51 protein-coding genes (2 of these 51 cut by a window edge) are annotated in these 57671 nt (G+C 56.1%); 35 read left to right on the top strand and 16 right to left on the bottom strand.

What is annotated here, in order from left to right; genetic code table 11:
- Together QLG09_RS01220 and QLG09_RS01215 are read left to right on the top strand one after the other, a co-directional pair.
- Positions 1–373 carry the final stretch of a transketolase gene (locus tag QLG09_RS01220; RefSeq protein WP_049022768.1) on the top strand. It extends 458 nt beyond the left edge of the window, so the window shows 373 of its 831 coding nt (coding positions 459–831); its start codon lies off the left edge, out of view; its stop codon occupies positions 371–373.
- Complete coding sequence (locus QLG09_RS01215; protein WP_049022769.1) at positions 366–1319, top strand: transketolase family protein; 954 nt, start codon at positions 366–368, stop codon at positions 1317–1319. Before QLG09_RS01220 ends, QLG09_RS01215 begins: the two co-directional genes overlap by 8 nt.
- A 44-nt stretch (positions 1320–1363) precedes the next feature.
- Here QLG09_RS01215 and pta read toward each other — a convergent pair whose 3' ends face one another.
- Together pta and ackA are read right to left on the bottom strand one after the other, a co-directional pair.
- Complete coding sequence (pta, locus tag QLG09_RS01210; RefSeq protein ID WP_014171009.1) at positions 1364–3505, bottom strand: phosphate acetyltransferase; 2142 nt, start codon at positions 3503–3505, stop codon at positions 1364–1366.
- Positions 3506–3581: 76 nt separating this feature from the next.
- Positions 3582–4784 carry an acetate kinase gene (gene ackA, locus QLG09_RS01205; RefSeq protein WP_032680553.1) on the bottom strand — a complete coding sequence of 401 codons (1203 nt, stop codon included), beginning with the start codon at positions 4782–4784 and terminating at the stop codon, positions 3582–3584.
- A gap of 337 nt (positions 4785–5121) precedes the next feature.
- Here ackA and yfbV point away from each other — a divergent pair, with 337 nt between their 5' ends.
- The 4 genes from yfbV (at position 5122) to QLG09_RS01185 (ending at position 8743) form a co-directional block, all read left to right on the top strand.
- Positions 5122–5577, top strand: a complete 456-nt coding sequence (yfbV, locus tag QLG09_RS01200; protein WP_008502875.1) for a terminus macrodomain insulation protein YfbV — start codon at positions 5122–5124, stop codon at positions 5575–5577.
- A 92-nt stretch (positions 5578–5669) separates the two neighbouring features.
- Entirely contained in the window at positions 5670–6164 is a 495-nt protein-coding gene (locus QLG09_RS01195; protein ID WP_020883140.1) for a YfbU family protein, read from the top strand.
- Between the two features lie 11 nt (positions 6165–6175).
- Complete coding sequence (locus QLG09_RS01190; protein ID WP_025203583.1) at positions 6176–6835, top strand: sugar phosphatase; 660 nt, start codon at positions 6176–6178, stop codon at positions 6833–6835.
- A gap of 75 nt (positions 6836–6910) precedes the next feature.
- Positions 6911–8743, top strand: coding sequence for an SLC13 family permease (locus QLG09_RS01185; protein ID WP_282488687.1), 1833 nt, complete (start codon positions 6911–6913; stop codon positions 8741–8743).
- A gap of 40 nt (positions 8744–8783) precedes the next feature.
- On the opposite strand, the gene yfbR is transcribed toward QLG09_RS01185, so the two are convergent.
- A complete protein-coding gene (gene yfbR / locus QLG09_RS01180) occupies positions 8784–9383 on the bottom strand; it encodes a 5'-deoxynucleotidase (RefSeq protein WP_014171003.1) in 600 nt (199 codons plus the stop codon).
- A gap of 93 nt (positions 9384–9476) precedes the next feature.
- Positions 9477–10691 (bottom strand): alanine transaminase AlaA, encoded by a 1215-nt coding sequence (gene alaA / locus QLG09_RS01175; protein ID WP_014171002.1) that lies wholly within the window; start codon positions 10689–10691, stop codon positions 9477–9479.
- A 941-nt stretch (positions 10692–11632) separates the two neighbouring features.
- On the opposite strand from alaA, the gene lrhA reads away from it, so the two are divergent.
- From lrhA to nuoN, 14 genes are all read left to right on the top strand, one after another.
- Complete coding sequence (gene lrhA / locus QLG09_RS01170) at positions 11633–12571, top strand: transcriptional regulator LrhA (RefSeq protein WP_014171001.1); 939 nt, start codon at positions 11633–11635, stop codon at positions 12569–12571.
- Positions 12572–13201: 630 nt separating this feature from the next.
- On the top strand, positions 13202–13642 hold the full coding sequence (nuoA, locus tag QLG09_RS01165; RefSeq protein WP_014171000.1) for an NADH-quinone oxidoreductase subunit NuoA: 441 nt from the start codon (positions 13202–13204) through the stop codon (positions 13640–13642).
- Positions 13643–13657: 15 nt separating this feature from the next.
- A complete protein-coding gene (gene nuoB, locus QLG09_RS01160) occupies positions 13658–14332 on the top strand; it encodes an NADH-quinone oxidoreductase subunit NuoB (protein ID WP_003861482.1) in 675 nt (224 codons plus the stop codon).
- Between the two features lie 89 nt (positions 14333–14421).
- The gene (nuoC, locus tag QLG09_RS01155) at positions 14422–16224 is read left to right on the top strand and encodes an NADH-quinone oxidoreductase subunit C/D (RefSeq protein ID WP_014170999.1); all 1803 of its coding nucleotides are present in this window, start codon (positions 14422–14424) and stop codon (positions 16222–16224) included.
- A 2-nt stretch (positions 16225–16226) separates the two neighbouring features.
- Complete coding sequence (nuoE, locus tag QLG09_RS01150) at positions 16227–16727, top strand: NADH-quinone oxidoreductase subunit NuoE (protein WP_014170998.1); 501 nt, start codon at positions 16227–16229, stop codon at positions 16725–16727.
- Positions 16724–18061, top strand: a complete 1338-nt coding sequence (nuoF, locus tag QLG09_RS01145; protein WP_282488686.1) for an NADH-quinone oxidoreductase subunit NuoF — start codon at positions 16724–16726, stop codon at positions 18059–18061. The genes nuoE and nuoF overlap by 4 nt, the downstream gene beginning before the upstream one ends.
- Before the next feature lie 53 nt (positions 18062–18114).
- Complete coding sequence (gene nuoG, locus QLG09_RS01140; RefSeq protein ID WP_020883144.1) at positions 18115–20841, top strand: NADH-quinone oxidoreductase subunit NuoG; 2727 nt, start codon at positions 18115–18117, stop codon at positions 20839–20841.
- Positions 20838–21815, top strand: coding sequence for an NADH-quinone oxidoreductase subunit NuoH (nuoH, locus tag QLG09_RS01135; RefSeq protein WP_014170994.1), 978 nt, complete (start codon positions 20838–20840; stop codon positions 21813–21815). The genes nuoG and nuoH overlap by 4 nt, the downstream gene beginning before the upstream one ends.
- A 13-nt stretch (positions 21816–21828) precedes the next feature.
- On the top strand, positions 21829–22371 hold the full coding sequence (gene nuoI / locus QLG09_RS01130) for an NADH-quinone oxidoreductase subunit NuoI (RefSeq protein ID WP_003861491.1): 543 nt from the start codon (positions 21829–21831) through the stop codon (positions 22369–22371).
- Positions 22372–22381: 10 nt separating this feature from the next.
- Entirely contained in the window at positions 22382–22936 is a 555-nt protein-coding gene (nuoJ, locus tag QLG09_RS01125) for an NADH-quinone oxidoreductase subunit J (RefSeq protein ID WP_014170993.1), read from the top strand.
- Positions 22933–23235, top strand: a complete 303-nt coding sequence (nuoK, locus tag QLG09_RS01120; RefSeq protein WP_003861496.1) for an NADH-quinone oxidoreductase subunit NuoK — start codon at positions 22933–22935, stop codon at positions 23233–23235. Before nuoJ ends, nuoK begins: the two co-directional genes overlap by 4 nt.
- Complete coding sequence (gene nuoL / locus QLG09_RS01115) at positions 23232–25073, top strand: NADH-quinone oxidoreductase subunit L (protein WP_282488685.1); 1842 nt, start codon at positions 23232–23234, stop codon at positions 25071–25073. The genes nuoK and nuoL overlap by 4 nt, the downstream gene beginning before the upstream one ends.
- 76 nt (positions 25074–25149) lie before the next feature.
- Positions 25150–26679, top strand: a complete 1530-nt coding sequence (gene nuoM, locus QLG09_RS01110) for an NADH-quinone oxidoreductase subunit M (protein ID WP_014170991.1) — start codon at positions 25150–25152, stop codon at positions 26677–26679.
- 6 nt (positions 26680–26685) lie between these two features.
- Entirely contained in the window at positions 26686–28143 is a 1458-nt protein-coding gene (gene nuoN / locus QLG09_RS01105; protein ID WP_014170990.1) for an NADH-quinone oxidoreductase subunit NuoN, read from the top strand.
- Positions 28144–28245: 102 nt separating this feature from the next.
- On the opposite strand, the gene QLG09_RS01100 is transcribed toward nuoN, so the two are convergent.
- Entirely contained in the window at positions 28246–29250 is a 1005-nt protein-coding gene (locus QLG09_RS01100; protein ID WP_014170989.1) for a chemotaxis protein, read from the bottom strand.
- A gap of 64 nt (positions 29251–29314) precedes the next feature.
- The gene (gene rnz, locus QLG09_RS01095) at positions 29315–30232 is read right to left on the bottom strand and encodes a ribonuclease Z (protein ID WP_049022770.1); all 918 of its coding nucleotides are present in this window, start codon (positions 30230–30232) and stop codon (positions 29315–29317) included.
- Positions 30233–30302: 70 nt separating this feature from the next.
- Between rnz and QLG09_RS01090 the strand changes: the two genes are divergently transcribed.
- From QLG09_RS01090 to menE, 8 genes are all read left to right on the top strand, one after another.
- Positions 30303–30764 (top strand): GNAT family N-acetyltransferase, encoded by a 462-nt coding sequence (locus tag QLG09_RS01090; RefSeq protein ID WP_014170987.1) that lies wholly within the window; start codon positions 30303–30305, stop codon positions 30762–30764.
- Between the two features lie 53 nt (positions 30765–30817).
- Complete coding sequence (gene elaB / locus QLG09_RS01085; RefSeq protein ID WP_020883147.1) at positions 30818–31123, top strand: stress response protein ElaB; 306 nt, start codon at positions 30818–30820, stop codon at positions 31121–31123.
- A gap of 95 nt (positions 31124–31218) precedes the next feature.
- Positions 31219–32514: an isochorismate synthase MenF gene (gene menF / locus QLG09_RS01080; protein ID WP_032678609.1), complete on the top strand. Its 1296-nt coding sequence runs from the start codon at positions 31219–31221 to the stop codon at positions 32512–32514.
- 88 nt (positions 32515–32602) lie between these two features.
- Positions 32603–34273, top strand: a complete 1671-nt coding sequence (gene menD, locus QLG09_RS01075; protein WP_049022771.1) for a 2-succinyl-5-enolpyruvyl-6-hydroxy-3-cyclohexene-1-carboxylic-acid synthase — start codon at positions 32603–32605, stop codon at positions 34271–34273.
- Complete coding sequence (menH, locus tag QLG09_RS01070) at positions 34270–35046, top strand: 2-succinyl-6-hydroxy-2,4-cyclohexadiene-1-carboxylate synthase (protein WP_049022772.1); 777 nt, start codon at positions 34270–34272, stop codon at positions 35044–35046. Before menD ends, menH begins: the two co-directional genes overlap by 4 nt.
- Positions 35043–35900: a 1,4-dihydroxy-2-naphthoyl-CoA synthase gene (gene menB / locus QLG09_RS01065; RefSeq protein WP_014170982.1), complete on the top strand. Its 858-nt coding sequence runs from the start codon at positions 35043–35045 to the stop codon at positions 35898–35900. The genes menH and menB overlap by 4 nt, the downstream gene beginning before the upstream one ends.
- Positions 35900–36865, top strand: a complete 966-nt coding sequence (menC, locus tag QLG09_RS01060) for an o-succinylbenzoate synthase (RefSeq protein ID WP_049022773.1) — start codon at positions 35900–35902, stop codon at positions 36863–36865. The genes menB and menC overlap by 1 nt, the downstream gene beginning before the upstream one ends.
- Complete coding sequence (gene menE, locus QLG09_RS01055) at positions 36862–38223, top strand: o-succinylbenzoate--CoA ligase (protein ID WP_063435194.1); 1362 nt, start codon at positions 36862–36864, stop codon at positions 38221–38223. Before menC ends, menE begins: the two co-directional genes overlap by 4 nt.
- On the opposite strand, the gene QLG09_RS01050 is transcribed toward menE, so the two are convergent.
- Genes QLG09_RS01050 through QLG09_RS01040 form a run of 3 tightly spaced genes read right to left on the bottom strand, consistent with a single transcriptional unit; the run spans position 38224 to position 41173 of the window.
- A complete protein-coding gene (locus tag QLG09_RS01050) occupies positions 38224–39738 on the bottom strand; it encodes a tripartite tricarboxylate transporter permease (protein ID WP_014170979.1) in 1515 nt (504 codons plus the stop codon).
- Positions 39739–39749: 11 nt separating this feature from the next.
- Positions 39750–40181 carry a tripartite tricarboxylate transporter TctB family protein gene (locus QLG09_RS01045; RefSeq protein WP_049022313.1) on the bottom strand — a complete coding sequence of 144 codons (432 nt, stop codon included), beginning with the start codon at positions 40179–40181 and terminating at the stop codon, positions 39750–39752.
- Between the two features lie 11 nt (positions 40182–40192).
- Positions 40193–41173 carry a tripartite tricarboxylate transporter substrate binding protein gene (locus QLG09_RS01040; protein ID WP_014170977.1) on the bottom strand — a complete coding sequence of 327 codons (981 nt, stop codon included), beginning with the start codon at positions 41171–41173 and terminating at the stop codon, positions 40193–40195.
- A 150-nt stretch (positions 41174–41323) separates the two neighbouring features.
- Between QLG09_RS01040 and tctD the strand changes: the two genes are divergently transcribed.
- From tctD to QLG09_RS01020, 4 genes are all read left to right on the top strand, one after another.
- Positions 41324–41998, top strand: a complete 675-nt coding sequence (gene tctD / locus QLG09_RS01035) for a transcriptional regulator TctD (RefSeq protein WP_014170976.1) — start codon at positions 41324–41326, stop codon at positions 41996–41998.
- Positions 41985–43394 carry a sensor histidine kinase gene (locus QLG09_RS01030; RefSeq protein ID WP_049022316.1) on the top strand — a complete coding sequence of 470 codons (1410 nt, stop codon included), beginning with the start codon at positions 41985–41987 and terminating at the stop codon, positions 43392–43394. Before tctD ends, QLG09_RS01030 begins: the two co-directional genes overlap by 14 nt.
- 129 nt (positions 43395–43523) lie before the next feature.
- Complete coding sequence (locus QLG09_RS01025; protein ID WP_049022318.1) at positions 43524–44063, top strand: YfaZ family outer membrane protein; 540 nt, start codon at positions 43524–43526, stop codon at positions 44061–44063.
- Positions 44064–44157: 94 nt separating this feature from the next.
- Positions 44158–45357 carry a nicotinamide mononucleotide deamidase-related protein YfaY gene (locus QLG09_RS01020; protein ID WP_025203597.1) on the top strand — a complete coding sequence of 400 codons (1200 nt, stop codon included), beginning with the start codon at positions 44158–44160 and terminating at the stop codon, positions 45355–45357.
- 33 nt (positions 45358–45390) lie between these two features.
- Here the strand turns inward: QLG09_RS01020 and glpC are convergent, their stop codons facing one another.
- Genes glpC through glpA form a run of 3 tightly spaced genes read right to left on the bottom strand, consistent with a single transcriptional unit; the run spans position 45391 to position 49413 of the window.
- Positions 45391–46581 carry an anaerobic glycerol-3-phosphate dehydrogenase subunit GlpC gene (glpC, locus tag QLG09_RS01015; protein WP_049022320.1) on the bottom strand — a complete coding sequence of 397 codons (1191 nt, stop codon included), beginning with the start codon at positions 46579–46581 and terminating at the stop codon, positions 45391–45393.
- On the bottom strand, positions 46578–47795 hold the full coding sequence (gene glpB, locus QLG09_RS01010) for a glycerol-3-phosphate dehydrogenase subunit GlpB (RefSeq protein WP_049022322.1): 1218 nt from the start codon (positions 47793–47795) through the stop codon (positions 46578–46580). Before glpB ends, glpC begins: the two co-directional genes overlap by 4 nt.
- Positions 47785–49413: an anaerobic glycerol-3-phosphate dehydrogenase subunit A gene (gene glpA / locus QLG09_RS01005; protein WP_032680569.1), complete on the bottom strand. Its 1629-nt coding sequence runs from the start codon at positions 49411–49413 to the stop codon at positions 47785–47787. The genes glpB and glpA overlap by 11 nt, the downstream gene beginning before the upstream one ends.
- Before the next feature lie 255 nt (positions 49414–49668).
- On the opposite strand from glpA, the gene glpT reads away from it, so the two are divergent.
- Positions 49669–51021 (top strand): glycerol-3-phosphate transporter, encoded by a 1353-nt coding sequence (gene glpT / locus QLG09_RS01000; protein WP_020883160.1) that lies wholly within the window; start codon positions 49669–49671, stop codon positions 51019–51021.
- 11 nt (positions 51022–51032) lie between these two features.
- Positions 51033–52085, top strand: coding sequence for a glycerophosphodiester phosphodiesterase (glpQ, locus tag QLG09_RS00995; protein WP_032678598.1), 1053 nt, complete (start codon positions 51033–51035; stop codon positions 52083–52085).
- Between the two features lie 48 nt (positions 52086–52133).
- On the opposite strand, the gene yfaE is transcribed toward glpQ, so the two are convergent.
- The 4 genes from yfaE to ubiG all read right to left on the bottom strand — a co-directional run bounded on the left by yfaE (position 52134) and on the right by ubiG (position 56931).
- Positions 52134–52388 carry a class I ribonucleotide reductase maintenance protein YfaE gene (yfaE, locus tag QLG09_RS00990; RefSeq protein WP_049022326.1) on the bottom strand — a complete coding sequence of 85 codons (255 nt, stop codon included), beginning with the start codon at positions 52386–52388 and terminating at the stop codon, positions 52134–52136.
- Complete coding sequence (gene nrdB, locus QLG09_RS00985) at positions 52388–53518, bottom strand: class Ia ribonucleoside-diphosphate reductase subunit beta (RefSeq protein WP_014170966.1); 1131 nt, start codon at positions 53516–53518, stop codon at positions 52388–52390. The genes yfaE and nrdB overlap by 1 nt, the downstream gene beginning before the upstream one ends.
- Positions 53519–53569: 51 nt before the next feature.
- A complete protein-coding gene (nrdA, locus tag QLG09_RS00980) occupies positions 53570–55855 on the bottom strand; it encodes a class 1a ribonucleoside-diphosphate reductase subunit alpha (RefSeq protein ID WP_020883162.1) in 2286 nt (761 codons plus the stop codon).
- Between the two features lie 347 nt (positions 55856–56202).
- Positions 56203–56931: a bifunctional 2-polyprenyl-6-hydroxyphenol methylase/3-demethylubiquinol 3-O-methyltransferase UbiG gene (gene ubiG / locus QLG09_RS00975; protein WP_014170964.1), complete on the bottom strand. Its 729-nt coding sequence runs from the start codon at positions 56929–56931 to the stop codon at positions 56203–56205.
- A gap of 146 nt (positions 56932–57077) precedes the next feature.
- On the opposite strand from ubiG, the gene gyrA reads away from it, so the two are divergent.
- On the top strand, positions 57078–57671 hold the beginning of the coding sequence (gene gyrA, locus QLG09_RS00970) for a DNA topoisomerase (ATP-hydrolyzing) subunit A (protein WP_014170963.1). Its footprint extends 2043 nt past the window's final position; the window shows 594 of its 2637 coding nt (coding positions 1–594); it begins with the start codon at positions 57078–57080; its stop codon lies beyond the right edge, outside the window.

Here is a 57671-nt window from a genome sequence, read left to right as displayed (position 1 = left end):
GTGCTGGGAAGCGTTCCAGTTTATTGCACACCATCGCCTGAATAACCTGACGGTATTCGTTGACTGGAACAAACAACAGCTTGATGGCGAACTCGACGACATTATCTGTGCGTTCGATCTGGAAGGAAAATTCCGTGCCTTCGGGTTTGACGTGGTGACGGTGAAAGGAGATGACATTCCGGCACTGCTGGAGGTGACATCGCTGGTTCCGGCGGCGGATGCTCGCCCGCTGGTGGTGATCCTCGACAGTATCAAAGGGCAGGGCGTGCCGTATCTGGAGCAACTGAGTAACTCGCACCATCTGCGATTAACCGCCGAGAGCAAGGCGGCCCTCAACGAGACGATTCGCCAACTGGAGGCTTCACATGATTAAGGTTGCACCTGCAGGTCAGAAAGACGCCGTCGAGATGCGTAAAGTCTACGCGGGGTTTGTGGCACAGCAGATTGAAGCCGGGAGCGACATTATCGCCCTCGAAGCGGATCTGATGAGCTCAATGGCGATGGATGGCGTGGCGCGTGATTATCCGCAGCATGTGATTAACTGCGGCATCATGGAAGCTAACGTTATAGGGACGGCGGCGGGGCTGTCGCTGACCGGACGCAAGCCGTTTGTGCATACCTTTACCGCCTTCGCCAGCCGTCGCTGTTTCGATCAGCTGTTTATGTCCCTGGACTACCAGCGTAACAATGTGAAGGTCATTGCCTCAGATGCCGGCGTGACGGCCTGTCATAACGGCGGCACGCATATGTCGTTTGAAGATATGGGCATCGTGCGGGGGCTTGCCCATTCGGTGGTGCTGGAGGTAACGGATGCGGTGATGTTTGAAGATGTACTGCGCCAGCTTATTGACCTCGAAGGTTTCTACTGGGTGCGTACCATCCGTAAGCAGGCCCCGAGCGTGTATGCGCCGGGTTCGACATTTACGCTTGGCAAGGGCAACGTACTGCGCGAAGGCAGTGACATCACCCTGATTGCCAACGGCATTATGGTGGCGGAAGCGCTTGAAGCGGCGCGTCAGCTCGAACAGGAGGGCGTCAGCGCCGCGGTGATCGACATGTTTACCCTTAAGCCGATTGACCGGATGCTGGTGAAAAACTACGCCGAGAAAACCGGACGTATCGTGACCTGCGAAAACCACAGCATTCATAACGGGCTGGGATCGGCAGTGGCGGAAGTGCTGGTGGAAACCTGTCCGGTGCCGATGCGCCGGGTGGGCGTGAAGGAGCGTTACGGTCAGGTGGGGACACAGGACTTCCTGCAGAAGGAGTATGGCCTGACGGCACACGACATTGTGTCGGCGGCGAGGGAGTTGTTGTAAATAAAAAAGGCGACCCGAGGGTCGCCTTTTTAGTCAGTAACGTATTACTGCTGTTGTGAAGACTGGATCGCGGTCAGAGCGATGGTGTAGACGATATCGTCAACCAGCGCGCCACGGGACAGGTCGTTCACAGGTTTGCGCATACCCTGCAGCATTGGCCCGATGGAGATCAGGTCTGCAGAACGCTGTACCGCTTTGTAGGTGGTGTTACCGGTGTTCAGATCCGGGAAGATGAACACGGTAGCGCGACCCGCAACCGGTGAGTTCGGTGCTTTGGATTTCGCAACGTCAGCCATAACCGCGGCATCATACTGCAGTGGACCGTCGATCATCAGGTCAGGACGTTTTTCCTGCGCCAGACGCGTCGCTTCACGGACTTTCTCTACATCGCTACCTGCACCAGAAGTACCGGTGGAGTAGGAGAGCATTGCCACGCGAGGTTCAATACCGAAGGCAATCGCGGAATCGGCAGACTGAATAGCAATCTCAGCCAGCTGCTCTGCAGTTGGATCCGGGTTGATCGCACAGTCACCGTAAACGTAAACCTGTTCAGGCAGCAGCATGAAGAACACGGAAGACACCAGAGAACTGCCTGGCGCCGTTTTGATCAGCTGCAGCGGTGGACGGATGGTGTTCGCCGTGGTGTGAACCGCACCGGAAACCAGACCGTCAACTTCGTCCTGCTCCAGCATCAGCGTGCCCAGCACAACGTTGTCTTCAAGCTGCTCACGCGCAACGGCTTCGGTCATGCCCTTGCTCTTACGCAGCTCAACCAGGCGCGCAACGTAGCTTTCGCGAACCACTTCCGGGTCGACGATTTCAATACCTGCACCCAGCTCAACGCCCTGAGAGGCAGCAACGCGGTTAATTTCATCCGGGTTACCCAGCAGCACACAGGTCGCGATGCCGCGCTCTGCACAGATGGCAGCCGCTTTAACGGTACGTGGTTCGTCGCCTTCTGGCAGAACAACACGTTTGCCCGCTTTACGCGCCAGCTCGGTCAACTGGTAACGGAAGGCCGGAGGAGACAGACGACGGCTGCGCTCGGAGGTTGCCGTCAGGGATTCAATCCAGTCTGCGTTGATGTAGCCCGCAACGTATTCCTGCACTTTCTCGATACGCTCATGGTCATCAACCGGCACTTCCAGGTTGAAGCTCTGCAGGCTCAGAGAGGTCTGCCAGGTGTTGGTGTTCACCATAAAGACTGGCAGGCCAGTGGCGAACGCACGCTCGCACAGCTTGCTTACGCGTGGATCCATCTCGTAAGCACCGGTCAGCAGAATGGCACCGATTTCCACACCGTTCATCGCGGCCAGACACGCAGCAACCAGCACGTCAGGACGGTCAGCGGAGGTCACGAGCAGGGAGCCTGCGCGGAAGTGTTCCAGCATGTGCGGAATGCTACGCGCACAGAAGGTCACAGACTTCACGCGGCGGGTGTTGATGTCGCCTTCGTTAATCACGGTAGCGTTCAGGTGACGCGCCATGTCGATTGCACGGGTAGCAATCAGGTCGAAGCTCCATGGCACCACGCCCAGTACTGGCAGCGGGCTGGAATCCTGCAGAGTCGCCGGATCAACTTTAACCACTTTCGCTTTAGAAGAGTCATCGAAGATTTCGGACAGGTCAGGACGGGTACGACCTTGTTCATCAACCGGTGCGTTCAGTTTGTTAACGATAACGCCGGTGATGTTGGTATTTTTCGCGCCGCCGAAGCTGCTGCGGGTCAGTTCGATACGCTCTTTCAGCTGTTCCTGATTATCGGTACCCTGGGACATGACGAACACGATTTCCGCATTCAGCGTTTTCGCGATTTCGAAGTTGAGAGACTGAGCGAACTGGTGTTTGCGGGTCGGGACCAGGCCTTCAACCAGCACCACTTCCGCGTCTTGCGTGTTAGCGTGATAGTTGGCGATGATCTCTTCCATCAGCACGTCTTTCTGATTGCTGGAGAGCAGAGATTCAACGTGGCTCATCTTCAGCGGTTCAGCCGCTGGAAGATTGGAGTTCTTACGCACGATGGTGGTGGTCTGGTCTGGCGCATCGCCACCGGCACGAGGCTGGGCGATAGGCTTAAAGACGCTCAGACGAACGCCTTTGCGTTCCATAGCACGGATAACGCCAAGGCTGACGCTGGTCAGACCGACGCTGGTTCCGGTAGGGATCAGCATAATAGTACGGGACACGGTTTATCCTCTTTCGTTACCGCCGACAGGGGGCGGGCTACAAAACAGCACCGCCAGCATTGCTGGCGGTGTGGAATCAGGCAGTCAGGCGGTGCGCGTCTTGCGCGATGACCAGCTCTTCGTTAGTTGGGATAACGATAGCCGGACGGGTGCCTTCTTTGTTGATGAAGCCAGACTTGCCGAAGCGGGCAGCCAGGTTACGCTCGTGGTCAACTTCGAAGCCCAGAACGCCCAGTTTACCCAGGGACAGTTCACGAACCATTGCCGCGTTCTCACCGATACCACCGGTGAAGATAACCGCGTCCAGACGACCGTCCATCAGCGCAGTGTAAGAGCCGATGTACTTCGCCAGACGGTGGCAGTAAACGTCCATTGCACGTTTAGCGTCTGCTTTTTCTGCGTAGTTGTCTTCAACATAACGGCAGTCGCTGGTGACTTCGGTCAGACCCAGCAGGCCGGACTCTTTGGTCAGCATTTTGTTGATCTGATCAACGCTCATGCCCAGGGTGTCGTGCAGGTGGAAGATGATAGCCGGGTCGATGTCACCGGAACGGGTACCCATCACCAGACCTTCCAGCGGGGTCAGACCCATGGATGTATCAACACATTTACCGTTGCGGATAGCAGAAACAGAACCACCGTTGCCCAGGTGGCAGGTGATGATGTTAACTTCTTCAACCGGCTTGTTCAGCAGTTTAGCGGCTTCCTGAGTCACATAGAAGTGGCTGGTGCCGTGCGCGCCGTAGCGACGGACGCCGTGCTCTTTGTAGAGGCTGTACGGCAGGGCATAGAGGTAAGATTCTTCCGGCATGGTCTGGTGGAACGCAGTGTCGAACACAGCCACGTTTTTGTCTTTCAGCTGCGGGAAGGATTTCAGCGCTTCAGCGATACCGATCAGGTGAGCTGGGTTGTGCAGCGGTGCGAAAGAGGCAGAGTCTTTAATGCCCTGAATAACCGTTTCGTCGATAACGACGGAACTGGTGTATTTTTCGCCGCCGTGGACGATACGGTGACCAATCGCAGTCAGCTGAGCAGACAGTTCTGGTTTTTGTGCCAGAATAGTGTTAACGATAAAGTTCAGCGCTTCACTGTGAGCGGCGCCTGCACCTAAAGCCGCTTCCTGTTTGCTGCCGTCCATCTTCCACTTGATACGTGCTTCAGGCAGATGGAAACATTCGGCCAAACCAGAGAGGTATTCGTCACCGTTGAGCGCATCGATGATGGCGAATTTCAGTGAGGAGCTACCGCAGTTCAGAACCAGTACTAACTTACTCGACATGGAAGTACCTATTATTGATACGTGGCTAAAAAAACGTCAGGGAGTCTAAAAGCGTAACGCATAATGACTCAGACATTTATGATTAACATCATGCCAAACGAACATTGTGGCATGATGGAAGAAATACATATGATTTTATGCCATTTTGAACATTTTTCAGCCAATGGCATAATATGCGATAATTTGACGAGTTAATGGTTCTCGTCTAAGGGCCTATCAGGCTGGCACAGAATACCCGATACGGGGTGCTGATGACAAAATATTTTGAACGTTGTCATAGCCTGTTGTGGTTTTGCACGAAAATTTTAATTTTTATATGTGAAGTTGAGGTACAGCCATGTCGACACCAGAGAACCCGTCCGTGAATTTTTTCAGTCTGTTTCGTCGGGGACAGCATTACGCAAAGACGTGGCCAATGGAAAAGCGCCTTGCGCCCATGTTTATTGAGAATCGCACGATCCGCGCCACGCGCTATGCGATTCGCTTTATGCCACCTGTCGCCATCTTTACGCTCTGCTGGCAAATCGCGCTGGGCGGGCAGCTTGGCCCGGCCGTTGCGACGGCACTTTTCGCGTTAAGTCTGCCGATGCAGGGTCTGTGGTGGTTAGGTAAACGTTCTATCACGCCACTCCCGCCTTCTATTTTACACTGGTTTTATGAAGTTCGCGGGAAACTGGAGGAAGCCGGGCAGGCGCTTGCCCCGGTCGAAGGCAAGCCCGATTACCAGGCGCTGGCTGACACGCTCAAGCGCGCTTTTAAGCAACTCGACAAAACATTCCTCGATGACTTGTGATTGATCATCGAAACGACGAATAAAAGAAGGCACAGTAACTCACCGTTACCGTGTCTTTTTTTTACAGTGCAATGCGCTACAGGAGTCGAAAGATGGAAATGACCCATGCTCAACGTCTGATTTTGTCCAACCAGTACAAAATGATGACTATGCTTGATCCCGATAACGCTGAGCGCTACAGCCGCCTGCAGACAATCGTCGAACGTGGCTTCGGTTTACAGATGCGTGAACTGGACCGCGAGTTTGGTGAGATGAAAGAAGAAACCTGCCGCACCGTGATCGACATTATGGAGATGTATCACGCCCTGCATGTTTCCTGGACCAATCTCAAAGATCAGCAGTCCATTGACGAACGTCGCGTCACCTTCCTGGGCTTTGATGCCGCAACGGAAGCGCGTTATCTGAGCTATGTGCGTTTTATGGTGAACACGGAAGGGCGCTATACCCATTTTGACGCGGGCACACACGGCTTCAATGCGCAGACCCCAATGTGGGAAAAATATCAGCGCATGCTGAGCGTCTGGCACGCCTGCCCGCGCCAGTACCATTTAAGTAACAATGAGATTCAACAAATAATTAATGCCTGACGGAGGTGCTTGTGCAGTGTAGAGGTTTTCTGTTTGATTTGGACGGTACGCTGGTGGATTCGCTGCCGGTTGTGGAGCGTTCATGGTGCCATTGGGCGGACAGACATGGCATTGACCATCAGGAAGTACTGAATTTTATCCATGGCAAACAGGCCATAACCTCATTGCGGCACTTCTTAGCAGGACGTTCTGAGGAAGAGATTCAGGCGGAGTTCAGCTATCTTGAGCACATTGAAGCCACCGACACGGATGGCATCACAGCGCTGCCGGGGGCGCATGAACTGCTTGAACATCTGAACGAAGCCCAAATCCCGTGGGCGATCGTCACCTCTGGCTCGGTGCCCGTTGCCCATGCCCGCCACAAGGCCGCAGGCTTACCGACGCCCGAAGTGTTTATCACGGCAGAGCGCGTGAAGCGCGGCAAGCCTGAACCGGATGCCTTTTTACTCGGTGCCGAACTGCTTGGCCTGGCACCAGCCGATTGCGTGGTGGTGGAGGATGCGGCAGCAGGCGTCCTGGCGGGGTTGAACGCCGGAAGCCACGTCATCGCCGTTAACGTTCCGGCGGGTTCACCCCGCCTGAACGAGGCGGATCTGGTGCTTAACACGCTGACGGCCATCAACGTTGCGAAGGCACCGGACGGAGTTGTAACCGTCTCGCTTAAAATGTAATCCCATGATATAGCCCCACATTGTTGGGGCTTTTTTATGGCAAAATTTTGTCTCCTCCACTGACAAGGATATGTTGTGAACGGTGAACTGATTTGGGTCCTGAGCCTGCTTTTAATCGCCATCCTTCTCTTTGCCTCAGGCAAGGTGCGCATGGATGCCATCGCCTTGTTTGTCATCGTTGCCTTTGTGCTGAGCGGTACGCTCACGCTGCCGGAGGCTTTCTCCGGATTTAGTGATCCCAACGTTATCCTGATTGCCGCCCTGTTTATTATTGGCGACGGGCTGGTACGCACCGGCGTGGCGACCATTATGGGGTCGTGGCTGGTCAAGGTGGCCGGCAACAGCGAAACCAAAATGTTGATCTACCTGATGCTGACGGTTGCCGGGCTGGGGGCGTTTATGAGCTCCACGGGCGTCGTCGCCATCTTTATCCCGGTGGTGCTGAGCGTCTCCATGCGGATGCAAACCTCGCCGTCGCGCCTGATGATGCCTCTGAGCTTTGCCGGTCTTATCAGCGGGATGATGACGCTGGTGGCGACCCCACCGAACCTGGTCGTCAACAGTGAGCTAATCCGCGAAGGGTTTGAAGGCTTTAGCTTTTTCAGCGTGACCCCACTTGGACTGGTGATTCTGGTGCTGGGCGTGGTCTACATGCTGTTAACCCGTTTTTCCCTGAAGGGGGAAAAACAGGATAAAAGCAAAGACGGCTGGAAACGACGGACCTTCCGCGATCTGATCAAAGAGTACCGTCTGACCGGGCGGGCGCGCCGTCTGGCTATCCGCCCCGGCTCGCCCCTCATTGGCCAGCGTCTTGACGACCTGAAGCTGCGCGAGCGCTATGGCGCGAACGTGATCGGCGTAGAGCGCTGGCGTCGTTTTCGGCGGGTGATTGTTAACGTCAACGGGGTGTCGGAATTCCGTGCACGCGACGTTTTGCTGATTGATATGTCCACCGCCGATGTCGATTTGCGCGAGTTTTGCAGTGAACAGTTGCTGGAACCCATGGTGCTACGTGGGGAGTATTTTTCAGACCAGGCGCTGGATGTCGGCATGGCCGAAGTGTCGCTGATCCCGGAATCAGAATTACTGGGTAAAACCGTGCGCGAAATGGGCTTCAGGACCCGCTATGGGCTGAATGTGGTGGGCTTAAAGCGTGATGGCGTGGCGATGGAAGGAGCGGTAGTGGATGAGCCTATCCTGCTCGGTGATATCTTCCTAGTCGTCGGCAACTGGAAACTGATCGGTCAGCTCGGGCAGAAAGGCCGCGACTTTGTGGTACTTAATATGCCGGTTGAAGAGAGCGATGCTTCTCCGGCGCACAGCCAGGCACCGCATGCGATTTTTTGCCTGGTGTTGATGGTCGCACTGATGCTGACTGATGAAATTCCAAACCCTATTGCGGCCATTATTGCCTGTCTTCTGATGGGGAAATTCCGCTGTATTGATGCCGAAAGCGCCTACAAAGCCATTCACTGGCCGAGCATCATTCTGATTGTCGGGATGATGCCCTTTGCCCTGGCGTTACAAAAAACCGGTGGGGTGGATTTGATCGTCAAGGGACTCATGGACGCAGGCGGTGGATACGGGCCTTACATGATGCTGGTCTGCCTGTTTATCATGTGCGCCACGATAGGCCTGTTTATCTCCAATACGGCCACGGCCGTCCTGATGGCACCCATTGCACTGGCGATGGCGAAATCAATGGGGGTTTCGCCGTACCCGTTTGCCATGATCGTCGCTATGGCGGCATCTGCAGCGTTTATGACTCCGGTCTCGTCACCGGTCAATACGCTGGTGCTTGGCCCGGGAAATTACAAATTCAGTGATTTTGTGAAGATAGGCGTGCCCTTCACCGTGCTGGTGATGGTGGTGTGCGTGATACTGATTCCCGTACTGTTCCCGTTTTAAACCCTGATGCCGGGTAGCGATGTCGCGACCCGGCATACCGTCAGAGAGGGGAGTCCTGACTGATCTCGTCCAGCGACAAATGGAAGCTCGGCACAAACACCTGCATGAAATAATCCATCTCTTCGCTGCGGCGTGATTCCAGCGTTTTTTCCAGACGCGTTTTCGCCAGCAGAAATTCGTTATTCCCCGCGGACAGCTCTTCCAGACATTTCAGGTAAGCGCATAGCGCATCCGCCTGCTTAACCAGTAATTTTTCCTCTTCCGTGTACTGATGCTCATCAATCAGCGGCTCAAAAATATCGCGCAGCTCGTCCGGCACCATGTCGATCAGTTTCTGCTGAGCAATCTTCTCAATGGCCTTATATTCCTGGGCTATCTGCGAGTTGAAATATTTCACGGGTGTCGGTAAATCCCCGGTCAGCACTTCCGAGGCATCGTGATACATCGCCAGCAGGGCAATACGCTCAGCGTTAACCTGCCCATTAAATTTCCGGTTTTTAATGGCAGCCAGAGCGTGAGCGACCATCGCAACCTGCAGACTGTGCTCCGACACATTCTCAGTGCGGACATTGCGCATCAGCGGCCAGCGGTTGATCAGTTTAAGGCGGGAGAGGTGGGCAAAGAAATGACTCTGACTCATAGGTTACCTTTTGTCTTCACTGCGACAGACTTCATTGTGCGGGGAGGGGAGGCAAGATGCAAATCAGGCTACCGAAGTAGCCTGATTTTAAGATTACTGGTGGTAACCTGAGAGGAAACGTCCAAAGCGGCTGATGGCCATCTCGAGGTCATCTTCACGCGGCAGGGTAACGATACGCACGTGATCCGGCCACGGCCAGTTAAAGGCGGTACCCTGCACCAGCAGCACTTTTTCCTGCAGCAGGAAATCGAGCACCATCTTCTGGTCGTCATGAATATTAAAGCGTTTCGCGTCGATTTTCGGGAACATGTAGAGCGCGCCGTTCGGCTTCACGCAGGAGACGCCTGGAATATCGTTGATAAGCTCCCACGCGCGGTTACGCTGCTCATATAAACGCCCGCCCGGCACGATAAACTCGCTGATGCTCTGATAGCCGCCGAGTGCGGTCTGGATAGCATGCTGCGCCGGCACGTTGGCACATAAACGCATAGAGGCGAGCATTTCCAGCCCTTCAATATAGCCTTTCGCATGTTTTTTCGGGCCGTTTAAGACCATCCAGCCCTGACGGAAACCGGCCACACGGTAGGTTTTAGACAGGCCGTTAAAAGTCACGGTCAGCAGGTCCGGAGCCAGTGCGGCGATAGAGTGGTGCTGCGCCGCGTCATACAGGATCTTGTCGTAAATTTCGTCGGCAAAGATGATCAGGTTGTGCTGGCGGGCGATCTCCACGATCTCCATCAGCAGCTCTTTTGAGTAGACCGCGCCCGTTGGGTTGTTCGGGTTAATAATGACGATGCCGCGCGTGCGTGGGGTAATTTTCGCACGAATATCATCGAGATCCGGGAACCAGTCAGAGGACTCATCGCAAAGATAGTGCACGGCTTTACCGCTGGACAGGGATACGGCCGCCGTCCACAGCGGATAATCCGGCGCGGGAACCAGCATTTCGTCGCCGCTGTTCAGCAGCGCCTGCATGGCCTGCACGATCAGCTCAGAGACGCCGTTGCCGATATAGATATCTTCAACGGTAACATCACGCATATCGCGCGCCTGGTAGTGCTGCATGATGGCTTTTCGTGCGGAGTAAAGTCCTTTTGAATCGCAATAGCCTTGCGCAGTGGGCAGGTTGCGGATCACATCAACCAGAATCTCATCCGGCGCTTCAAAACCAAATGGCGCAGGGTTACCAATGTTGAGTTTCAGAACCTTATTGCCTTCTTCTTCAAGGCGTTTAGCCTCTTTCAGAACCGGGCCACGGATGTCGTAACAGACGTTATCTAGCTTGCTGGATTTTTCGATAGGGGACATGAACCTTTAACCTTTTCGCGATTGTTGCCACTCCCTGCCGTGGAAGTCAGCACGGAATAATGTACTCCCCCCTCGCTTCGTTTTGAAGGGCGGGCAGGAGAAGATTTTGTGGAGTGAATGAAAATAGAGTGAATCTTTTTCGCTATCAGCGAACAATTTAACTGACGTAAAGTAAGGTTAATGGTGTGAAAGTAGGTTTATTGTGCTGTTAAATAATATAAATGCTGTATATTGTGCTGATAAAAATAAATAATATCCGCAACCTGCGTGGCAGTTACGCTGAGTGACCTTTCGTAAAACCTGAATGCTTCGTTACGTGGCGTTGTAATAGTGTGCATTGGCTAAAAGTTACTCATGTGAAATTAATGTTAAGTGTTATTAATGAATGGCCTTAATCTAAATTAAAATTTATTTATTATTAACCGACAAAATGCAACTTTAGTTAATTTTAATAAAATTAGTTGAGAAGCTTAACAACCCTCATAAATCCGCAATATTGCAATAAGACTTATAAATAAAGTGGATTTGGGTTAAGATGTCTTTCAGGAAAGCTGGGCACAGATACATATGTTTTGTATTTGTGGAACAGGTTTTCTGAATTAATTGATTGTTATTGTTAGAGTTATCTCTGGCCGGAATGGGTTAAACATCTCCTGCTACGTTGACAGCACTGCGAGAAAGATGGCAGAAAGGGTGTATCACCCTTAATGGAATTTACATAAACCTGCAAACATCTAAATATCCTGAACGTTTAAGAGAATAAAAATAACGTCATGAAACGTGCTTTCTGACTGTTGATATTAAAACAGTACAATAACTATCTGTCAGGCAGTCTGCCGGGCCGGGATGCGAGGGAAAACCTTCAGAGGGAATTGCTTAACTGTTACACACACAGCTTCAACCCGGGCAGCTCCGCACGAGCAACCTGAAAGTGAAAAGATATGATAAATGCAAATCGTCCGATAATGAATCTCGACCTCGATCTGCTGAGAACGTTTGTTGCGGTCGCCGATCTCAACACTTTTGCAGCTGCTGCTGCCGCCGTTTGCCGAACCCAGTCCGCCGTTAGCCAGCAAATGCAACGGCTGGAACAACTGGTTGGTAAAGAGCTCTTTGCCCGTCACGGGCGTAATAAGCTCTTAACGGAACACGGTATTCAGCTTCTGGGTTATGCCAGGAAAATACTTCGCTTTAATGACGAAGCATGTATGTCATTAATGTATAGCAACCTGCAAGGGGTGCTAACGTTAGGTGCGTCTGATGAGTCAGCAGACACAATATTGCCATTTCTTCTCAATCGAATTAGTTCGGTTTATCCGAAGCTTGCGCTGGACGTTAGCGTAAAACGAAATGCTTTTATGATTGAGATGTTAAATGAGAATAAGGTCGATCTGGTGGTGACCACGCACCGTCCAGGGCAATTTAATTGCCTGACGTTGCGCACGTCTCCGACGCATTGGTATTGCGCTGCTGAATATGTGCTGCAAAAAGGTGAGCCAATTCCATTGGTATTACTGGATGATCCGAGTCCGTTCCGCGATATGGTGTTGTCGGCGCTCAATGAGGCCAATATTCCATGGCGTCTGGCTTATGTGGCTTCCACATTGCCAGCGGTACGTGCTGCCGTGAAAGCGGGGCTTGGGGTAACGGCCCGTCCGGTAGAAATGATGAGCCCGGATCTGCGCGTACTGGGTAAATCAGATGGTCTTCCTGCTTTGCCTGATACGGAGTATCTGCTCTGCCACAATACGTCCAGCAATAACGAACTGGCGAAAGTCGTGTTCGAGGCGATGGAAAACTACCATAATCCATGGCAGTTCGAACATGTTACCTCCGAAGGGGGGGATGATTCCCTGATCGTTGAAGGGGACTTTGAGTGATCGACAGCTCAAAATTCTGGTAACAATTTGTAAATGTAAAAAAAAGCCACTCACGCGATTTTCGCCTGCAGTGGCTTTTTTTTGGCAGTAATACCCGCGATCACCGCGTGGATTTTTAGGATAGTGTCTATTTATCAGTGAGATAAATGCTTTTGTTCAAATGTTGTGCGTTTCCCGTTCAGTCTCCCTCCAGCTCGCCCCGATGTTAATAAAACAGGAAATATGTTGCTGGTTTTTTGGGTGAATTAACAAAAGCGTGTCTCAGATCAAGAAAATACTCCTCTTTGGGGGGAGGAATCGTTGGCAAATCCTGTCAAAATAGGAGGGTTATTTTTTTTACTTCCAAAACGGACACGATTCAACAACATGCATTTGACGTAAACTCAGGTACCCACCAGGGTTAAAGGGCACCAAATGTTAATGAGAATCGCTCGATGTAATTTAATGTGAAGAAACCTTTGTTAAAGTTGACAAAAGGTTATAGAAAGGAGTAAAAAACCCCATCATTTTGCTGTCTACGTCTCATTTCTGACAGTTAGTGTAAGGTTTTTCGTTCCTCCCCATGAATCGATGTGATGCCCATCTGCCAGCAAGAGCAGTGTCGTAGGTATCACTTTTGATGAGTAAGCAATGAGTATGTCAACATCCACAGAAGTCATCGCTCATCACTGGGCATTCGCAATCTTTCTTATTGTAGCCATTGGCCTGTGCTGCCTGATGTTAGTCGGCGGCTGGTTCCTGGGCGGTCGCGCCCGTGCAAGGCACAAGAACACACCTTTCGAATCAGGTATTGATTCAGTAGGTTCCGCTCGCTTACGCCTGTCTGCCAAGTTCTATCTGGTAGCCATGTTCTTCGTCATCTTTGACGTGGAAGCGCTTTACCTTTTCGCATGGTCAACTTCCATCCGCGAAAGTGGTTGGGTGGGCTTTGTCGAGGCCGCAATTTTCATTTTAGTGTTACTGGCCGGTCTGGTTTATCTGGTGCGTATTGGCGCGCTTGACTGGACGCCTGCGCGTTCACGTCGTGAACACATCAACCCGGAAAACAGTATCTCTAATCGTCAGCAGTAACAGCGAGGCAATAAGATGGATTATACGCTCACCCGCATAGATCCTAACGGTGAGAATGACCGTTACCCCCTGCAAAAACAGGAGATCGTAACCGACCCCCTGGAGCAAGAAGTCAATAAAAGCGTGTACATGGGCAAACTCGAGCATGCCATGCACGATATGGTCAACTGGGGTCGTAAGAACTCCATCTGGCCTTACAACTTTGGCCTTTCTTGCTGCTACGTTGAAATGGTGACGTCATTCACTGCGGTGCATGACGTTGCGCGTTTTGGGGCAGAGGTACTGCGTGCTTCCCCACGTCAGGCTGACCTGATGGTGGTGGCAGGTACATGCTTTACCAAGATGGCACCTGTTATTCAGCGTCTGTATGACCAGATGCTGGAGCCAAAATGGGTTATTTCCATGGGCGCATGTGCAAACTCTGGCGGTATGTACGACATTTATTCCGTCGTACAGGGCGTAGATAAGTTTATTCCAGTGGATGTTTACATCCCGGGTTGTCCGCCGCGTCCGGAAGCTTACATGCAGGCGCTGATGCTGCTGCAGGAGTCTATCGGTAAAGAACGTCGTCCGCTCTCCTGGGTGGTTGGCGATCAGGGTGTTTACCGCGCCAACATGCAGTCTGAGCGCGAGCGTAAACGCGGCGAACGTATTGCAGTAACCAATCTGCGTACGCCTGACGAAATTTAATTTGCGCCTGTGGGCATGGAGTAAACCTTCGCATATCACTACTCAAATAGCGCGAAGCCACGCCCTACAGTCACCACGGACCATTTGCAATGGTGAACAATATGACCGACTTAACCGCGCAAGAAGCCGCCTGGCAAACACGGGATCATCTGGATGACCCTGTCATTGGCGAACTGCGCAACCGTTTTGGGCCGGATGCCTTTACTGTTCAGGCGACCCGCACCGGGGTACCCGTTGTTTGGGTGAAGCGTGAGCAATTACTGGAAGTGGTCGATTTCCTCAAGAAATTGCCAAAACCTTACGTCATGCTGTTTGACTTACACGGCATGGATGAACGTCTGCGTACGCACCGCCAGGGTCTCCCTGCTGCGGATTTTTCCGTTTTCTACCACCTGATCTCAATAGACCGTAATACGGATATCATGCTCAAGGTGGCATTGTCTGAAAACGACATGCATCTGCCGACGATCACTAAACTTTTCCCGAACGCTAACTGGTATGAGCGTGAAACCTGGGAAATGTTCGGGATGACCTTCGACGGCCACCCGCATCTGACGCGCATCATGATGCCGCAGACGTGGACCGGCCACCCGCTGCGTAAAGACTATCCGGCACGTGCGACTGAATTCGACCCGTTTGAGCTGACGAAAGCCAAGCAGGATCTGGAGATGGAAGCGCTGACCTTCAAGCCGGAAGACTGGGGCATGAAACGCGGGACGGAAAACGAGGACTTCATGTTCCTCAACCTCGGTCCAAACCACCCCTCTGCGCACGGTGCTTTCCGTATTATTCTTCAGCTTGATGGCGAAGAGATTGTCGACTGCGTACCGGACATCGGTTACCACCACCGTGGTGCTGAGAAGATGGGCGAGCGTCAGTCCTGGCACAGCTACATTCCGTATACCGACCGTATCGAGTACCTCGGCGGTTGCGTAAACGAAATGCCTTACGTGCTGGCCGTTGAGAAACTGGCAGGTATCACCGTACCGGATCGCGTTAACGTCATCCGCGTGATGCTCTCCGAACTGTTCCGTATCAACAGCCACCTGCTGTATATCTCCACGTTCATTCAGGACGTTGGCGCGATGACCCCGGTCTTCTTTGCCTTTACCGATCGTCAGAAAATCTACGATCTGGTAGAAGCCATCACCGGTTTCCGTATGCACCCGGCCTGGTTCCGTATCGGCGGTGTGGCACACGATCTGCCGCGCGGCTGGGAGCGTCTGCTGCGTGAATTCCTCGACTGGATGCCAAAACGTCTGGCTTCTTACGAGAAAGCCGCACTGCGTAACACCATCCTGAAAGGCCGTTCCCAGGGCGTTGCAGCCTACGGTGCGAAAGAAGCGCTGGAGTGGGGTACGACAGGTGCGGGTCTGCGCGCAACCGGTATTGATTTCGACGTGCGTAAAGCCCGTCCTTACTCTGGCTATGAAAACTTCGACTTCGAAGTCCCGGTTGGCGGCGGTGTTTCCGACTGCTACACCCGCGTGATGCTGAAAGTTGAAGAGTTGCGCCAGAGTCTGCGCATCCTTGAGCAGTGCCTCAACAACATGCCGGAAGGCCCGTTCAAGGCGGATCACCCGCTGACGACGCCGCCGCCGAAAGAGCGCACGCTGCAACATATCGAAACCCTGATCACCCACTTCCTGCAGGTTTCCTGGGGTCCGGTCATGCCGGCGCAAGAATCCTTCCAGATGATTGAAGCGACCAAGGGTATTAACAGTTACTACCTGACCAGTGACGGCAGCACCATGAGCTACCGTACCCGCGTGCGTACACCAAGCTTTGCGCACCTGCAGCAGATCCCGTCCGCCATCCGCGGCAGTCTGGTCTCCGACCTGATTGTGTATCTGGGTAGTATCGATTTTGTTATGTCAGATGTGGACCGCTAATTATGCACGAGAATCAACAACCACAAACCGAGGCTTTTGAGCTGAGTGAAGCAGAACGTGCCGCTATTGAGCACGAGATGCACCACTACGAAGACCCGCGTGCGGCGTCCATTGAAGCGCTGAAAATCGTTCAGAAACAGCGTGGTTGGGTGCCGGATGGGGCGATCTATGAGATCGCAAAAGTGCTGGGCATTCCGGCAAGTGACGTAGAAGGCGTAGCCACGTTCTACAGCCAGATCTTCCGTCAGCCGGTGGGTCGCCATGTGATCCGCTACTGTGACAGCGTGGTTTGTCACATTACCGGTTATCAGGGCATTCAGGCAGCGATTGAGAAAAAGCTCAATATCAAGCCAGGCCAGACCACGTTCGATGGCCGCTTTACGCTGCTGCCAACCTGCTGCCTGGGGAACTGCGACAAGGGGCCGACCATGATGATTGATGAGGATACTCACAGTTATCTGACGCCGGAAGCCATTCCTGACCTGCTGGAGCAGTACAAATGAAAACTGTAATTCGTACTGCTGAAACTCATCCACTGACCTGGCGTCTGCGTGATGACAGACAGCCGGTATGGCTCGACGAATACCAGAGCAAAAACGGCTATGCCGGTGCGCGTAAAGCCCTGGGCGGCATGGCGCCGGACGACATCGTCAGTGCGGTCAAAGACGCTGGCCTGAAAGGGCGCGGCGGCGCAGGCTTTTCCACCGGTCTGAAGTGGAGCCTGATGCCAAAAGACGAATCCATGAACATCCGTTACCTGCTGTGTAACGCTGATGAAATGGAACCGGGCACCTATAAAGACCGCCTGCTGATGGAACAGCTGCCGCACCTGCTGGTGGAAGGCATGCTGATCTCTGCGTTCGCGCTGAAAGCGTACCGGGGTTACATCTTCCTGCGCGGTGAATACATCGAAGCGGCTGAAAACCTGCGTCGTGCGATTGCCGAAGCCACTGAAGCGGGCCTGCTGGGTAAAAACATCCTTGGCACTGGTTTTGACTTCGAGCTGTTCGTGCACACCGGGGCAGGGCGTTATATCTGTGGTGAAGAGACCGCACTGATTAACTCCCTGGAAGGCCGCCGTGCGAACCCACGTTCCAAGCCACCGTTCCCGGCAAGCTCTGGCGTCTGGGGTAAACCGACCTGTGTAAACAACGTCGAAACCCTGTGTAACGTCCCGGCAATCCTCGCCAATGGCGTGGAGTGGTATCAGGGCATCTCGAACAGTAAAGATGCCGGTACCAAGCTGATGGGCTTCTCCGGTCGCGTGAAAAACCCTGGCGTCTGGGAACTGCCGTTTGGCACCACTGCACGTGAAATTCTTGAAGACTACGCTGGCGGCATGCGTGATGGCCTGAAATTCAAAGCCTGGCAGCCAGGCGGTGCAGGGACCGACTTCCTGACCGAGGCCCATCTTGATCTGCCGATGGAATTCGAAAGCATTGGTAAAGCAGGCAGCCGTCTGGGTACGGCGCTGGCGATGGCCGTCGACCACGAGATCGGCATGGTATCGCTGGTGCGTAACCTCGAAGAGTTCTTTGCCCGCGAGTCCTGCGGCTGGTGTACACCGTGCCGTGATGGTCTGCCGTGGAGCGTGAAGATCCTGCGTGCTATCGAACGTGGCGAAGGCCAGCCTGGCGATATCGAGACACTTGAGCAACTGTGTCGATTCCTGGGTCCAGGGAAAACCTTCTGTGCCCACGCACCAGGCGCCGTTGAGCCACTGCAGAGCGCGATTAAATATTTCCGCGACGAATTCGAAGCAGGCATCAAGCAGCCGTTCAGCAATACCCATGCCATCAATGGGATTCAGCCGAACCTGCTGAAAGCGCGCTGGTAAAACAGAATTTTGATTAACGCTCAGTTACGACTGAGCCAACTGGAAGCATGCTAATGGCTACGATTCATGTAGACGGCAAAGAGTATGAGGTCAACGGGGCGGACAACCTGCTGGAAGCTTGTCTGTCGCTCGGCCTTGATATTCCGTATTTTTGCTGGCATCCGGCGCTGGGCAGCGTCGGTGCTTGCCGCCAGTGTGCGGTGAAGCAATATCAAAACGCGGAAGACACGCGTGGTCGCCTGGTGATGTCCTGTATGACGCCAGCCACCGAAGGCACTTTTATTTCGATTGATGACGAAGAAGCCAAACAGTTCCGTGAAAGCGTTGTGGAATGGTTGATGACCAACCACCCGCACGATTGCCCGGTCTGTGAAGAGGGCGGTAACTGCCACCTTCAGGATATGACCGTAATGACCGGTCACAGCTTCCGTCGCTATCGCTTTACCAAACGTACCCACCGCAACCAGGATCTGGGGCCGTTCATCTCTCACGAAATGAACCGCTGCATCGCCTGCTACCGCTGCGTGCGTTACTACAAAGATTACGCAGACGGACAAGATCTGGGCGTGTATGGCGCGCATGACAACGTCTACTTCGGTCGTCCGGAAGACGGTACGCTGGAAAGCGAATTCTCCGGTAACCTGGTCGAGATTTGTCCAACCGGCGTCTTCACCGATAAAACTCACTCCGAGCGTTACAACCGTAAGTGGGACATGCAGTTTGCACCAAGCATCTGCCAGCAGTGTTCGCTGGGCTGTAACACCAGCCCGGGTGAACGCTATGGCGAACTGCGTCGTATTGAAAACCGTTATAACGGTACCGTTAACCATTACTTCCTGTGCGACCGCGGTCGTTTCGGCTACGGCTACGTGAACCTGAAAGACCGTCCACGTCAGCCCGTTCAACGCCGTGGTGATGACTTCATCACCCTGAACGCTGAACAGGCGATGCAGGGCGCGGCAGATATTCTGCGCCAGTCGAAGAAAGTGATCGGTATCGGCTCCCCGCGAGCCAGCATCGAAAGTAACTTCGCGCTGCGTGAGCTGGTTGGGGCGGAAAACTTCTACACCGGTATCGCTCAGGGCGAGCAGGAACGTCTGCAGCTGGTACTGAAAGTGCTGCGTGAAGGCGGTATTCATACCCCAGCGCTGCGTGAAATTGAATCTTATGATGCGGTTCTGGTGCTGGGTGAAGATTTGACGCAGACCGGCGCTCGCGCTGCCCTGGCGGTTCGTCAGGCGGTCAAAGGTAAAGCTCGTGAAATGGCGGCGGCTCAGAAAGTGGCTGACTGGCAGATTGCGGCAATCCTCAACATCGGTCAGCGTGCGAAGCATCCTCTGTTTGTGACCAACGTCGACAGCACGCGTCTGGACGATATCGCGGCGTGGACCTACTGCGCGCCGGTTGAAGATCAGGCCCGTCTTGGCTTTGCGATTGCTCATGCGCTGGACAGCAATTCTCCGGCCGTTGAAGGTCTCGATCGCGACCTGCAGAACAAGGTTGATGTGATTGTTCAGGCCCTGGCGGGTGCGAAGAAACCCCTGATTGTTTCCGGGACTAACGCCGGTAGCGCGGAGATCATTCAGGCTGCCGCGAACGTGGCTAAAGCGCTGAAAGGCCGTGGTGCAGACGTTGGCGTGACCATGATTGCTCGTGCGGTGAACAGCATCGGTCTGGGAATGATTGGCGGTGGCTCTCTGGAAGCTGCGTTAAGCGAACTGGAATCCGGTGCTGCTGACGCCGTTGTGGTGCTGGAAAACGACCTGCATCGTCATGCTTCTGCCGCACGCGTTGACGCAGCGCTCTCCAAAGCGCCGCTTGTGATGGTTATTGACCATCAGCGCACCGCGATCATGGACAAAGCGCACCTGGTGCTCTCTGCGGCAAGCTTCGCGGAAAGCGACGGTACGGTTATCAACAACGAAGGCCGCGCACAGCGTTTCTTCCAGGTGTATGACCCGGCGTACTACGACAGCAACACCATAATGCTGGAAAGCTGGCGCTGGCTGCACTCTCTGCACAGCACCGTTCAGAGCCGTGAAGTGGACTGGACGCAGCTCGACCATGTTATCGACGCGGTCGTGGAAAAACTGCCTCAGCTGGCTGGCATCAAAGATGCGGCTCCTGACGCAAGCTTCCGTATTCGTGGCCAGAAACTGGCGCGTGAACCGCACCGTTACAGCGGTCGTACCGCGATGCGTGCCAACATCAGCGTTCACGAACCTCGTCAGCCGCAGGATAAAGACACGATGTTTGCCTTCTCAATGGAAGGGAACAACCAGCCGTCTGCACCGCGCTCTCAGGTTCCGTTCGCATGGGCACCAGGCTGGAACTCCCCGCAGGCATGGAACAAATTCCAGGCTGAAGTGGGCGGCTCTCTGCGCCACGGTGACCCGGGCGTGCGTCTGATTGAAGCTTCCGACACCGGTCTGGACTTCTTCACCACCGTGCCGGCGAGCTTCCAGGCGCAGGAAGGGAACTGGCGTATTGCGCCGTACTACCATCTGTTCGGCAGTGACGAATTGTCCCAGCGTTCTCCGGTATTCCAGAGCCGCATGCCGCAACCGTACATCAAGCTTAACCCGGCAGATGCCGCGAAGCTTGGCGTTAACGCGGGTGCGAACATCGCCTTTAGCTATGATGGCCAGACAATCAGCTTGCCGCTGATTATCTCTGAAAGTCTGACAGCAGGGCAGGTGGGTCTGCCGATGGGTATGCCTGGCATCGCGCCGGTACTGGCGGGTGCGCGTCTTGATAATCTGCAGGAGGCAAAAGCATGAGTTGGTTAACGCCGGATCTTATCGACATCCTGCTGAGCATTCTGAAAGCGATAGTTATCCTGCTGGTGGTCGTCACCTGTGGCGCGTTCATGAGCTTTGGTGAACGTCGTCTGCTCGGTCTGTTCCAGAACCGTTACGGACCGAACCGCGTGGGCTGGGGTGGTTCACTCCAGCTGGTAGCGGACATGATCAAGATGTTCTTTAAAGAGGACTGGATCCCGCGCTTCTCGGACCGCGTGATCTTTACTCTGGCACCGATGATCGCCTTTACCTCGCTGCTGCTGGCGTTCGCGATTGTTCCTGTCAGCCCGACCTGGGTGGTGGCTGACCTGAACATCGGCATTCTGTTCTTCCTGATGATGGCAGGCCTCGCCGTGTATGCGGTGCTGTTCGCGGGCTGGTCCAGTAACAACAAATACTCCCTGCTGGGTGCGATGCGTGCTTCTGCGCAGACGCTGAGCTACGAAGTATTCCTGGGGCTTTCCCTGATGGGTGTGGTGGCGCAAGCCGGTTCATTCAACATGACCGACATCGTCAACAACCAGGCTGACATCTGGAACGTTATCCCGCAGTTCTTTGGTTTTATTACCTTTGCTATCGCGGGCGTGGCGGTGTGTCACCGTCACCCGTTTGACCAGCCAGAAGCCGAACAGGAACTGGCCGACGGTTACCACATCGAATATTCCGGTATGAAATTCGGTCTGTTCTTCGTGGGCGAGTACATCGGTATTGTCACCATTTCCGCGTTGATGGTAACGCTGTTCTTTGGTGGCTGGCATGGCCCGTTCTTACCGCCGTTCATCTGGTTCGCGCTGAAAACCGCGTTCTTCATGATGATGTTCATTTTGATTCGCGCAGCGTTACCGCGTCCGCGTTATGACCAGGTAATGTCCTTCGGCTGGAAAGTGTGCCTGCCGCTGACGCTCATCAACTTGCTGGTAACGGCGGCTGTCATTCTCTGGCAGCAGCCATAAGGGGCTATAGACCATGACCTTAAAAGAATTATTGGTAGGTTTCGGCACTCAGGTACGCAGTATCTGGATGATCGGCCTGCACGCGTTTGCCAAACGCGAAACCCGGATGTACCCGGAAGAGCCGGTATATCTGCCGCCGCGCTACCGTGGCCGTATCGTGCTGACGCGCGATCCGGACGGTTCAGAGCGCTGCGTAGCCTGTAACCTGTGTGCGGTAGCGTGTCCGGTGGGCTGTATCTCTCTGCAGAAAGCAGAGACGGTAGATGGCCGCTGGTATCCTGAGTTCTTCCGCATCAACTTCTCACGCTGCATTTTCTGCGGTCTGTGTGAAGAAGCGTGCCCAACCACGGCGATTCAGCTGACCCCGGACTTCGAACTGGGTGAGTATAAGCGTCAGGACCTGGTGTACGAGAAAGAGGATCTGCTGATTTCCGGTCCGGGCAAATACCCGGAATATAACTTCTACCGGATGGCGGGTATGGCAATCGACGGCAAAGATAAGGGCGAAGCAGAGAACGAAGCTAAGCCTATCGACGTCAAGAGCCTGTTACCGTAAGGAGAGGGCAATGGAATTCGCTTTTTATATCTGTGGCCTTATCGCCATCCTGGCTACGCTGCGAGTGATTACGCACACCAATCCGGTGCATGCGCTGCTGTACTTAATTATCTCGCTGCTGGCTATTTCCGGGGTGTTCTTTGCGCTGGGCGCGCATTTTGCTGGTGCGCTGGAGATCATCGTCTACGCCGGGGCCATCATGGTGCTGTTCGTCTTCGTGGTGATGATGCTGAACCTGGGCGGCTCTGAAATTGAGCAGGAACGTCAGTGGTTAAAACCGCAGGTCTGGATTGGCCCGGCGATCCTGTCGGCCATCATGCTGGTGGTCATTGTTTACGCCATTCTGGGTGTGAATGATCAGGGCATCGACGGCACGCCAATCGGCGCTAAAGAGGTGGGTATTACGCTGTTTGGCCCATACGTCCTGGCGGTTGAACTGGCCTCTATGCTGCTGCTGGCGGGCCTGGTTGTTGCCTTCCACGTTGGCCGCGAAGAGCGTGCTGGTGAGTTGCTGAGCAACCGCACTGACGACCGCGCGAAAAGAAAAACGGAGGAACGCGCATGATCCCCTTAACACATGGACTGATCCTCGCTGCGATTTTATTCGTTCTGGGCTTAACCGGTCTGGTTATCCGCCGCAATCTGCTGTTTATGCTGATCGGTCTGGAAATCATGATTAACGCCTCCGCGCTGGCCTTCGTGGTCGCCGGAAGCTACTGGGGCCAGACCGATGGTCAGGTGATGTACATTCTCGCCATCAGCCTCGCGGCTGCCGAAGCGAGTATTGGCCTGGCGCTGTTACTGCAGCTCCATCGTCGCCGCCAGAACCTGAACATCGATTCAGTAAGTGAGTTGCGTGGATGAACATGCTTGCCTTAACCATTATTTTTCCGCTGATTGGCTTCGTGCTGCTGGCGTTTTCTCGTGGCCGCTGGTCTGAGAATCTGTCCGCCACTGTCGGCATGGGCTCTGTGGGTCTGGCTGCGCTGGTGACAGCGTATGCGGGTATCGACTTCTTTAATAACGGGCGTCAGGCCTTCAGCGTACCGCTGTGGACCTGGATGTCGGTCGGTGATTTCAACATCGGTTTCAACCTGGTGCTGGATGGTCTCTCTCTGACCATGCTCTCCGTGGTGACCGGCGTGGGCTTCCTGATCCACATGTTTGCCTCCTGGTATATGCGTGGTGAAGAGGGTTACTCCCGCTTCTTCGCCTACACCAACCTGTTTATCGCGAGCATGGTTGTTCTGGTGCTGGCCGATAACCTGCTGTTGATGTATCTCGGCTGGGAAGGCGTGGGTCTCTGCTCTTATCTGCTGATCGGCTTCTACTATACCGATCCGAAGAATGGCGCAGCGGCCATGAAAGCGTTTGTCGTGACCCGTGTGGGTGACGTCTTCCTCGCCTTCGCGCTGTTCATTCTCTACAACGAACTGGGCACGCTGAATTTCCGCGAAATGGTGGAACTGGCGCCAGCGCACTTCGCTGCCGGCAATGACATGCTGTGGTGGGCAACGCTGATGCTGCTGGGTGGTGCCGTGGGTAAATCCGCGCAGCTGCCGTTGCAGACATGGCTGGCCGACGCGATGGCAGGTCCAACGCCTGTCTCCGCGCTGATCCACGCCGCAACCATGGTTACCGCTGGGGTCTACCTGATTGCGCGTACGCATGGTCTGTTCCTGATGACGCCGGAAATTCTGCATCTGGTGGGTATCGTTGGTGCGGTAACGCTGGTGCTGGCAGGCTTTGCCGCGCTGGTGCAAACCGACATCAAACGCATTCTCGCATACTCCACCATGAGCCAGATTGGTTATATGTTCCTGGCACTGGGTGTTCAGGCATGGGACGCAGCCATTTTCCACCTGATGACGCACGCGTTCTTTAAAGCGCTGCTGTTCCTCTCATCCGGTTCCGTGATTCTGGCCTGCCACCACGAGCAGAACATCTTCAAGATGGGCGGACTGCGTAAGTCCATTCCGCTGGTTTATGTCTGCTTCCTGGTGGGCGGCGCGGCGCTGGCGGCACTGCCGCTGATTACCGCGGGCTTCTTCAGTAAGGACGAAATCCTTGCCGGTGCCATGGCGAATGGTCATATCAATCTGATGGTTGCGGGTCTGGTCGGTGCGTTCATGACCTCCCTGTATACCTTCCGTATGATTTTCATCGTATTCCACGGTAAAGAACAAATTCACGCTCACGCAGGGAAGGGGATTACTCATCACCTGCCGCTGATTGTGCTGCTGGTACTCTCCACCTTCGTTGGCGCACTGATTGTGCCACCGCTGCAGGGCGTACTGCCGGACACCACCGAGCTTGAGCACGGTCGCGTTCTGACGCTTGAAATCACCTCGGGTGTGGTCGCTATCGCGGGCATCCTGATCGCAGCATGGCTGTGGCTGGGCAAACGCACGCTGGTGACTGCCGTTGCCAACAGTGCGCCAGGCCGCCTGCTGGGGACCTGGTGGTACAACGCGTGGGGCTTCGACTGGCTGTACGACATGATCTTCGTCAAGCCGTTCCTGGGCATTGCGTGGCTGCTGAAACGCGATCCGCTGAACTCCCTGATGAATATCCCGGCGATCCTTTCCCGCTTTGCAGGTAAAGGCCTGCTGTTCAGCGAGAACGGTTACCTGCGCTGGTATGTGGCGTCCATGAGCATCGGTGCGGTTGTCGTGCTGGCGCTGCTGATGGTGTTGCGTTGATCGTTAAGTGAATTTTATTCGAATTCGTTGAAAATCAGGCCCCTGCTGGGGGCCTTAAAAAGGAATGTAAATCGCCATGTTACTACCCTGGCTAATATTAATTCCCTTCATCGGCGGCTTCCTGTGCTGGCAGACTGAACGCTTTGGCGTGAAGATGCCGCGCTGGATCGCGCTGATCACCATGGGATTGACGCTCGCGCTTGGTCTGCAACTGTGGTTGCAGGGTGGCTACTCTCTGACGCAGTCTGCGGGGATTCCGCAGTGGCAGTCTGAATTTATTCTGCCGTGGATCCCGCGTTTTGGGATAACCATTCACCTGGCTATCGACGGTCTGTCGCTGCTGATGGTGGTGCTGACGGGTCTGCTCGGCGTTCTGGCGGTACTGTGCTCCTGGCGAGAAATTGAAAAATACCAGGGCTTCTTCCACCTGAACCTGATGTGGATCCTGGGCGGCGTGATCGGCGTGTTCCTTGCCATCGACATGTTCCTGTTCTTCTTCTTCTGGGAGATGATGCTGGTGCCGATGTACTTCCTGATCGCGCTGTGGGGCCATAAGGCGTCCGACGGTAAAACGCGTATCACGGCGGCAACCAAGTTCTTCATCTATACCCAGGCGAGCGGTCTGGTGATGTTGATTGCGATTCTGGCGCTGGTGTTTGTTCACCACACGGCGACCGGTATCTGGACCTTCAACTATGAAGACCTGCTGAAGACCCCGATGTCTCACGGTGTGGAATACCTGCTGATGCTGGGCTTCTTCATTGCCTTCGCGGTGAAAATGCCGGTGGTTCCCCTGCACGGCTGGCTGCCAGACGCGCACTCACAGGCGCCAACGGCGGGTTCCGTTGACCTGGCGGGGATCTTGCTGAAAACCGCGGCCTACGGTCTGCTGCGTTTCGCTCTGCCGCTGTTCCCGAATGCGTCCGCTGAGTTCGCGCCAATTGCGATGTGGCTTGGTGTGATCGGTATCTTCTACGGTGCCTGGATGGCCTTCACGCAGTACGACATTAAACGTCTGATTGCGTACACCTCCGTTTCCCACATGGGCTTTGTACTGATTGCCATCTACACCGGCAGCCAGCTGGCTTACCAGGGTGCGGTTATCCAGATGATTGCGCACGGTCTGTCCGCAGCCGGTCTCTTCATCCTGTGTGGTCAGCTGTACGAACGTCTTCACACCCGTGACATGCGTATGATGGGCGGTCTGTGGAGCAAAATTAAATGGCTGCCAGCGCTCTCTATGTTCTTCGCGGTGGCCACGCTGGGTATGCCAGGCACCGGTAACTTCGTCGGCGAATTTATGATTCTGTTCGGCAGCTTCAAAGTGGTGCCGGTCATTACCGTGATCTCCACCTTTGGTCTGGTGTTCGCTTCCGTTTACTCGCTGGCGATGCTGCATCGCGCTTACTTCGGTAAAGCGAAGAGCGAAATTGCTGCAAAAGAACTGCCGGGGATGTCGCTGCGTGAGCTGTTCATCATCCTGCTGCTGGTCGTACTGCTGGTGCTGTTGGGCTTCTTCCCGCAGCCAATTCTGGATACCTCGCACTCCGCGATGGGGAATATCCAGCAGTGGTTTGTTAATTCTGCTTCTACTACAAGGCCGTAATTCGCCATGACAATAACTCCACAACAACTGATCGCGCTGCTACCGCTGCTGATCGTCGGATTGACGGTGGTGGTTGTGATGCTCTCCATTGCGTGGCGACGCAATCACTTCCTGAATGCCACGCTGTCGGTCATCGGTCTGAACGCCGCATTAGTCTCTCTCTGGTTTGTTGGCCAGGGCGGGGCGATGGACGTCACTCCACTGATGCGCGTTGACGGCTATGCCATGCTGTACTCGGGTCTGGTTCTGCTGGCGAGCCTGGCAACCTGTACGTTTGCGTACCCATGGCTGGAAGGCTACAACGACAACAAAGAAGAGTTTTACCTGCTGGTACTGATTGCCGCGCTGGGCGGTATTCTGCTGGCGAATGCGAACCATCTGGCTGCGCTGTTCCTCGGTATTGAGCTTATCTCTCTGCCGCTGTTCGGTCTGATTGGTTACGCTTTCCGTCAGAAACGTTCTCTGGAAGCGAGCATCAAGTACACCATTCTGTCTGCTGCCGCGTCGTCTTTCCTGCTGTTTGGTATCGCGCTGCTGTACGCACAGTCCGGAAACCTCTCTTTCATGGCGCTCGGCAAGAGCCTCGGCGACGGTATGCTGCACGAACCGCTGCTGCTGGCGGGTCTGGGCATGATGATTGTTGGCCTTGGCTTTAAGCTCTCTCTGGTTCCGTTCCACCTGTGGACGCCAGACGTCTACCAGGGCGCGCCTGCTCCTGTCTCAACCTTCCTGGCGACGGCGAGCAAAATCGCTATCTTCGGGGTGGTGATGCGTCTGTTCCTGTATGCGCCGGTGGGTGACAGTGAAGCGGTTCGTGTGGTGCTGGGTATCATCGCGTTTGCTTCCATCATCTTCGGTAACCTGATGGCGCTGAGCCAGACCAATATTAAACGTCTGCTGGGCTACTCATCTATCTCCCATCTGGGCTACCTGATGGTGGCACTGATTGCGCTGCAGAGCGGTGAGATGTCGATGGAGACCGTCGGTGTTTACCTGGCCGGTTACCTGTTCAGCAGCCTCGGCGCGTTCGGCGTGGTGAGCCTGATGTCCAGCCCGTACCGTGGTCCGGATGCAGATTCTCTGTTCTCCTACCGTGGTCTGTTCTGGCACCGTCCGATTCTGTCCGCCGTTATGACAGTAATGATGCTCTCTCTGGCGGGTATTCCGATGACGCTGGGCTTTATCGGTAAGTTCTACGTGCTGGCAGTGGGTGTGCAGGCACACCTGTGGTGGCTGACGGCGGGCGTGGTGATCGGCTCTGCAATCGGTCTCTACTACTACCTGCGTGTGGCCGTGAGTCTGTATCTGAGTGCACCTCAGCAGCTGAACCGCGATGCGCCGCGTAACTGGCAGTACAGCGCCGGTGGTATCGTGGTACTGATCTCCGCGCTGCTGGTACTGATCTTCGGTATCTATCCACAGCCGCTGATCACCATCGTGCAGCACGCGATGCCGCTGATGTAATCACGTTGCTGTTTGACCGCAGTGAATAAAAAAACCCGCCTCGGCGGGTTTTTTGTTGGCTTGCGGCCTTGCCCTGTCGGGAAGGCGTGAGCCTGCTGAAAGTTAAGCCAGCTGTTTACGGCTAATCAGCGGACCGTCAATCTTCTTCATTGACCGATCCAGAACTTCTTCAATGACTGACGAGAGTTCATTGAGTTCAAACTTTGCCACGTAACCGTCGGCTTTCACCTTACGAATATGATCTTCGTTAGCATTGCCGGAGAGGGAAGAGTGGATCACCACCGGAATATCTTTCAACAGCGGGTCGGTTTTGATTTTACGCGTCAGGGTAAAGCCGTCCATCTCCGGCATTTCCAGGTCGGTCAGCACCAGTGCAATCTTATCGGTAATCGGCACACCTTCAGCCTGAGCCTGTGCCGCCAGCACGCTAATTTTCTCCCACGCGTCTTTGCCGGTGATATGCAGCTGCGCCGGGATCTCCATCGCCTGCAGACCTTTTTCCAGCATCGAGCGTGCCACTTTAGAGTCTTCGGCGACAATCGCGACGGCACCGGGCTTGATGTGGAATTTCGTGGTCTTCAGATCCGTGGCATGCAGGTCGTGGTTGGCCGGGGTAATGTCATACAGGATTTGCTCAACGTCGAGCACCATCGCCAGCTCATTGGTATCGGTCTTCTCATCCAGACAGGCGATACTAGTGATATACCGCCCGCTGACGGCAGTTTCCGCCGCGTGCACCTGCTTCCAGTCAAGACGCATGATGTTCTCAACGGATTCCACCGCAAAAGCCTGCACGCTGCGGGCATATTCCGTGATCAGCAGGATGTTCAGCCCGGTGGTTGGCTTACAGCCCGCCACGGCAGCCAGGTCGATTACCGGGATAACCTGATCGCGAATATTCACCATGCCCATCAGCGGTGATTTCATCCCGGCGGGTTTCGTGAACTCTGGCATCGGCACAATTTCACGCAGCTTAAAGACGTTAATGCCAAACAGCTCGGATTTATTTGCGTTCAGAGAGGTGCCAAGACGGAACAGCAACAGTTCAAAACGGTTCGACAGGGTGAGATTCGCCCTGTCATCAATATCTTTCTGGAAATTATCCATTCTACCCTCGAGAGAAATGCTGACCTTTTAATCGTTATCGGCACTCTGAGAGAAAAATGAAGGACTAAACGCTGACCTTAGCGAAATCTTCGGCCAGCTCACATTCCTGGAACCGTTCACGGCACTCTGCCAGCAGGCGTTCACAGCCCCGGGCATCGTAGCGCGAGCTGACATGGGTGACGATCAGTTTCCCGACGCCCGCGTCATGCGCAAGCTGCGCCGCCTGGTGCGTAGAGCTATGGCCCCGGCTGTTGGCTTTCTCTTCCATCGCCGCCTCGAGAGTGGCTTCATGCACTATGAGATCCACACCCTGTGCCAGCAGCAACGCCGCCGGGCACGGGGCCGTGTCGCCAAAAATCGCCAGTTTTTTCCCGGGCTGCGGGGCGGCGAGGTAATCCTGCCCGTTGATGACGCGCCCGTCTTCCAGCGTCACGGTTTCGCCCTGCTTCAGGCGCTGGAACAGCGGCCCGGGTTTTATTCCGTCGGCCAGTAACGCCGACGCATTGAGCGCGCCGGGTTTATCCTGCTCCTCAATGCGATAACCATAGCACTCTACCGGATGGCTCAGGGGTTGGGCTGTCACCCGATACACACCGTCATCCAGCACCAGACCAGCGGTTATCTCCACCACCTCCAGGGGATAATCTGTCCATGAGCCGCTCAGGCGCAGCGTGGTGTCGACAAATTCCCGAATACCCGCAGGCCCGTAAATCGTCAGCGGGTTGGCATTGCCCGCCATTGAGCGGCTGCACAGCAGGCCAGGCAGGCCAAACAGATGGTCGCCATGCAGATGGGTAATGAAAATTTTATCCAGTTTGCCGGGATGATACGGGGTATGTAACAGCTGATGCTGCGTCCCTTCACCGCAGTCAAAAAGCCATAATCCACCCCGCGTCGGGTGCTGCAAATCCAGCAGAATCGCGGTCACATTTCGTGATCGGGTTGGCACTCCAGCGGACGTACCGAGAAAAATCAGTTCCATAACGTAATCAGCCCTTTGCCGAACGGGGAGGGGTTTAGTATAACGTGATGAACCCAGGAAGGAGACTGACATGATCCAGTGGCAAGATTTACACCATAGTGAGCTCACGGTAACGTCACTTTACGCGCTGCTCAAACTGCGCTGCGAAGTGTTTGTTGTTGAACAAACCTGCCCGTATCAGGATATCGATGGCGATGATCTTATTGGCGAGAATCGCCATATTCTTGGCTGGCGGGACAACGCGCTGGTGGCGTATGCGAGGATTCTGAAAAGCGAAGACGATTTTGAGCCTGTCGTGATTGGTCGCGTGATTATCAGCGGCAACGCGCGTGGTGAAAAACTGGGCTATCAGCTGATGGAAAAAACGCTGGAAGCGTGCCAAAAACAGTGGCCGGACAAGGCGTTATATCTGGGCGCGCAGGCGCACCTGCAACCGTTTTACGGGCATTTTGGGTTTACGCCCGTGACGGACGTGTACGATGAGGACGGTATTCCACACATCGGCATGGCGCGGGAAGCGAAACAGGCGTAATGGCGAGTCGTTGGCTATAGTTAGCGGACTGGTGTACTAACATGGAGAAAAATATGTCATTTCAATCCTGGGATACCCGTATCGATGACGACCTGGCCTTGCTGAGCGAAACGCTGGAAGAGGTGTTACGTTCGTCGGGCGACCCTGCCGATCAGAAATATATTGAGCTGAAAGCCCGTGCCGAAAAAGCACTGGATGATGTTAAAAATCGCGTCAGCCATGCTTCGGACAATTACTACTACCGCGCGAAAAAGGCGGTATACCGTGCCGATGATTACGTCCATGAAAAACCATGGCAAGGCATCGGGGTAGGGGCAGCTGTCGGACTGGTGCTGGGGCTGCTTTTAGCCCGCCGTTAACGTTCCTTATACGGTTAACCACTCCCTATACGTGGGTACTGCTATTTATGGTCAGTACCCCGTATAATATGCGGTTTTAACAGGGAGAGGTTCGCGTGAATTCGATTTCCACCGCGCTGGAGCATCTGCGTAGCCAGCTTACGCAAGCGTTACCCACTGCACCCGGTTTACATCACTTCGACGTCTCTTTCCCGTTAAACGACGCCTTCGATCCCCTGGCCTGGCTGGGTGTTCAGCATTGCTATCCTCAGTTTTACTGGCAACAGCGTAACGGTGATGAAGAACTTGCTGCGCTTGGTGCCGTCGCGCATTTCTCCTCTCTGGCATTTGCCTCACAGTTTTTGCAGGCGCATGATGCGGCCCGCGACACGCGTATCTGCGGCCTGAATGCGTTTAATCCCGAGCAGGGCAGTCTGTTTTTACCGCGTCTGCTGTGGCGACGTACCGCCGGACAGGCCACGTTACGCCTGCAGCTGTGGAGCGACAGTTCGCTTCACGATGATGCCCGCGCCGCGCTGGATTTTCTCCAGCAGCTCGGTGAGGCGAGACCCATTCGTCCGTTGTCCGTTGAGGTTGTGCAGGAAAAGCATCATCCGGAACAACCCGAATGGCTGCGCCTTATCCGCAAGGCAACCCAGACCATCGCACGCGGTGATTTTGAAAAGGTGGTGCTCGCCCGGGCAACCGACCTGCAGTTTAAGCACTCTGTTAACCCCGTCGCACTGATGGCTGCCAGCCGCGCCCTGAACCTGAACTGCTACCATTTCTGCATGGTGTTCGATGCCAGCAACGCGTTTCTCGGCTCGACCCCCGAGCGCCTGTGGCGCAGACGCGGCAAGCTGCTGCGCACGGAAGCGCTGGCAGGCACCGTCGCCAGCCATACCGATGATAAACAGGCTGAACGGCTGGGCGACTGGCTGATGAACGACGACAAAAATCAGCGAGAAAATATGCTGGTGGTGGAAGATATTTGCCAGCGGCTCCAGCACCATACCCAGACGCTGGAGGTGCTGCCCGCCCAGGTTGTACGGCTGCGTAAAGTACAGCATCTGCGTCGCTGTATCTGGACCGAGCTCAAACACGCTGACGATGCACAATGCCTGCATGTTCTGCAGCCCACGGCGGCCGTCGCCGGCCTGCCGCGTCAGGCGGCGCGCGACTTTATCTACCACAACGAGCCGTTCGACCGCGAGTGGTACGCCGGTTCTGCCGGGTATTTATCCCCTGAACAAAGCGAGTTCTGCGTGGCGTTGCGTTCTGCCCGTGTTTACGAAGACGCCCTGCGGCTGTACGCCGGGGCAGGAATTGTCAGCGGCTCTGACCCGGAGCAGGAGTGGCAGGAGATAGAAAACAAAGCGGCCGGACTGCGCTCTCTGCTCCTAAGGGATTAAGACTGATTCGCGCAATCCCGATTCATATCAAAATTCCAATTTTTTCTATTATTTATACTGTGTCGCATTCTTGATACCGGACAATCTCATGTCAGTAAGTTCTTTTAACCGACGCTGGGCGGCGGTGATCCTTGAAGCCCTGACTCGCCATGGCGTCAGGCACGTGTGTATTGCACCGGGTTCTCGTTCAACGCCGCTGACGCTGGCGGCCGCTGAAAACCGGGCATTTATTCACCACACTCATTTTGATGAACGCGGGCTTGGCCATCTGGCGCTGGGGCTGGCGAAAGTCAGCAACGAGCCTGTGGCGGTGATTGTGACCTCCGGTACCGCGGTGGCAAACCTCTATCCGGCGCTGATCGAAGCCGGATTAACCGGGGAGAAACTGATCCTGCTGACCGCGGATCGTCCCCCCGAGCTTATCGACTGTGGCGCCAACCAGGCCATTCGTCAGCCGGGCATCTTTGCCTCGCATCCTTCACAGGCAATCGCGCTACCGCGTCCTACTCAGGATATTCCGGCAAGCTGGCTGGTCTCGACAATCGATCATGTCATCGGGACACTGCGCAGCGGGGCGCTGCATATTAACTGTCCGTTTGCCGAACCGCTGTATGGTGAAATGGATGACACCGGTCTTGAATGGCAGCGCACCCTGGGTGAGTGGTGGCAAAGTGAAAAGCCGTGGCTGCGTGCACAACCGCATCCTGAAAGCGCCAGACAACGTGACTGGTTCTTCTGGCGGCAGAAGCGTGGCGTGGTGGTTGCCGGGCGCATGAGCGCCGCGCAAGGCAAGCTGGTTGCGGAATGGGCGCAAACCCTTGGCTGGCCGCTGATTGGCGACGTGCTTTCCCAGACCGGTCAGCCGCTGCCGTGTGCCGACCTCTGGCTGGGGAATGCGAAGGCGGTCACCGAGCTTTCGCAGGCGCAGATTATTGTCCAGCTCGGCTCAAGCCTGACCGGTAAACGGTTACTGCAGTGGCAGGCAACCTGTGATCCAGAAGAGTACTGGCTGGTGGACTCGCTGGACGGGCGGCTCGACCCGGCACACCATCGTGGTCGTCGTCTGGTCAGTGAGATTGATACCTGGCTTGCGCTCCATCCGGCTGAAAAACGCAAGCCCTGGGCCGTTGCGATCCCGGCGCTTTCGGAACAGGCCTGGACGTTAACCCAGGCGAGCTGCGAAGCATTCAGTGAGGCCGGGCTGGCACACCGTATTCGTCAGTATCTGCCCGAGCAGGGGCAGCTCTTTGTCGGCAATAGCCTGGTGGTTCGCCTGATAGATGCCTTTTCAAAGCTGCCAGCCGGTTACCCGGTCTACAGTAACCGGGGGGCCAGCGGCATTGACGGGTTGATCTCCACGGCGGCGGGCGTACAGCGTGCCAGCGCGAAGTCTACGCTGGCAATCGTTGGCGATCTCTCCGCGCTGTACGACCTCAATGCCCTGGCGCTGCTGCGTCAGGTTTCGGCACCGTTTGTGCTGATTGTGGTTAACAACAACGGTGGACAGATTTTCTCCCTGCTGCCCACCCCGCAGAGCGAACGTGAGCGTTTCTATCTGATGCCCCAGAACGTGCAGTTTGAACACGCCGCGGCAATGTTCAGCCTGAAATACCATCGCCCGGAAAGCTGGGAAGCGCTTGATGCGGCCCTGAGCAGCGCCTGGCGACAGCCCGGTGCGACGCTGATCGAGCTGGTGGTGAACGATGCTGACGGCGCGCAGAAACTGCAAAGCCTGCTGGCCCAGGTAAGCCACCTGTGATCCTCGCGGGCGTGCAGCAGGCTGGAAAGCCAGGTTATCCCTGGCTGGTCTTTTTGCACGGTTTTTCCGGGGATTGCCGTGAGTGGCAGACGGTCGGGGCGGCGCTGAGCGATTACCCGCAGCTGTATCTCGACCTGCCGGGGCACGGTGATTCCGGCAATACTGGCGTGACCGGGTTCGAGGAGATGAGCGATTTGCTGACCCGAACCCTGCTTAGTTACAACATACTGAATTTCTGGCTGGTGGGGTATTCCCTCGGCGGCCGCATTGCGATGTTCCATGCCTGCCAGCAGCCAGAGGGGCTGAAGGGCATTATTGTGGAAGGCGGCCATCCCGGGCTACAGGACGCCGGTGAGCGGAGTGCGCGGCTGGCATCCGATCGCCGCTGGGCGCGGCGCTTTCGTACCGAGGCACTCGACGTGGTTTTCACTGACTGGTACCGACAACCCGTATTTGCTTCCCTGACGGACGTTCAGCGGCAGGCGCTTATTCGTCAGCGTAGCCAGAACAATGGCGCGACTCTGGCGATGATGCTCGAGGCCACCTCGCTGGCCGTGCAGCCTGATTTGCGTCCGGGACTGAGCGCCTGCAACGTCGCTTTTGATTATTTATATGGTGAACGTGATGAGAAGTTCAAAGCCCTTGCGGCTGAACTGCACGCCGTACGCCATGCGATCCCCCATGCCGGACACAACGCCCACCGGGAAAACCCCGCTGCGGTTGCTGCGAGTCTGGCTGAGATACTGCGTCTTCGAATAAAGGACTCTCTATGATCTATCCTGATGAACACATGCTCTATGCGCCGGTTGAATGGCAAGACTGCTCCGAAGGTTACTCCGACATTCGTTACCACAAATCCGCAGACGGCATTGCCAAAATCACCATCAACCGCCCGCAGGTGCGTAACGCGTTCCGTCCGCTGACCGTCAAAGAGATGATTCAGGCGCTGGCAGACGCGCGCTATGACGACAACATCGGTGTTATCGTCCTGACCGGCGAAGGTGAAAAAGCGTTCTGTGCCGGTGGCGATCAGAAAGTGCGCGGCGATTACGGCGGATACCAGGATGACTCTGGCGTTCACCACCTGAACGTGCTCGATTTCCAGCGCCAGATCCGCACCTGTCCAAAACCGGTGGTGGCGATGGTGGCAGGCTACTCCATCGGCGGCGGCCATGTGCTTCACATGATGTGTGACCTGACCATTGCCGCAGAGAACGCCATCTTTGGCCAGACGGGCCCGAAAGTGGGTTCGTTCGATGGTGGCTGGGGGGCTTCCTACATGGCTCGCATTGTCGGTCAGAAAAAAGCCCGCGAAATCTGGTTCCTGTGCCGTCAGTACACTGCTCAGGAAGCGCTGGATATGGGCCTGGTGAACACCGTGGTGCCAATTGCCGACCTCGAGAAAGAGACCGTGCGCTGGTGTCGTGAAATGCTGCAAAACAGCCCAATGGCGCTACGCTGCCTGAAAGCGGCCCTGAATGCCGACTGTGACGGTCAGGCAGGTCTGCAGGAGCTGGCAGGTAACGCCACCATGCTGTTCTACATGACCGAAGAAGGGCAGGAAGGTCGCAACGCCTTTAACGAAAAACGCCAGCCTGATTTCAGCAAATATAAACGGAATCCGTAATGCGTCGCGCGCAGGTTTACCGCTGGCAGATACCGATGGACGCGGGCGTGGTGCTGCGTGAACGGCGGTTAAAAACCCGTGATGGCATGCTGGTGCATCTGCAGCAGGGCGAGCAGGAAGGCTGGGGCGAGATTTCGCCGCTGCCGGGCTTTAGCCTTGAATCGCTGGATGACGCGCAGGCGGTATTACTGGCGTGGGCCAGTGAGTGGTGTGAGGGCGCGAACCCGGCGTTACCGGAGGTGCGTTCCACGGCTTTTGGTATTAGCTGCGCGCTGGCGGAGCTGGACGGTAGCTTGCCTGCAGAGGCTAATTACCGCGCGGCACCGCTCTGTACGGGCGATCCGGATGAGCTGTTTGCGCTGCTCGCCGCCATGCCGGGCGAGAAAGTGGCGAAAATCAAAGTCGGTCTCTATGAAGCGGTACGCGATGGGATGGTCGCTAACCTCTTACTGGAAGCATTGCCCGACCTGCATCTGCGTCTGGATGCTAACCGCGCCTGGACGCCGCTGAAGGCGCAGCAGTTCGCGAAGTACGTAAACCCGGCGTACCGCAGTCGTATCGCGTTTCTGGAAGAGCCGTGTAAAACTCGCGACGATTCCCGGGCGTTTGCCCGTGAAACCAGCATTGCCATCGCGTGGGATGAAAGCCTGCGTGAAGACGGCTTTGCGTTTGTCGCCGAACCGGGTGTCCGCGCGGTGGTTATTAAACCGACCTTGACCGGCAGCCTTGCTAAGGTACGCGAACAGGTCGCGGCGGCCCATGCCGCCGGGCTGACGGCGGTCATTAGCTCTTCGATTGAGTCCAGCCTGGGGCTAACCCAACTGGCGCGCATTGCCGCCTGGTTAACGCCAGACACTGTCCCCGGTCTCGATACGCTGAACCTGATGCAAAATCAGCTTATCCGTCCGTGGCCAGACAGCACGCTGCCGCTCCTTGACGTTGAGGGGCTGGAGCCGTTGCTATGAGTTTTACCGACTGGCCGTGGCGACACTGGTGCGCGCAGTATGCTGATAAACCGGCCCTGAGGCTGAACGATGAGACGCTCAGCTGGCAACAGCTGTGTGCGCGCATCGACAGACTGGCCGCGGGCTTTCAGCTGCAGGGTGTGCAGGAGGGCGACGGCGTACTGCTGCTGGCGCATAATCACCCGCAAACCCTGATGGCGTGGCTGGCATTGCTTCAGTGCGGGGCACGTATTCTTCCCGTTAACCCGCAGCTGCCGCACCCGCTGCTGGACGTGTTGCTCCCGCAGATGACGCTGCGCTTTGCCCTGGTGCTGGACGGCGTCTACGACGGGCTGGTCGCGCTCAGTATGCGCGAGGCGCCGGGCGGGTGTCGCGTGGCGTGGCAACCGTCGCGGCTGGCTTCCATGACGCTGACATCCGGTTCAACCGGTTTACCCAAGGCGGCGGTCCATACCTGTGCCGCCCATCTTGCCAGTGCGCGCGGCGTGCTTTCGCTGATGCCCTACGACGATGAAGACGACTGGCTGCTCTCCCTGCCGCTGTTTCATGTCTCCGGGCAGGGGATTTTGTGGCGCTGGTTGCAGGCTGGCGCGCGCTTAACCGTCCGCGAGAAGCAGCCGCTGGCGCAGGCCCTGCAGGGCTGTACGCATGCCTCACTGGTACCGACGCAGCTCTGGCGTCTGCTTAATGCACATCAGCCTGCCGCGCTGAAAGCCGTACTGCTTGGTGGGGCCGCGATCCCCGTTGACCTGACTCAGCAGGCGGGCCAGCGGGGGATCCGCACTTTCTGTGGCTACGGTCTGACGGAGTTTGCCTCAACGGTTTGTGCCAAAGAGGCGGACGGTGAACCGGACGTCGGCGCTGCGCTGCCGGGCAGAGAGGTGCGGGTGGTTGACGGTGAAGTGTGGATCAAAGCGCAAAGTATGGCCGCAGGTTACTGGCGGGACGGTGCATTGATTCCGCTGACCAATGCACAGGGCTGGTTTGCCACCCGCGATCGCGGGGAATGGCATGACGGGCGCCTGACGATCCTTGGCCGAATGGACAACCTCTTTTTCAGCGGGGGCGAAGGGATCCAGCCGGAAAGCCTTGAGCGGGTTATTGCCCGCCATCCGCAGATAAACCAGGCGTTTATCGTCCCACTCGATGACGCCGAGTTCGGTCAGCGTCCGGTGGCGGTGGTGGAGTGTGAACCGGGAACCGATATCACCGGTTTCCCGGCGTGGGTACAGGGTAAACTGGCGCGCTTTGAGCAGCCAGTGCACTGGCTGATGCTGCCGGCAGAGCTCAAAAATGGCGGGATTAAGATCTCCCGCCAGGCATTAAAAGAGTGGGTCACCCGTCTGTTGAAAGGATAATCAACCGATATCCGGTGCCGGTTTGCGCTGGCGGCGACGCAGCAGACGCAATACCGGCGGAACCACAATCACCAGAATGGCCATCGCTAACAGCACCTTCGTCACGCTGCTGTCCCACAGAATAGACATATTGCCGTTGCTGATGGACAAGGCGCGGCGCAGGTTCTGCTCCAGCATCTCTCCCAGCACAAAGCCTAAAATCAGCGGTGACATCGGGAAGTGCATCTTACGCAGGATGTAGCCCAGTACGCCAAGCAGCACCATCAGCACCAGATCGAAAGTGGTGCTGTGTACCGCATACACCCCCACCGCAGAGACGGCCGCGATAGCCGGCACCAGGAACCACAGGGGAATTGTCAGCATCCGGGTGAACAGACCAATCAGCGGAATGTTCATGACCAGCAGCATCACGTTGGCGATCAGCAGCGCTGCAATCAGCCCCCAGACAATATCCGGCTGCTCGGTAAACATGGCCGGTCCAGGCGTAATGTTATAGAGCGTCAGCGCGCCCATCATCACCGCCGTGGTGCCCGAGCCCGGCACGCCAAGGGTCAGCATCGGGATAAACGAACCGCAGGCCGAGGCGTTATTCGCAGCCTCTGGGGCCGCTACCCCGCGAATGTCGCCCTTGCCGAAGCTGTCACTGTTGCCGCTGAGCTTTTTCTCGGTCATGTAAGTGATGGCGCTGGCGATGGTGGCCCCGGCCCCCGGTAGAATACCGACGAAGAAGCCAATCACCGACGAACGCAGCGTCGCGCCGATACACTGTGCGCCCTCCTTGGCACTGAAAAGCATGCGGCCCGTTTTACGCACCAGCGTCTGTCCGCTGCTGGTATGTTCCAGCATCAATAAAATTTCAGAGACCGAGAACAGGCCAATCACGACCACGATAAACTGCACGCCGTCGGAAAGGTGCACGCTGTCAAAGGTAAAGCGATAAACCCCGGTGTTGGCATCCACGCCGACGGTGGCTAACCCTAAGCCAATCAGCGCGGACAAAAACGATTTCAGCGGATTCTGCGCCATCATGCTGCCGAGACAGGCGATGGCAAAGACCATCAGCGCAAAATACTCTGCCGGGCCAAACGCCAGCGACCACTGGGCCAGCGCAGGGGCAAACAGAATGATACCGCCGATGGCAATCAGTGAACCACAAAACGAACTGACCGCGGAGATGGACAGCGCCACGCCACCGCGACCCTGCCGTGCCATCGGATAGCCATCCAGCGCGGTCATAATGGCCGCCGCATCGCCGGGCACGTTCAGCAGGATGGAGGAAATACGCCCGCCATATTCACAGCCGATATACACCGTCGCCAGCAGGATCAGCGCCGATTCCGCAGGCAGATGCAGGGCAAACGCCAGCGGGAGTAAAATGGCAACGCCGTTAATCGGCCCAAGGCCGGGCAGCAGACCCACAATGGTCCCGACAAAGCAGCCGATCAGGGCTATCACCAGGTTTTCCGGGGTCATCGCCACGGCGAACCCCTGCGAGAGATAAATCCAGGTATCCATAGCGTGCTCCGTTAATTAAACCATGCGCCGAGCGGTAAGGTCACATCCAGCAGGCGGTCAAAGGCAAACCACAGCAAGATCCCCATTACCGCGCCGGAAATCCCCGCCGCCGGGAGGGTGGCGTTAAACAGTATGCCGATCACCATCGTCAGGATGGCGGTTGCCACCGGAAAGCCGAGCCACTCAAAACCCCAGGCGTACATCAGCAGAACGATGACCATCACCAGCAGACGCTGCAGAATACGGCGCGGTGGCCACTCTACGGTATCCGGATGACGGAGCAGCAGGGCCACCGAGCAGAGCAGCATCAGTCCAACAATGCCCATCGGGAAGGGGCGCGGCCCCACCGGTTCATAGCTGTACTCGCTGTGAATCTGCCAGGCGACGAACATCCCACCGACGCAGAGCAGCAGCCAAATCCCGGCAAAAATACGATCGCTCATACCGCCTCCGGTTATTTGGCAAGGCCAAAGGCTTTCGCCTGTTCGCGATAGTCATTGACCTGTTTTTTGACGTACTCATCCAGCGGCTTGCCGCTCAGGTTGAACTCAAACAGCCCGCGCAGATCGCGCTGCTTTTTAAACGCTTCGGTCTGCTGGAGTTTATTGAAGGTTTCGACCCACCACTGATATTCGGCATCGGTCACTTTTGGCCCGACGAAGAAACCGCGGATAATCGGCCAGACCAGGTCATAACCCTGTTCTTTTGCGGTAGGGACGTTCGCCAGCTGGCCCGGCAGGCGGTTCTCAGAGAAGACCGCCAGCACGCGGATTTTATCGCCGTTCAGATAGGGCACCATTTCACTGAGATCGCCGGATACCGCCTGAACGTGATTTCCCATCAGCGCCGTCACCGGTTCGCCGCCCCCTTCAAACGCCACGTAGCGCATCTTGTGAGGATCAACCTTCGCCTGCTGTGCCAGCAGGGCGGCTTTCATCCAGTCCTGGCTGCCTATGGAGGCACCGGCGCCAATCACCACGCTGTTCGGATCTTTTTCCATGGCGGTCAGCAGGTCTTTCAGGGATTTCCACGGTGAATCCGCGCGCACGGCAATCATGCCGTAGTCGGTACCGACGGTTGCCAGCCAGCGCACGTCATCCACGCCGTAGCGGCCAAACTTCCCCTGAGACAAGTTCAACAGCGAGCCACCGGAGAAAGCCACCACCGTGCCGGCTTCCGCAGGGCGTTGCGCGACAATCGCGTTGTACGCAACGGCACCCACGCCGCCGGGCATATAGGTCACACGCATGGGTTTTGCGATAGCGCCGGTCTCCAGCATGCTGACCTGAATGAGTTTGCAGGTGAGATCGAAACCGCCGCCGGGTTTCGCCGGCGCAATGCACTCGGTGCGGGACGGGGCATCCTGCGCCTGAACGACAGAGGCACTTATCATCAATACGCTTGCAGCAAGAGTCGAAAGTAGTTGTTTTTTCATCGTTTATCCTCACGCCGGAGTTCCGGGAGTACGGGTACGGGTCTTTTTTCTGATTATGTGAACCACCTTGTAGCGGTTCCGTTGCGTGATTGTTAAAACAATAACCTTTCATTTCCCTTTCAATGCGACACCAACTTTACAGGATGTGATATGCGTCTCTTACTCGCGGAAGATAATCGTGAGCTGGCTCACTGGCTGGAGAAAGCGCTGGTGCAGGAGGGCTTTGCCGTGGACTGCGTTTCTGACGGGCGCGCCGCCGACCATCTGCTGCAGGGAGAAAGCTATGCGGTTGCCATTCTGGACATCGGCATGCCCGGCTTTGACGGTCTGGAGGTCGTGCATCGTCTGCGTAAACGCGGTCAGACGCTGCCCGTCCTGTTTCTCACCGCGCGCAGCAACGTGGCGGACCGGGTGAAAGGGCTCAACGCCGGAGCGGATGATTATCTGCCGAAACCGTTTGAGCTGGAGGAGCTTGACGCGCGGCTGCGCGCCCTGTTGCGCAGAAGCGAAGGGCGAACGCAGGAGCGTCAGCGCCTTGGGGAGCTGGAATATGACGACGAAGGCTTTTTCCTGCTGCGCGACGAGCCTCTGTCGCTCACGCCGCGTGAACTGTCGCTACTGAAGGTGTTGATGCATCGCCGGACCCGCCCCGTTTCCCGGCAGCAGCTGTTCGATCAGGTGTTTAGCCTGAATGACGACGTCAGCCCGGAGAGTATCGATCTCTATATTCATCGTCTGCGCAAAAAGCTCAGCGGTAGCGGCGTGAGGGTCACCACCCTTCGCGGACTGGGTTATGTGCTGGAGTGCGGCGATGAGGTGGGTTAAGCCGCAGTCGCTTTACCTGCAGCTGCTGCTGTTTCTTGGGCTTCCGTTGCTGTTACTGTGGGGGTTGTCGGCATTTAACAGCTATGTCAGCGCATTGCAGGCGGCCACGCAGGCTTACGACCGCACGCTGTTATCCTCTGCCCGAACAATATCGGAGCGGCTGGAGGTTCACGACGGCAGGCTGGGCGTGAATGTACCCTGGGTGGTGCTCGACAGCTTTGAACTCAATATGAACGACCGGCTCTATTATAAAGTGGTTGATCCCGACGGGCGGGTAATCTCGGGTTATGACGATCTGCCCCGGATGCCCCCGGCAACATCCCGCACCACGCTCTATCCGGCGCTGGCCTGGTTTTATCACACCGAATACCGCGGGCAGGCGATCCGTGTCGCGCGTCTGCTGCAGCCCGTCAATGAAGGGAATATCGTCGGCATGGCGGAGATTTATGTTGCGGAGACGCTCCAGTCCCGCCGCTATCTCGCCAGTCAGTTGCTCTTTTCATCATGGGTCTCTCAGGGATTGCTGGTGCTGCTGACCCTGGTGCTGACCGCGTGGTTGTTGCGTCGCGTACTGCGCCCAATGCGCCAGCTCTCTTCGCTGATGGTGCGCCGTGATCCAGGCCTGCTCGCGCCGCTGCCGGAGTTGTTGCCCTGGTCTGAGACCCGGCTGCTGATTGTGGCGTTCAACCGCTATATCGACAGGCTGCGCGGCGTGCTGTCGCGTCAGGAACGTTTCAACGCGGATGCCTCGCATCAGCTCAAAACCCCGCTGGCGGTGCTGAAAACCCAGGTCTCCGTTGCCCTGATGCGTCAGGATCCCGCCCTGTGGCAGGAGAGCCTGCGGGCAATGAATGCGACCCTGGATGACACCATTGTACTGACCGAACGGCTGCTGCAGCTTTCCGCTGTGAAGCGTAAGGAGCAGGGGGAGGGCCAGTTTGCGCCGGTGGATTTGGTTCAGGTGGTGCAAAACTGCTGCTTCTCCCGGCTGGCGCAGGCGCGCAGTAAAGCGATTGACCTGGGCTATGACGGTCGGCAGCAGCCGGTCATGATCGAAGGCGAGGAAGTGCTGCTGGGGGAGTTGTGCGCCAACCTGCTGGAGAATGCGATCAAATATACCCCTGCAGAAGGGACAGTGACCGTGTTCCTGCGAACAGGCCAGGGCGCCGTTGAGCTGAGCGTGGAGGACAGTGGTCCGGGCATTGAAGAGGACCAGATCCAGCAGGCGATGCTGCCTTTCCACCGGCTGGATAACGTCGGAGATGCCGCCGGATCAGGGATCGGGCTGGCGCTGGCCGCTGATATTGCCCGTCTGCACCGAAGTCCTTTGCAGCTGACGCGCAGCGAAACGCTGGGTGGCCTGAGCGTTAAAATGCGTTTTCTGCTGCTCACGTAAAAAAAAACCGGGTATCAAATCGTTACAAACTACTTATCTGCCGCACGCAGAGTGCTTGATCCCCGGGCGACTCAGGTTAAAATCTCGCGGTTTTGGGACTTCTCTATAAAATTGTGCGGGATCACGACAATGAAAAAAGTGGCATTAGTGGGCTTAGGCCTGATGGTTGTTTCTTCGGCGGCGAGCGCTATCAGCTTCAACGGCTCGGCGGGTCAGGATTATACTCACCTCGGCTTTGGCCTTGGGACCGAGACCTCCGGTCTGGCGATGACCGGCGGCTGGACGCATAACGATGACGATGGCGATGCGGCAAGCCTCGGCCTGGGTCTGAACATTCCGCTTGGCCCGTTCCTGGCTACCGTGGGCGGTAAGGGGATTTACACTAACCCGAACGACGGTGATGAAGGTTACGCGGCGGCGGTAGGCGGCGGCCTGCAGTGGAAAATTGGCGATAGCTTCGGCCTGTTCGGCGAGTATTACTACTCACCGGATTCGCTCTCCAGCGGTATCGACAGCTATGAAGAAGCCAACGCGGGCGCGCGCTGGACCATCATGCGTCCGATTACGATTGAAGCAGGCTATCGCTATCTGAACCTGGCGGGTAAAGACGGCAACCGCGACAACGCACTGGCTGACGGCCCGTACGTGGGGGTCAGCGCAGGGTTCTAATCACGCCGGCGCGGCATTCTGTCGCGCCAGTTTCTCTCTTCTCCCGACATCCATTTGCGCTATAGTGTTTTGACCATATAAGCGGGAGAACACAATGATTAACGTGGAGATGTTATCCACCGGCGACGAAGTGCTGCATGGACAAATTATTGATACCAATGCTGCCTGGCTTGCCGATCTTTTCTTTGAGCAAGGATTACCGTTAACGCGCCGCAATACGGTGGGCGACAATCTTGAGTCACTGGTGAATGTGCTGCGTGAGCGTAGCGAACACGCCGACGTGTTGATTGTGAATGGCGGGCTCGGTCCCACCAGCGACGATCTCAGCGCCCTGGCCGCCGCGACCGCAAAAGGTGAAGGGCTGGTGTTGCATGAAGAGTGGCTGGCGCAGATGGAGCGTTTCTTCTCCGAACGTGGCCGTGTTATGGCACCCAGCAACCGCAAGCAGGCGGAAATTCCCGCCAGCGCCGAACTGGTCGATAACCCCGTGGGTACCGCGTGTGGGTTTGCCATTACGCTGAACCGCTGCCTGATGTTCTTCACGCCGGGCGTACCGTCAGAATTTAAAGTGATGGTCGAGCAGCAGATCCTGCCGCGCCTTCGCGAACGTTTTACCCTGCCTGAGCCTCCGCTCTGCCTGCGTCTGACCACGTTTGGCCGTTCCGAAAGCGATCTGGCCCAGAGTCTTGATCATCTCTCCCTGCCACCCGGTGTCTCAATGGGCTACCGCTCCTCCATGCCCATCATTGAACTCAAGCTGACAGGACCGGCCTCAGAGAAGGCGGCGATGCTGGCGCTCTGGCCGGAGGTGCAGCGCGTGGCAGGTGAAAGCCTGATCTTTGAAGGCACCGAGGGGCTGCCGGCGCAGATTGCGTCGCATCTGCAGTCTCGCCAGCTGAGCGTGACCTTAAGCGAACAGTTCACCGGCGGCCTGCTGGCGCTACAGCTGTCGCGCGCCAGTGCGCCGCTGTTGGCAAGTGAAGTGGTGCCGTTCCAGCAGGAAACACTGGCGCAGACCGCGCGCTGGGCTTCGGAAAGAAGGGTGAAACATTTTGCTGGCCTGGCGCTGTTTGTGGGGGGGCTGGATGAGGAACATCTCAACTTTGCGCTGGCGACGCCGGAAGGCACGTATGCTTTGCGGGTTAAAATGAGCATTACCCGCCACAGTCTGGCGGTACGTCAGGAGGTCTGCGCTATGATGGCGCTGAACATGCTGCGCCGCTGGCTGATGGGTAAAGAGGTGGCCAGCGAGCACGGCTGGATTAATGTTGTCGAATCGCTGTTTGTTGAGTGATGTCTTTGCCGGGGCGTTTTGCCCCGGCACGGTTTAGCCCAGCGCCTTCGCCAGCAGAGTGATCGGATGCTCGCAGCGCTTGCTGGTAGACATCTCTATCTGCCACTTGCAGGTTTCGCAGTCGGTGACCACGATATCTGCGCCGCTCTCTTCAATCTGGCGAAACAGCGGGGCGCCGATCGCCTGTGACGTTTCGTAGTTTTCTCGCTTAAAACCGTAAGTGCCCGCGATGCCGCAGCAGCGCGAGTCCAGCACCGTCAGCTCCAGCCCCGGAATGAGCCGCAACAGCTCAAGCGTATAGAGCGACCAGCCCATTTTCTCCATATGACACGGTGTGTGATACACCACTTTCAGCGGTAGTTCCCGCAGCGGCAGCGTCTGCCCGCTGTCCAGTTTGCGCCACAGGAAACGCGTCGCCAGCTCAATGTGCTCGCGCAGACCGGTGTTATCCACGTCCAGCAGGTGCGGATACTCATCACGCAGGGTGAAGGTACAGGTGGACGAGGTGGCCAGCACCGGAATTCCTTTATCAACGATGGCCTCGCGCAGGGACGTGACGTTGCTTTTGGCTTGTTTGCGCGCATTATCGGTAAAACCGTTGGCAATCAACGGCACACCGCAGCACTTCTCTTTATTCAGGAGCTGCACGCCGGTCCCCATCGCGTTGAGTACCTTCAGCAGATCTTTTCCCAGTTGCGGGTGGTTGTAGTTGACATAGCAGCCGTGGAAGAACGCGACCTGATCGGTGTACTGCGCCTGTTCCGCTGCCACGGATGTATACCAGCGCCGGAACGTACCGTGAGAGTATTTTGGCAGGCTGCGGTGGTGGTCTATCTTCAGCGTCGCATCCAGCAGTTTTCGCACCGGCTTGAGAGACGTTGCAGCATTCACCAGCGGGGCAAAAGGCGTGGAGACACTGCCCATCAGGTCGGTGTGACTCAGGATCGCATCGCGCAGGGACGGCTTTTGCGTGCTGTAACGCGCGCGGGCTCGCTGGATGATATCGCCGATCTTCACGTCCGACGGACAGGCCACTTCGCAACGTTTACAGTTGATGCAGTATTTCAGCGCCTCATCGTACAGCGCACCGTCTTTAAGACGCAGGCGCTCGCCGTCAGGTCCGGCCTGTTTCGGGCCCGGGTAGCGCGGATTCACACCGCTGACCGGGCAGACGGTGGTACAAACTGTGCATTTGATGCAGCTTTCAAACCGGGTATCGTTCATTGCTCAGCCTCCATGCGCTGGCCAATTTGCTCTGCCACATACAGCGCCGTGATGGCGCAGACCCCGCCGCCGCAACCCTGAGCGATGGGATCGTATCCCCCCAGAAGAGAGCCAATGGCATAGAGATTACTGACCGGCTGACCAGAAAGTTGCGGGTGTAGCTGCTTATCGACAATCACGCCGAACTGCTGCCAGGGTTGTGGGGTGAAGAAATCACTCTGATACCAGTCCGCGCGGGAGGGCGTTTGCCGGACATCCAGCCCCATAATGGCCTCCTGAATGCCGTCCCGACGGCTCAGCAGCCCGTTGCTGAAGAAACTGCCGCTTGCCAGCACCGCATAACGCGCGCGAAGCGGAATATCAGCGTGATTACGCGTCCAGACTTCGCTCACCGAGCCATCCGTCAGGGTGATTTTTTTCACCTCGTCACCCGCCATCCACACGCCACCCTGAGCGATAAACCGCCGCTGAAGCTGGGTATGCAGGCGAATGCCGGGAACAGAAGGGGGAAGCGTCGGCAGCAGGCCAAGCGAGCAGGGCAGGCGATCCGAGAGCCAGCGCCAGAGCCGATTGTCGCTTAAGCCAAAGCAGGCGGGCATAAACAGCGTGTCGCAACCTTCGGCCAGTGGCCGGAGCGCGGCATACAGCAGCGGCCATTTATCGTCGTTATCGAGAAAACGGGCAATATTCACCGCGCGAAACTCGCTCGGGTTGTCGCGCAGGACGTCAAGCTCAGGAAGCTCTATCTCAGCCGTTTGTGCGTTCACGCCCTGGCGACAGAGCGATGCCGCAGCGAGGTGGGGCTGAAAATCAAGAAAACCGCTAATACCCACGACCAGGACCCGTCCTGCGTTGAAGGGGGCAACAGGCACCTCTTCCGGGCTGAGCCAGGCAGAGCGCAGGGTGCCGAGCGGAGTAACCCGATGATGATTTTTCCGGGCGTTACCCTGCAGCCGTGCGCCGCACTCGGCCAGAAGGGTTTCGGCTTCATGGGCGAAGCGGTCGACGGTGTCTCTGCCCGTCAGGTTATAGGGATGCTCTGGCGGCAGGGCATCGCGATATGCCTCATCCAGCAGATCCAGAGAACCCGACGAGAAGTGCAATGCGCTCTGGCCCCGGGTGATGATGGCGCAGCGCAGCCCCTGCTTCGTTAGCCTGATACCACAGAGCAGACCCGCCAGCCCACCACCGACAATCACGGTATCAAATTTCATCCTGTTGCTCCTTCTCAAGACCGCACAGCCCCTGGTAGACCCAGCGGGTAAACTCGCTTTCACGCAGGGCATCACCCCAGGCGACAGGCTGAATGCCTTTCCAGCGTTCGTTCAGGAAATCACTGAGTTGTGCCAGCGACTGGGTGGCAGTGGTGGTATGAAAACGTTGTAACAACCCGGCGGCACGGCAGGCGCACAGCTCACCCTGGCAGGTGCCCATGCCCACGCGGGTGCGCCGACGTAAATCAAGCAGGCTGTTGACGGTCAGATTCTCCACGGCGTATTGCACTTCACCCGCCGTGACGGCTTCGCATTCACACACCAGGCTACGGCTCAGCCGTCCTTCCCCCAGCCAGACCGGCGTGCGGTCTCCGTGGCGATAGATGGCGGAACCGCGCAGGGGGGCGGAAAGGGAGATGATTTTTTGCAGCGTTTTCTCGGTGGACTGACGCGAGCCAGGCAGAGGTTGCTCTGCAGTCACACACCGTTCGCTATTACCCAGCTTGCGGCAGACGGCATCGGTTGCCCACTCGGCCATCAGGCGGTAGGTCATCAGCTTGCCGCCGGTGATGGTGATAAACCCGTCCAGGCCATCGCGTGCGGCGTGGTCGAGCAGCACGATGCCACGGCTGACGTTGCGCCCGCTCGGGTCGTTATCGCTCGCCACCAGAGGGCGCACGCCAGCATAGGCGCGAAGAATTCGGGTCTGCGCCATCACGGGAGCCAGCTTTTCCCCTTCGCGCAGCAGGATATCCACCTCGTCGGCGGTCACGCGGTTGTAATCAATCTCGCTATAGTCCACGTGGGTTGAGGTGGTGCCGATAAGCGAAATGGTATCGCCCGGCACCAGGATGTCGGCATCAGAAGGTTTGCGGCAACGGTTGATCACGTGGTTGTTAATGCGGTGGTCGAGGATCAGCAGCGAGCCTTTTGCCGGGAACATGCGCACAGACAGCTCGGCGTACTCCGCGATGCGTTGCCCCCAGATCCCCGCCGCGTTGACCACCACGGCGGCGTACAGTTCGCCATGCTCCTTATACTGCGTATCAAAAACACGCACGCCGCAGACGCGGTTCCCTTCCCGGATAAGCCCGATCACTTCCTGCCCGGTCAGAACCTGTGCGCCGTGTTCACGGGCGTCCAGCATGTTCGCGGCGGTCAGGCGGAAAGGGTCAACCGTGCCGTCCGGGACCTTCACCGCACCGATAAGGGCCGGGTTGACAGACGGTTCCAGGCGACGCGCGAGTTCGGGGTCGATGACGTCAGCCTCAATCCCTGCAGCGCGGCAGGCGGTCACAAAGGTTGGCTGAAATGAGAGATCGTCTTCGGGAAGCGTAATGAACAGACCGTTGGTCGGTTCAATGCAGTGGCGGGCAATGCGTCTGAGGATCTGGTTTTCAGCAATGCATTCCCGCGCGGATTCGGGGTCGGTCACCGCGTAACGGGCACCACTGTGCAGCAGGCCATGATTGCGCCCGGTTGCGCCCGTCGCAATGTCATGGCGCTCCAGAAGCGTGACGCTCAGCCCACGCAGGGCGCAGTCGCGTGCGATGCCGGCGCCGGTCGCGCCACCGCCAATGATAATCACATCGCTGTAGCGAGGATCGTGAATTGTCATTGTTATCCCTCTGTGTTCGTTTTTTACCATTTAGCCACATCAAAACTGTGGTTTGTTTGATTTCGAACATAAACGAACGAAATTCGAAAGTGAAACGTGATTCCATGCGCTTTTCTGCGCACATTGTCATATTTCTGTAACAATTTGTGCGTTGATTCACAGTAACAATCACCGTGATTTCTTAACATCGCCGCCTCTCTGGAGTGTGGGGCAGTTAAACCCCTGTAAATTCAATACCTGGCCACGGAGGCTGTCATGCTCAGTATCTTCAAACCTGCGCCGCATCGGGCGCGTCTGCCAGAGGCAGAAATTGATCCGCTATACCGTCGTCTGCGTTGGCAAATCTTCCTGGGGATCTTCTTCGGGTACGCGGCGTACTACCTGGTACGTAAAAACTTTGCGCTCGCCATGCCGTATCTGGTGGAACAGGGCTTTTCTCGTGGCGATCTGGGGTTCGCGCTGTCGGGGATCTCTATCGCCTACGGTTTTTCCAAATTCATCATGGGTTCAGTGTCCGATCGCTCGAATCCACGCGTATTCCTGCCTGCGGGTCTGATCCTGGCGGCAGCGGTGATGCTGTTCATGGGCTTTGTGCCATGGGCAACCTCCAGCATCGCCGTGATGTTCGTGCTGCTGTTCCTCTGTGGCTGGTTCCAGGGAATGGGGTGGCCGCCGTGCGGGCGCACCATGGTGCACTGGTGGTCGCAGAAAGAGCGTGGCGGCATCGTGTCGGTGTGGAACTGCGCGCATAACGTCGGTGGCGGTATTCCACCTCTGCTGTTCCTGCTGGGGATGGCGTGGTTTAACGACTGGAAAGCCGCGCTTTATATGCCTGCCTTTGGTGCCATTCTGGTGGCGGTTATCGCTTTCGCCCTGATGCGTGACACGCCGCAGTCCTGTGGCCTGCCGCCGATTGAAGAGTACAAAAACGACTATCCGGATGATTACAGCGAGCAGCATGAAGAAGAGCTGACGGCCAAACAGATCTTCATGAAGTACGTCCTGCCCAACAAACTGCTGTGGTATATCGCGGTGGCCAACGTCTTCGTGTACCTGCTGCGTTACGGCATCCTCGACTGGTCACCTACCTATCTGAAAGAGGTGAAGCATTTCGCGCTGGATAAATCCTCCTGGGCTTACTTCCTCTATGAGTACGCCGGGATCCCGGGGACGCTGATTTGCGGCTGGATGTCGGACAAAGTGTTCCGGGGTAACCGTGGTGCGACGGGCGTCTTCTTTATGACGCTGGTGACCATTGCCACCGTGGTTTACTGGCTCAACCCGCCGGGTAACCCGTCAGTCGATATGGCCTGTATGATCGTTATCGGCTTCCTGATTTACGGCCCGGTTATGCTGATTGGTCTGCATGCCCTGGAGCTGGCGCCGAAGAAAGCGGCAGGTACGGCAGCCGGCTTTACCGGTCTGTTCGGTTACCTGGGCGGTTCGGTCGCGGCGAGCGCCATTGTGGGCTACACCGTTGACTTCTTCGGCTGGGACGGCGGCTTTATGGTGATGATTGGCGGTAGCGTGCTGGCGGTGCTGCTGTTGATTGTGGTGATGATTGGTGAAAAACGTCATCACGCCGAAATGCAGGCGCGTCGTCAATAAGGAGAAGGCTGATGAAATTAACTTACGTAGCAACGGGCCTGCTGCTGGCGGGCCTGATGACAGGCTCAGCGCTGGCTAACGAGAAAATGGTTATCGCCCATCGCGGCGCAAGCGGCTATCTGCCAGAGCACACGCTCCCGGCAAAAGCGATGGCCTATGCGCAGGGGGCAGATTATCTCGAGCAGGATCTGGTGATGACCCGTGACGATCAGCTGGTCGTCCTTCATGACCACTATCTTGACCGCGTGACGGACGTGGCTGAGCGTTTTCCGGCCCGCGCCCGCAAAGATGGTCGCTACTACGCCATTGACTTTACGCTGGATGAGATTCGTTCGCTGAAGTTTACCGAGGGTTTCGAGGTTGAAAACGGCAAGAAGGTGCAGGTCTATCCGGGACGTTTCCCGATGGGTAAATCTGATTTTCGCATTCATACCTTCGAAGAAGAGATTGAGTTTGTTCAGGGACTGAACCACTCAACCGGGAAAAACATCGGCATCTACCCGGAGATAAAAGCGCCGTGGTTCCACCATCAGGAAGGGAAGGACATTGCCGCGAAGACGCTGGACGTGCTGAAAAAGTACGGCTACACCAGCAAGCGCGACAAAGTCTATCTGCAGTGTTTTGACGCCGCTGAGCTGAAGCGCATTAAAACCGAGCTGGCGCCAAAGAGAGGGATGGATCTCAATCTGGTACAGCTGATTGCCTACACCGACTGGAATGAAACTCAGGAGAAACAGCCCGACGGCACGTGGGTGAATTACAACTACGACTGGATGTTTAAGCCGGGCGCAATGAAACAGATCGCGCAGTACGCCGACGGTATCGGACCGGATTACCATATGCTGGTGGCGGAAGGCTCAACGCCGGGCCACGTCAAGCTGACGGCAATGGTGAAAGAGGCGCATGCCAGCCATATGCAGGTTCATCCGTATACGGTGCGTGCGGACCAGCTACCGGCTTATGCGACGGACGTAAACCAGCTGTACGACGTGCTGTATAACCAGGCCGGGGTGGACGGGCTGTTCACCGATTTCCCGGATAAAGCCGTGCAGTTTTTGAAGTAAAAGAAAAAGGGCCGTAAGGCCCTTTTTTATGTCGCCCGGAGGGGCGGTTTACATCTCAATCTCTATATCGCCTTTTGCCCGGCAGCAGCAGGGCAAAATTTCACCTTCGTTGATGAAGGCCAGCGGTTCGGTCAGCCAGTCCACTTGTCCGGCGACTAAACGGCAGCGACATGAGCCGCAATAGCCTGAGCGGCATTGATACTCCACTTCAACCTGATGCGCCTCAAGCGCAATCAACAGGGAAGGGTGTTCTTCCTGGCACAGCACTTCGGTACCGGAAAGGCTAAGCGTTACGCGGCTCATCAGAGCTGGAAGTCGCTCAGGTCGTCGGTGTTAACTTCAGAGTCAATCTGCCCGACCAGATAAGAACTGACTTCCACTTCCTGTGGCGCAACCTGCACGTTATCGGATACCAGCCAGGTGTTGATCCACGGAATTGGGTTAGAGCGGGTTTTGAACGGCAGCTCAAGCCCGACCGCCTGCATACGGATGTTGGTGATGTACTCAACATACTGGCACAGGATGTCTTTGTTCAGGCCAATCATGGAGCCGTCGCGGAACAGGTAGTCTGCCCACTCTTTCTCCTGCTGAGCAGCCAGCACGAACAGGTCATAGCACTCCTGTTTGCACTCTTCGGCAATCTCAGCCATCTCCGGATCGTCTGTACCGCTGCGCAGCAGGTTCAGCATATGCTGGGTGCCGGTCAGGTGCAGGGCTTCGTCACGGGCGATCAGACGGATGATTTTGGCATTACCTTCCATCAGCTTGCGTTCCGCAAAAGCGAAGGAGCAGGCGAAGCTCACGTAGAAGCGGATGGCTTCCAGTGCGTTAACGCTCATCAGGCACAGGTAAAGCTGTTTCTTCAGCGCGCGCAGGCTCACGGTGACGGTTTTGCCGTTCACGGTGTGGGTGCCTTCGCCCAGCAGATGCCAGTAGCTGGTCATCTCGATCAGTTCGTCGTAGTAGTGCGCAATACCTTCAGCACGTTTCTGGATCTGCTCGTTAGTGACGATATCGTCAAACACCACCGCCGGATCGTTAACGATGTTGCGGATAATGTGGGTGTAAGAGCGGGAGTGGATGGTCTCAGAAAACGCCCAGGTTTCCACCCAGGTTTCCAGCTCCGGAATGGAGATCAGCGGCAGCAGCGCCACGTTCGGGCTACGGCCCTGAATGGAGTCCAGCAGCGTCTGGTACTTCAGGTTGCTGATGAAGATATGCTTTTCGTGCTCCGGCAACGCCTGGAAATCGATACGATCGCGAGAGACGTCAACTTCTTCCGGGCGCCAGAAGAAGGAGAGTTGCTTTTCAATCAGCTTTTCGAAGATGTCATATTTTTGCTGATCGTAGCGTGCCACGTTGACCGGTTGCCCGAAGAACATCGGCTCTTTGAGCTGGTCGTTTTTCGTCTGTGAAAAGGTGGTGTATGCCATGAATTGGAGTCCTGTCTTACGAAATAAAGGCGGGGATATCCCCGCCCTTCATTAGATCTTACATGCGCCGCTTTCGCAGCCATCGTCCTGAATTGACGGTGCCATGTCATCCTGAGCGTCTTCCGCACCATCACGGGTGTTGTGATAGTACAGGGTTTTCACACCAAATTTGTAGGCGGTGAGCAGGTCTTTCAACAGTTGCTGCATTGGTACCTTGCCAGACGGGAAGCGCGTCGGGTCGTAGTTGGTGTTAGCAGAAATCGACTGGTCGATAAACTTCTGCATGATCCCCACCAGCTGCAGGTAACCGTCGTTGTTTGGCATTTCCCACAGCAGCTCATAGTTGTCTTTCAGCAGCTCGTAGTCAGGCACAACCTGACGCAGGATACCGTCTTTCGACGCTTTAATGCTGACGTGGCCGCGCGGTGGTTCAATACCGTTGGTGGCGTTAGAGATCTGCGAGGAGGTCTCAGACGGCATCAGGGCAGACAGCGTGGAGTTACGCAGGCCGTGAGTCTTGATGGATTCACGCAGCGCTTCCCAGTCCAGATGCAGCGGTTCGTTAGAAATCGCATCCAGGTCTTTCTTGTAGGTATCGATCGGCAGAATGCCTTTCGCATAGGTGGTTTCGTTGAACCACGGGCACGCGCCTTGCTCTTTCGCCAGCTCGTTGGAGGCTTTCAGCAGGTAGTACTGAATCGCTTCGAACGTTTCGTGGGTCAGGTTGTTCGCGCTGCCGTCGGAGTAACGCTTACCGTGTTTCGCCAGCCAGTAGGCAAAGTTGATAACGCCGATACCGAGGGTACGACGGCCCATTGCTCCACGTTTTGCCGCCGGGATTGGGTAGTCCTGGTAATCCAGCAGGGCATCCAGCGCACGCACGGCCAGCACCGCCAGCTCTTCCAGCTCTTCCAGGCTCTTGATAGCGCCCAGGTTGAAAGCAGAGAGGGTGCAGAGCGCGATTTCGCCGTTTTCGTCGTTAACATCTTCCAGCGGTTTGGTCGGCAGGGCGATTTCCAGGCACAGGTTAGACTGGCGCACTGGCGCAACCACCGGGTCAAACGGGCTATGGGTGTTGCAGTGGTCAACGTTCTGAATGTAGATACGGCCGGTAGAGGCACGTTCCTGCATCATCAGGGAGAACAGGTCAACCGCCTTAACGCGCTGCTTACGGATGCTGTCGTCTTTTTCGTATTTGGTGTACAGACGCTCAAACTCATCCTGATCGGCGAAGAACGCGTCATACAGGCCCGGGACGTCGGACGGGCTGAACAGGGTGATGTCTTCACCTTTCAGCAGACGGGTGTACATCAGCTTGTTGATCTGTACGCCGTAGTCCATGTGACGAACGCGGTTGCCTTCAACGCCACGGTTGTTTTTCAGTACCAGCAGGCTTTCCACTTCCAGGTGCCACATTGGGTAGAACAGGGTGGCAGCACCACCGCGTACGCCGCCCTGAGAGCAGGATTTTACCGCGGTCTGGAAGTGTTTGTAGAACGGGATACAGCCGGTGTGGAACGCTTCACCGCCGCGAATCGGGCTACCCAGTGCACGGATGCGACCGGCGTTGATGCCGATACCGGCACGCTGGGAGACATATTTCACGATGGCGCTGGAAGTCGCGTTGATGGAATCCAGGCTGTCACCACACTCGATCAGGACGCATGAGCTGAACTGACGGGTTGGGGTACGCACGCCAGACATGATTGGCGTAGGCAGAGAAATCTTGAACGTGGAAACCGCATCGTAGAAACGCTTCACGTATTCCAGACGGGTGTCACGCGGGTAGTTAGAGAACAGGCAGGCGGCCACCAGAATATAGAGGAACTGGGCGCTTTCGTAGATCTCACCGGTCACACGGTTCTGAACCAGGTATTTGCCTTCGAGCTGCTTCACCGCCGCGTAAGAGAAGTTCATGTCGCGCCAGTGATCGATAAACCCGTTCATCTGCTCGAACTCTTCTTCCGTATAGTCTTCCAGCAGATGCGTGTCGTATTTGCCCAGCTCAACCATTTTCACCACGTGATCGTAAAGCTTTGGCGGCTCAAACTGGCCGTACGCTTTTTTACGCAGGTGGAAAATCGCCAGACGTGCAGCGAGGTACTGATAATCCGGGGCTTCACGGGAGATGAGATCCGCCGCAGCCTTGATGATGGTTTCGTGGATATCAGACGTCTTGATGCCATCGTAGAACTGAATGTGAGAGCGCAGTTCAACCTGGGAGATAGATACGTTATTCAGTCCTTCTGCTGCCCAGTCGAGAACACGATGGATTTTGTCCAGATTGATACGCTCGGTGGTACCGTCGCGCTTAGTCACCAGCAGACTCTGATTCATGTGGGTTTTACCTGTCCGTGAAATAAAAAATATCCCCCGCTTATCCACAGATCCGTCTTGTGACTAACTCTGTGGATAAATACTACATATAGGGGGTTTGCGATAAGAAAAACGCTATATGGTGAGTATTCTAGTATCGAATCTTTTCAGCACAAGGGTTGATTTTGACGTTAAATTGAGGTTGTCAAAGGGTAAAAAAGGCTAAGTCCTCGTACCGTAAGGCCTGGAAGAGATGTCAATAATTAAGAAAAAAAATTCAAAATTTGATCGAGTGCTGATTTCTTCAACGGGAGGTCAGAATTGCGCAACATGATGTCGCGCAATCTTTATAAGAATAATGGATGACGTCAGTCGTTTTTGGCGGTTGTATGCAACATATAGTTAACATCTACACCCGGTGCGAGTTTGAATTTATCGGTCAATGGATTGTAATGCAGACCGGTGATGTGCTGCTCCTTGAGCCACGTTTGATCAACCCAGCTCAGTAATTCAGCAGGCTTGATGAATTTCTTCACGTCGTGCGTGCCTTTTGGCACCATACGCAGCACATACTCCGCCCCGACGACCGCCATCAGCCAGGCTTTTCCGTTTCGGTTGATCGTCGAGAAGAAGACCTGGCCGCCCGGTTTCACCAGTTTTGCACAGGCGTGAACCACGGACTGGGGGTCGGGAACGTGCTCCAGCATCTCCATACAGGTCACCACGTCGTACTGATGGGCATGCTTTGCCGCATGTTCTTCGACGGTTTCCTGCACATATTCCACCTGCACTCCAGATTCCAGCGCATGAAGACGGGCAACCTGCAGCGGTTCAAAGCCCATATCCAGACCGGTGACGGTGGCCCCTTCGCGCGCCATGCTTTCTGCCAGAATGCCGCCGCCGCAGCCGACGTCGAGCACTTTCTTACCGAACAGGCCGCCGGAACGCTCCGCGATATAGCCCAGACGCAGCGGGTTAATGCGGTGCAGAGGTTTAAACTCACCTTCGAGATCCCACCAGCGGGATGCCACCGCTTCGAATTTGGCAATCTCTTCATGGTCAACGTTGTGAGCCACCGGGGATTTTTCGGCATTCATGGGCGCTTTTACTCCTTATTTTGCAAGACTTCGGAGTATATCAGCCCGCGCGGTTGAATAAAGCTTATTGGTTTACCTCAATCACCGCGGCTGTGTTATAATTTGCGACCTTTGAATCCGGGATACAGTAGAGGGATAGCGGTTAGATGAGCGACCTTGCGAGAGAAATTACACCGGTTAACATCGAGGAAGAGCTGAAGAGCTCCTATCTGGACTATGCGATGTCGGTCATTGTTGGCCGTGCGCTGCCGGACGTCCGCGATGGCCTGAAGCCGGTACACCGTCGCGTACTATACGCCATGAACGTATTGGGCAATGACTGGAATAAAGCCTACAAAAAATCTGCCCGTGTCGTTGGTGACGTAATCGGTAAATACCATCCCCATGGTGATTCCGCGGTGTACGACACTATCGTCCGAATGGCGCAGCCATTCTCGCTGCGTTACATGCTGGTAGATGGTCAGGGTAACTTTGGTTCTATCGACGGCGACTCCGCCGCGGCAATGCGTTATACGGAAATCCGTCTGGCGAAAATTGCCCATGAGCTGATGGCTGACCTGGAAAAAGAGACGGTTGATTTCGTTGATAACTATGACGGCACGGAACGCATTCCGGACGTTATGCCAACGAAAATCCCTAACCTGCTGGTGAACGGTTCGTCCGGTATCGCCGTCGGTATGGCAACCAACATTCCACCGCATAACATCACGGAAGTGATCAACGGTTGCCTGGCCTATATT

It is taken from the genome of Enterobacter sp. V89_11 (genome assembly GCF_029967775.1).
In the GTDB taxonomy this organism is placed as follows: domain Bacteria; phylum Pseudomonadota; class Gammaproteobacteria; order Enterobacterales; family Enterobacteriaceae; genus Enterobacter; species Enterobacter ludwigii.
The sequence above is the reverse complement of the archived record's forward strand: the minus strand, read 5'-3'. Positions and strand labels throughout refer to the sequence as shown.

Excerpts from the sequence above, each read along its gene's own strand:
- nrdB (WP_014170966.1), bottom strand. The coding sequence starts at position 53,518 with ATGGCATACACCACCTTTTCACAGACGAAAAACGACCAGCTCAAAGAG.
- yfbR (WP_014171003.1), bottom strand. The coding sequence starts at position 9,383 with ATGAGTCAGAGTCATTTCTTTGCCCACCTCTCCCGCCTTAAACTGATC.
- QLG09_RS01025 (WP_049022318.1), top strand. The coding sequence starts at position 43,524 with ATGAAAAAAGTGGCATTAGTGGGCTTAGGCCTGATGGTTGTTTCTTCG.
- menE (WP_063435194.1), top strand. The coding sequence starts at position 36,862 with ATGAGTTTTACCGACTGGCCGTGGCGACACTGGTGCGCGCAGTATGCT.
- glpB (WP_049022322.1), bottom strand. The coding sequence starts at position 47,795 with ATGAAATTTGATACCGTGATTGTCGGTGGTGGGCTGGCGGGTCTGCTC.
- alaA (WP_014171002.1), bottom strand. The coding sequence starts at position 10,691 with ATGTCCCCTATCGAAAAATCCAGCAAGCTAGATAACGTCTGTTACGAC.
- glpT (WP_020883160.1), top strand. The coding sequence starts at position 49,669 with ATGCTCAGTATCTTCAAACCTGCGCCGCATCGGGCGCGTCTGCCAGAG.
- menB (WP_014170982.1), top strand. The coding sequence starts at position 35,043 with ATGATCTATCCTGATGAACACATGCTCTATGCGCCGGTTGAATGGCAA.
- QLG09_RS01215 (WP_049022769.1), top strand. The coding sequence starts at position 366 with ATGATTAAGGTTGCACCTGCAGGTCAGAAAGACGCCGTCGAGATGCGT.
- QLG09_RS01090 (WP_014170987.1), top strand. The coding sequence starts at position 30,303 with ATGATCCAGTGGCAAGATTTACACCATAGTGAGCTCACGGTAACGTCA.
- nrdA (WP_020883162.1), bottom strand. The coding sequence starts at position 55,855 with ATGAATCAGAGTCTGCTGGTGACTAAGCGCGACGGTACCACCGAGCGT.
- ackA (WP_032680553.1), bottom strand. The coding sequence starts at position 4,784 with ATGTCGAGTAAGTTAGTACTGGTTCTGAACTGCGGTAGCTCCTCACTG.
- QLG09_RS01050 (WP_014170979.1), bottom strand. The coding sequence starts at position 39,738 with ATGGATACCTGGATTTATCTCTCGCAGGGGTTCGCCGTGGCGATGACC.
- nuoF (WP_282488686.1), top strand. The coding sequence starts at position 16,724 with ATGAAAACTGTAATTCGTACTGCTGAAACTCATCCACTGACCTGGCGT.
- nuoK (WP_003861496.1), top strand. The coding sequence starts at position 22,933 with ATGATCCCCTTAACACATGGACTGATCCTCGCTGCGATTTTATTCGTT.
- nuoI (WP_003861491.1), top strand. The coding sequence starts at position 21,829 with ATGACCTTAAAAGAATTATTGGTAGGTTTCGGCACTCAGGTACGCAGT.
- QLG09_RS01030 (WP_049022316.1), top strand. The coding sequence starts at position 41,985 with ATGAGGTGGGTTAAGCCGCAGTCGCTTTACCTGCAGCTGCTGCTGTTT.
- glpQ (WP_032678598.1), top strand. The coding sequence starts at position 51,033 with ATGAAATTAACTTACGTAGCAACGGGCCTGCTGCTGGCGGGCCTGATG.
- glpA (WP_032680569.1), bottom strand. The coding sequence starts at position 49,413 with ATGACAATTCACGATCCTCGCTACAGCGATGTGATTATCATTGGCGGT.
- nuoJ (WP_014170993.1), top strand. The coding sequence starts at position 22,382 with ATGGAATTCGCTTTTTATATCTGTGGCCTTATCGCCATCCTGGCTACG.
- menD (WP_049022771.1), top strand. The coding sequence starts at position 32,603 with ATGTCAGTAAGTTCTTTTAACCGACGCTGGGCGGCGGTGATCCTTGAA.
- yfbV (WP_008502875.1), top strand. The coding sequence starts at position 5,122 with ATGTCGACACCAGAGAACCCGTCCGTGAATTTTTTCAGTCTGTTTCGT.
- glpC (WP_049022320.1), bottom strand. The coding sequence starts at position 46,581 with ATGAACGATACCCGGTTTGAAAGCTGCATCAAATGCACAGTTTGTACC.
- QLG09_RS01195 (WP_020883140.1), top strand. The coding sequence starts at position 5,670 with ATGGAAATGACCCATGCTCAACGTCTGATTTTGTCCAACCAGTACAAA.
- lrhA (WP_014171001.1), top strand. The coding sequence starts at position 11,633 with ATGATAAATGCAAATCGTCCGATAATGAATCTCGACCTCGATCTGCTG.
- QLG09_RS01045 (WP_049022313.1), bottom strand. The coding sequence starts at position 40,181 with ATGAGCGATCGTATTTTTGCCGGGATTTGGCTGCTGCTCTGCGTCGGT.
- nuoH (WP_014170994.1), top strand. The coding sequence starts at position 20,838 with ATGAGTTGGTTAACGCCGGATCTTATCGACATCCTGCTGAGCATTCTG.
- nuoC (WP_014170999.1), top strand. The coding sequence starts at position 14,422 with ATGGTGAACAATATGACCGACTTAACCGCGCAAGAAGCCGCCTGGCAA.
- yfaE (WP_049022326.1), bottom strand. The coding sequence starts at position 52,388 with ATGAGCCGCGTAACGCTTAGCCTTTCCGGTACCGAAGTGCTGTGCCAG.
- nuoE (WP_014170998.1), top strand. The coding sequence starts at position 16,227 with ATGCACGAGAATCAACAACCACAAACCGAGGCTTTTGAGCTGAGTGAA.
- nuoA (WP_014171000.1), top strand. The coding sequence starts at position 13,202 with ATGAGTATGTCAACATCCACAGAAGTCATCGCTCATCACTGGGCATTC.
- QLG09_RS01100 (WP_014170989.1), bottom strand. The coding sequence starts at position 29,250 with ATGGATAATTTCCAGAAAGATATTGATGACAGGGCGAATCTCACCCTG.
- nuoB (WP_003861482.1), top strand. The coding sequence starts at position 13,658 with ATGGATTATACGCTCACCCGCATAGATCCTAACGGTGAGAATGACCGT.
- nuoL (WP_282488685.1), top strand. The coding sequence starts at position 23,232 with ATGAACATGCTTGCCTTAACCATTATTTTTCCGCTGATTGGCTTCGTG.
- nuoN (WP_014170990.1), top strand. The coding sequence starts at position 26,686 with ATGACAATAACTCCACAACAACTGATCGCGCTGCTACCGCTGCTGATC.
- elaB (WP_020883147.1), top strand. The coding sequence starts at position 30,818 with ATGTCATTTCAATCCTGGGATACCCGTATCGATGACGACCTGGCCTTG.
- QLG09_RS01020 (WP_025203597.1), top strand. The coding sequence starts at position 44,158 with ATGATTAACGTGGAGATGTTATCCACCGGCGACGAAGTGCTGCATGGA.
- ubiG (WP_014170964.1), bottom strand. The coding sequence starts at position 56,931 with ATGAATGCCGAAAAATCCCCGGTGGCTCACAACGTTGACCATGAAGAG.
- QLG09_RS01040 (WP_014170977.1), bottom strand. The coding sequence starts at position 41,173 with ATGAAAAAACAACTACTTTCGACTCTTGCTGCAAGCGTATTGATGATA.
- rnz (WP_049022770.1), bottom strand. The coding sequence starts at position 30,232 with ATGGAACTGATTTTTCTCGGTACGTCCGCTGGAGTGCCAACCCGATCA.
- tctD (WP_014170976.1), top strand. The coding sequence starts at position 41,324 with ATGCGTCTCTTACTCGCGGAAGATAATCGTGAGCTGGCTCACTGGCTG.
- nuoG (WP_020883144.1), top strand. The coding sequence starts at position 18,115 with ATGGCTACGATTCATGTAGACGGCAAAGAGTATGAGGTCAACGGGGCG.
- nuoM (WP_014170991.1), top strand. The coding sequence starts at position 25,150 with ATGTTACTACCCTGGCTAATATTAATTCCCTTCATCGGCGGCTTCCTG.
- menC (WP_049022773.1), top strand. The coding sequence starts at position 35,900 with ATGCGTCGCGCGCAGGTTTACCGCTGGCAGATACCGATGGACGCGGGC.